Source organism: Pseudomonas sp. C2B4, assembly GCF_013359695.1.
Classification (GTDB): domain Bacteria; phylum Pseudomonadota; class Gammaproteobacteria; order Pseudomonadales; family Pseudomonadaceae; genus Aquipseudomonas.
The window spans coordinates 1-53,281 of the sequence record NZ_JABFMU010000034.1 but is presented as its reverse complement, the minus strand read 5'-3'; the positions used below and the strand labels follow the sequence as shown (position 1 = coordinate 53,281).

General features: G+C 59.2%; 66 protein-coding genes, 1 tRNA gene and 2 pseudogenes (1 of these 69 cut by a window edge). 52 read left to right on the top strand and 17 right to left on the bottom strand.

Features of this window, described 5'->3' with window-relative positions:
• The 6 genes from HNQ83_RS20315 to HNQ83_RS20290 all read left to right on the top strand — a co-directional run.
• Positions 1-426 carry the end of a sensor domain-containing diguanylate cyclase gene (locus HNQ83_RS20315; RefSeq protein ID WP_175390584.1) on the top strand. 1,068 nt of this gene lie to the left of the window's left edge, so only the last 426 of its 1,494 coding nucleotides appear in the window; its start codon lies off the left edge, out of view; the stop codon is at positions 424-426.
• Positions 413-631 carry a cysteine-rich CWC family protein gene (locus tag HNQ83_RS20310; RefSeq protein WP_175390583.1) on the top strand — a complete coding sequence of 73 codons (219 nt, stop codon included), beginning with the start codon at positions 413-415 and terminating at the stop codon, positions 629-631. Before HNQ83_RS20315 ends, HNQ83_RS20310 begins: the two co-directional genes overlap by 14 nt.
• 34 nt (positions 632-665) lie before the next feature.
• Positions 666-1,358 (top strand): pseudouridine synthase, encoded by a 693-nt coding sequence (locus HNQ83_RS20305; protein WP_175390582.1) that lies wholly within the window; start codon positions 666-668, stop codon positions 1,356-1,358.
• 313 nt (positions 1,359-1,671) lie between these two features.
• Entirely contained in the window at positions 1,672-2,556 is an 885-nt protein-coding gene (locus HNQ83_RS20300) for an alpha/beta fold hydrolase (RefSeq protein WP_175390581.1), read from the top strand.
• A gap of 161 nt (positions 2,557-2,717) precedes the next feature.
• Positions 2,718-2,791: transfer RNA gene (locus tag HNQ83_RS20295), tRNA-Gly, on the top strand.
• 852 nt (positions 2,792-3,643) lie between these two features.
• Positions 3,644-4,189 carry a hypothetical protein gene (locus HNQ83_RS20290; protein ID WP_175390580.1) on the top strand — a complete coding sequence of 182 codons (546 nt, stop codon included), beginning with the start codon at positions 3,644-3,646 and terminating at the stop codon, positions 4,187-4,189.
• A gap of 6 nt (positions 4,190-4,195) precedes the next feature.
• Here HNQ83_RS20290 and HNQ83_RS20285 read toward each other — a convergent pair whose 3' ends face one another.
• Positions 4,196-5,242, bottom strand: a complete 1,047-nt coding sequence (locus HNQ83_RS20285) for a phage portal protein (protein WP_175390579.1) — start codon at positions 5,240-5,242, stop codon at positions 4,196-4,198.
• Positions 5,242-6,996: a terminase ATPase subunit family protein gene (locus HNQ83_RS20280; protein WP_175390578.1), complete on the bottom strand. Its 1,755-nt coding sequence runs from the start codon at positions 6,994-6,996 to the stop codon at positions 5,242-5,244. The genes HNQ83_RS20285 and HNQ83_RS20280 overlap by 1 nt, the downstream gene beginning before the upstream one ends.
• Positions 6,997-7,147: 151 nt before the next feature.
• Between HNQ83_RS20280 and HNQ83_RS20275 the strand changes: the two genes are divergently transcribed.
• The 26 genes and pseudogenes from HNQ83_RS20275 to HNQ83_RS20155 all read left to right on the top strand — a co-directional run bounded on the left by HNQ83_RS20275 (position 7,148) and on the right by HNQ83_RS20155 (position 26,088).
• The gene (locus HNQ83_RS20275; protein WP_175390577.1) at positions 7,148-8,002 is read left to right on the top strand and encodes a GPO family capsid scaffolding protein; all 855 of its coding nucleotides are present in this window, start codon (positions 7,148-7,150) and stop codon (positions 8,000-8,002) included.
• 30 nt (positions 8,003-8,032) lie between these two features.
• Positions 8,033-9,040: a phage major capsid protein, P2 family gene (locus tag HNQ83_RS20270; RefSeq protein ID WP_175390576.1), complete on the top strand. Its 1,008-nt coding sequence runs from the start codon at positions 8,033-8,035 to the stop codon at positions 9,038-9,040.
• Between the two features lie 3 nt (positions 9,041-9,043).
• Positions 9,044-9,745 carry a phage terminase small subunit gene (gene gpM / locus HNQ83_RS20265; RefSeq protein WP_175390575.1) on the top strand — a complete coding sequence of 234 codons (702 nt, stop codon included), beginning with the start codon at positions 9,044-9,046 and terminating at the stop codon, positions 9,743-9,745.
• Positions 9,746-9,846: 101 nt separating this feature from the next.
• Positions 9,847-10,311, top strand: coding sequence for a head completion/stabilization protein (locus HNQ83_RS20260; RefSeq protein ID WP_175390574.1), 465 nt, complete (start codon positions 9,847-9,849; stop codon positions 10,309-10,311).
• Positions 10,311-10,520, top strand: a complete 210-nt coding sequence (locus HNQ83_RS20255; protein WP_175390573.1) for a tail protein X — start codon at positions 10,311-10,313, stop codon at positions 10,518-10,520. Before HNQ83_RS20260 ends, HNQ83_RS20255 begins: the two co-directional genes overlap by 1 nt.
• Before the next feature lie 60 nt (positions 10,521-10,580).
• The gene (locus tag HNQ83_RS20250) at positions 10,581-10,904 is read left to right on the top strand and encodes a phage holin, lambda family (RefSeq protein WP_175390572.1); all 324 of its coding nucleotides are present in this window, start codon (positions 10,581-10,583) and stop codon (positions 10,902-10,904) included.
• A complete protein-coding gene (locus tag HNQ83_RS20245; protein ID WP_175390571.1) occupies positions 10,901-11,740 on the top strand; it encodes an N-acetylmuramidase family protein in 840 nt (279 codons plus the stop codon). Before HNQ83_RS20250 ends, HNQ83_RS20245 begins: the two co-directional genes overlap by 4 nt.
• Positions 11,737-11,943 (top strand): hypothetical protein, encoded by a 207-nt coding sequence (locus tag HNQ83_RS20240; RefSeq protein WP_175390570.1) that lies wholly within the window; start codon positions 11,737-11,739, stop codon positions 11,941-11,943. Before HNQ83_RS20245 ends, HNQ83_RS20240 begins: the two co-directional genes overlap by 4 nt.
• Positions 11,940-12,383 (top strand): Rz-like lysis system protein LysB, encoded by a 444-nt coding sequence (gene lysB, locus HNQ83_RS31255; RefSeq protein ID WP_175390569.1) that lies wholly within the window; start codon positions 11,940-11,942, stop codon positions 12,381-12,383. The genes HNQ83_RS20240 and lysB overlap by 4 nt, the downstream gene beginning before the upstream one ends.
• Positions 12,298-12,492, top strand: a pseudogene (lysC, locus tag HNQ83_RS31010) (Rz1-like lysis system protein LysC); the annotation flags it as partial. The gene lysB and the pseudogene lysC, both read left to right, overlap by 86 nt.
• Positions 12,476-13,012 carry a phage tail protein gene (locus tag HNQ83_RS20230; protein ID WP_175390568.1) on the top strand — a complete coding sequence of 179 codons (537 nt, stop codon included), beginning with the start codon at positions 12,476-12,478 and terminating at the stop codon, positions 13,010-13,012. The pseudogene lysC and the gene HNQ83_RS20230, both read left to right, overlap by 17 nt.
• The gene (locus HNQ83_RS20225) at positions 13,005-13,460 is read left to right on the top strand and encodes a phage virion morphogenesis protein (protein WP_175390567.1); all 456 of its coding nucleotides are present in this window, start codon (positions 13,005-13,007) and stop codon (positions 13,458-13,460) included. Before HNQ83_RS20230 ends, HNQ83_RS20225 begins: the two co-directional genes overlap by 8 nt.
• Before the next feature lie 121 nt (positions 13,461-13,581).
• Positions 13,582-14,310, top strand: a complete 729-nt coding sequence (locus HNQ83_RS20220) for a DUF4145 domain-containing protein (protein ID WP_175390566.1) — start codon at positions 13,582-13,584, stop codon at positions 14,308-14,310.
• 82 nt (positions 14,311-14,392) lie between these two features.
• Entirely contained in the window at positions 14,393-14,965 is a 573-nt protein-coding gene (locus HNQ83_RS20215) for a phage baseplate assembly protein V (RefSeq protein WP_175390565.1), read from the top strand.
• Positions 14,962-15,306 (top strand): GPW/gp25 family protein, encoded by a 345-nt coding sequence (locus HNQ83_RS20210; RefSeq protein WP_175390564.1) that lies wholly within the window; start codon positions 14,962-14,964, stop codon positions 15,304-15,306. The genes HNQ83_RS20215 and HNQ83_RS20210 overlap by 4 nt, the downstream gene beginning before the upstream one ends.
• Entirely contained in the window at positions 15,303-16,214 is a 912-nt protein-coding gene (locus HNQ83_RS20205) for a baseplate assembly protein (protein ID WP_175390563.1), read from the top strand. Before HNQ83_RS20210 ends, HNQ83_RS20205 begins: the two co-directional genes overlap by 4 nt.
• On the top strand, positions 16,214-16,831 hold the full coding sequence (locus HNQ83_RS20200; protein WP_175390562.1) for a phage tail protein I: 618 nt from the start codon (positions 16,214-16,216) through the stop codon (positions 16,829-16,831). Before HNQ83_RS20205 ends, HNQ83_RS20200 begins: the two co-directional genes overlap by 1 nt.
• Positions 16,828-17,751 (top strand): annotated as a pseudogene (locus tag HNQ83_RS31705) (phage tail protein); the annotation flags it as partial. The gene HNQ83_RS20200 and the pseudogene HNQ83_RS31705, both read left to right, overlap by 4 nt.
• Positions 17,752-18,779: 1,028 nt before the next feature.
• Positions 18,780-19,208 (top strand): phage tail assembly chaperone, encoded by a 429-nt coding sequence (locus HNQ83_RS20190; protein WP_175390560.1) that lies wholly within the window; start codon positions 18,780-18,782, stop codon positions 19,206-19,208.
• Between the two features lie 90 nt (positions 19,209-19,298).
• Positions 19,299-20,471: a phage tail sheath protein gene (locus HNQ83_RS20185; RefSeq protein WP_175390559.1), complete on the top strand. Its 1,173-nt coding sequence runs from the start codon at positions 19,299-19,301 to the stop codon at positions 20,469-20,471.
• A gap of 57 nt (positions 20,472-20,528) precedes the next feature.
• Positions 20,529-21,044 carry a phage major tail tube protein gene (locus HNQ83_RS20180; protein ID WP_175390558.1) on the top strand — a complete coding sequence of 172 codons (516 nt, stop codon included), beginning with the start codon at positions 20,529-20,531 and terminating at the stop codon, positions 21,042-21,044.
• A 48-nt stretch (positions 21,045-21,092) separates the two neighbouring features.
• Positions 21,093-21,440: a phage tail assembly protein gene (locus HNQ83_RS20175; RefSeq protein WP_175390557.1), complete on the top strand. Its 348-nt coding sequence runs from the start codon at positions 21,093-21,095 to the stop codon at positions 21,438-21,440.
• A gap of 8 nt (positions 21,441-21,448) precedes the next feature.
• Positions 21,449-21,568, top strand: a complete 120-nt coding sequence (locus tag HNQ83_RS20170) for a GpE family phage tail protein (RefSeq protein WP_150812457.1) — start codon at positions 21,449-21,451, stop codon at positions 21,566-21,568.
• Positions 21,558-24,386, top strand: coding sequence for a phage tail tape measure protein (locus HNQ83_RS20165; protein ID WP_175390556.1), 2,829 nt, complete (start codon positions 21,558-21,560; stop codon positions 24,384-24,386). The genes HNQ83_RS20170 and HNQ83_RS20165 overlap by 11 nt, the downstream gene beginning before the upstream one ends.
• A 5-nt stretch (positions 24,387-24,391) precedes the next feature.
• Positions 24,392-24,832, top strand: a complete 441-nt coding sequence (locus tag HNQ83_RS20160; protein WP_175390555.1) for a phage tail protein — start codon at positions 24,392-24,394, stop codon at positions 24,830-24,832.
• Positions 24,829-26,088 carry a contractile injection system protein, VgrG/Pvc8 family gene (locus HNQ83_RS20155; RefSeq protein ID WP_175390554.1) on the top strand — a complete coding sequence of 420 codons (1,260 nt, stop codon included), beginning with the start codon at positions 24,829-24,831 and terminating at the stop codon, positions 26,086-26,088. The genes HNQ83_RS20160 and HNQ83_RS20155 overlap by 4 nt, the downstream gene beginning before the upstream one ends.
• A 159-nt stretch (positions 26,089-26,247) precedes the next feature.
• Here the strand turns inward: HNQ83_RS20155 and HNQ83_RS20150 are convergent, their stop codons facing one another.
• The 3 genes from HNQ83_RS20150 to HNQ83_RS20140 form a co-directional block, all read right to left on the bottom strand.
• Positions 26,248-26,412, bottom strand: a complete 165-nt coding sequence (locus tag HNQ83_RS20150; protein ID WP_175390553.1) for a hypothetical protein — start codon at positions 26,410-26,412, stop codon at positions 26,248-26,250.
• A gap of 151 nt (positions 26,413-26,563) precedes the next feature.
• The gene (locus HNQ83_RS20145; RefSeq protein WP_175390552.1) at positions 26,564-27,205 is read right to left on the bottom strand and encodes a hypothetical protein; all 642 of its coding nucleotides are present in this window, start codon (positions 27,203-27,205) and stop codon (positions 26,564-26,566) included.
• An 84-nt stretch (positions 27,206-27,289) separates the two neighbouring features.
• On the bottom strand, positions 27,290-27,619 hold the full coding sequence (locus HNQ83_RS20140; RefSeq protein ID WP_175390551.1) for a helix-turn-helix domain-containing protein: 330 nt from the start codon (positions 27,617-27,619) through the stop codon (positions 27,290-27,292).
• A gap of 84 nt (positions 27,620-27,703) precedes the next feature.
• On the opposite strand from HNQ83_RS20140, the gene HNQ83_RS20135 reads away from it, so the two are divergent.
• The 12 genes from HNQ83_RS20135 to HNQ83_RS20080 all read left to right on the top strand — a co-directional run bounded on the left by HNQ83_RS20135 (position 27,704) and on the right by HNQ83_RS20080 (position 35,114).
• Entirely contained in the window at positions 27,704-27,916 is a 213-nt protein-coding gene (locus tag HNQ83_RS20135) for a DNA-binding protein (RefSeq protein WP_175390550.1), read from the top strand.
• A gap of 29 nt (positions 27,917-27,945) precedes the next feature.
• Positions 27,946-28,407, top strand: a complete 462-nt coding sequence (locus HNQ83_RS20130; protein WP_175390549.1) for a YmfL family putative regulatory protein — start codon at positions 27,946-27,948, stop codon at positions 28,405-28,407.
• 89 nt (positions 28,408-28,496) lie between these two features.
• Positions 28,497-28,790 (top strand): ogr/Delta-like zinc finger family protein, encoded by a 294-nt coding sequence (locus HNQ83_RS20125; protein ID WP_175390548.1) that lies wholly within the window; start codon positions 28,497-28,499, stop codon positions 28,788-28,790.
• Positions 28,787-29,161, top strand: coding sequence for a hypothetical protein (locus HNQ83_RS20120; RefSeq protein ID WP_175390547.1), 375 nt, complete (start codon positions 28,787-28,789; stop codon positions 29,159-29,161). The genes HNQ83_RS20125 and HNQ83_RS20120 overlap by 4 nt, the downstream gene beginning before the upstream one ends.
• Positions 29,162-29,231: 70 nt before the next feature.
• A complete protein-coding gene (locus tag HNQ83_RS20115; protein ID WP_175390546.1) occupies positions 29,232-29,477 on the top strand; it encodes a hypothetical protein in 246 nt (81 codons plus the stop codon).
• 5 nt (positions 29,478-29,482) lie between these two features.
• Positions 29,483-32,281 (top strand): toprim domain-containing protein, encoded by a 2,799-nt coding sequence (locus HNQ83_RS20110; RefSeq protein ID WP_175390593.1) that lies wholly within the window; start codon positions 29,483-29,485, stop codon positions 32,279-32,281.
• Between the two features lie 26 nt (positions 32,282-32,307).
• A complete protein-coding gene (locus HNQ83_RS20105; RefSeq protein ID WP_175390545.1) occupies positions 32,308-32,610 on the top strand; it encodes a hypothetical protein in 303 nt (100 codons plus the stop codon).
• A gap of 38 nt (positions 32,611-32,648) precedes the next feature.
• Complete coding sequence (locus HNQ83_RS20100) at positions 32,649-32,786, top strand: hypothetical protein (protein ID WP_175390544.1); 138 nt, start codon at positions 32,649-32,651, stop codon at positions 32,784-32,786.
• A 64-nt stretch (positions 32,787-32,850) separates the two neighbouring features.
• Complete coding sequence (locus HNQ83_RS20095) at positions 32,851-33,672, top strand: hypothetical protein (protein WP_175390543.1); 822 nt, start codon at positions 32,851-32,853, stop codon at positions 33,670-33,672.
• A gap of 78 nt (positions 33,673-33,750) precedes the next feature.
• Positions 33,751-34,317 carry a hypothetical protein gene (locus tag HNQ83_RS20090; protein WP_175390542.1) on the top strand — a complete coding sequence of 189 codons (567 nt, stop codon included), beginning with the start codon at positions 33,751-33,753 and terminating at the stop codon, positions 34,315-34,317.
• Complete coding sequence (locus HNQ83_RS20085) at positions 34,307-34,579, top strand: hypothetical protein (protein ID WP_175390541.1); 273 nt, start codon at positions 34,307-34,309, stop codon at positions 34,577-34,579. Before HNQ83_RS20090 ends, HNQ83_RS20085 begins: the two co-directional genes overlap by 11 nt.
• Before the next feature lie 328 nt (positions 34,580-34,907).
• Complete coding sequence (locus tag HNQ83_RS20080; RefSeq protein ID WP_175390540.1) at positions 34,908-35,114, top strand: AlpA family transcriptional regulator; 207 nt, start codon at positions 34,908-34,910, stop codon at positions 35,112-35,114.
• 6 nt (positions 35,115-35,120) lie between these two features.
• On the opposite strand, the gene HNQ83_RS20075 is transcribed toward HNQ83_RS20080, so the two are convergent.
• Positions 35,121-36,338 carry an integrase family protein gene (locus HNQ83_RS20075; RefSeq protein WP_175390539.1) on the bottom strand — a complete coding sequence of 406 codons (1,218 nt, stop codon included), beginning with the start codon at positions 36,336-36,338 and terminating at the stop codon, positions 35,121-35,123.
• Positions 36,339-36,894: 556 nt separating this feature from the next.
• Here HNQ83_RS20075 and HNQ83_RS20070 point away from each other — a divergent pair.
• From HNQ83_RS20070 to HNQ83_RS20055, 4 genes are all read left to right on the top strand, one after another.
• Entirely contained in the window at positions 36,895-37,074 is a 180-nt protein-coding gene (locus HNQ83_RS20070; protein WP_175390538.1) for a type II toxin-antitoxin system HicA family toxin, read from the top strand.
• Positions 37,075-37,111: 37 nt separating this feature from the next.
• On the top strand, positions 37,112-37,519 hold the full coding sequence (locus HNQ83_RS20065; RefSeq protein ID WP_175390537.1) for a type II toxin-antitoxin system HicB family antitoxin: 408 nt from the start codon (positions 37,112-37,114) through the stop codon (positions 37,517-37,519).
• Between the two features lie 371 nt (positions 37,520-37,890).
• The gene (locus tag HNQ83_RS20060; RefSeq protein ID WP_175390536.1) at positions 37,891-38,328 is read left to right on the top strand and encodes a hypothetical protein; all 438 of its coding nucleotides are present in this window, start codon (positions 37,891-37,893) and stop codon (positions 38,326-38,328) included.
• Between the two features lie 250 nt (positions 38,329-38,578).
• Complete coding sequence (locus tag HNQ83_RS20055; RefSeq protein WP_175390535.1) at positions 38,579-39,307, top strand: bifunctional 2-polyprenyl-6-hydroxyphenol methylase/3-demethylubiquinol 3-O-methyltransferase UbiG; 729 nt, start codon at positions 38,579-38,581, stop codon at positions 39,305-39,307.
• Between the two features lie 272 nt (positions 39,308-39,579).
• Here HNQ83_RS20055 and tam read toward each other — a convergent pair whose 3' ends face one another.
• Positions 39,580-40,350: a trans-aconitate 2-methyltransferase gene (gene tam / locus HNQ83_RS20050; protein ID WP_175390534.1), complete on the bottom strand. Its 771-nt coding sequence runs from the start codon at positions 40,348-40,350 to the stop codon at positions 39,580-39,582.
• Positions 40,351-40,492: 142 nt separating this feature from the next.
• On the opposite strand from tam, the gene HNQ83_RS20045 reads away from it, so the two are divergent.
• Positions 40,493-40,903 (top strand): low affinity iron permease family protein, encoded by a 411-nt coding sequence (locus HNQ83_RS20045; protein ID WP_175390533.1) that lies wholly within the window; start codon positions 40,493-40,495, stop codon positions 40,901-40,903.
• Between the two features lie 45 nt (positions 40,904-40,948).
• Here the strand turns inward: HNQ83_RS20045 and HNQ83_RS20040 are convergent, their stop codons facing one another.
• The 8 genes from HNQ83_RS20040 to HNQ83_RS20005 all read right to left on the bottom strand — a co-directional run bounded on the left by HNQ83_RS20040 (position 40,949) and on the right by HNQ83_RS20005 (position 49,056).
• The gene (locus HNQ83_RS20040) at positions 40,949-41,452 is read right to left on the bottom strand and encodes a DUF4142 domain-containing protein (protein WP_175390532.1); all 504 of its coding nucleotides are present in this window, start codon (positions 41,450-41,452) and stop codon (positions 40,949-40,951) included.
• Between the two features lie 72 nt (positions 41,453-41,524).
• Complete coding sequence (locus HNQ83_RS20035) at positions 41,525-41,692, bottom strand: KGG domain-containing protein (RefSeq protein ID WP_095195453.1); 168 nt, start codon at positions 41,690-41,692, stop codon at positions 41,525-41,527.
• A 117-nt stretch (positions 41,693-41,809) separates the two neighbouring features.
• Positions 41,810-43,156, bottom strand: a complete 1,347-nt coding sequence (locus tag HNQ83_RS20030) for a bifunctional diguanylate cyclase/phosphodiesterase (RefSeq protein ID WP_175390531.1) — start codon at positions 43,154-43,156, stop codon at positions 41,810-41,812.
• 87 nt (positions 43,157-43,243) lie between these two features.
• Positions 43,244-43,882: a LysE family translocator gene (locus HNQ83_RS20025; protein WP_175390530.1), complete on the bottom strand. Its 639-nt coding sequence runs from the start codon at positions 43,880-43,882 to the stop codon at positions 43,244-43,246.
• A 403-nt stretch (positions 43,883-44,285) separates the two neighbouring features.
• On the bottom strand, positions 44,286-45,617 hold the full coding sequence (locus HNQ83_RS20020; RefSeq protein ID WP_175390529.1) for an MFS transporter: 1,332 nt from the start codon (positions 45,615-45,617) through the stop codon (positions 44,286-44,288).
• Positions 45,618-45,803: 186 nt separating this feature from the next.
• A complete protein-coding gene (locus HNQ83_RS20015) occupies positions 45,804-46,730 on the bottom strand; it encodes a hydroxymethylglutaryl-CoA lyase (protein ID WP_175390528.1) in 927 nt (308 codons plus the stop codon).
• Positions 46,727-47,920, bottom strand: coding sequence for a CaiB/BaiF CoA-transferase family protein (locus HNQ83_RS20010; RefSeq protein WP_175390527.1), 1,194 nt, complete (start codon positions 47,918-47,920; stop codon positions 46,727-46,729). Before HNQ83_RS20010 ends, HNQ83_RS20015 begins: the two co-directional genes overlap by 4 nt.
• 227 nt (positions 47,921-48,147) lie before the next feature.
• Positions 48,148-49,056 carry a LysR family transcriptional regulator gene (locus HNQ83_RS20005; protein WP_175390526.1) on the bottom strand — a complete coding sequence of 303 codons (909 nt, stop codon included), beginning with the start codon at positions 49,054-49,056 and terminating at the stop codon, positions 48,148-48,150.
• A 141-nt stretch (positions 49,057-49,197) separates the two neighbouring features.
• Between HNQ83_RS20005 and HNQ83_RS20000 the strand changes: the two genes are divergently transcribed.
• Positions 49,198-50,217, top strand: coding sequence for a DUF4917 family protein (locus HNQ83_RS20000; protein WP_175390525.1), 1,020 nt, complete (start codon positions 49,198-49,200; stop codon positions 50,215-50,217).
• A gap of 99 nt (positions 50,218-50,316) precedes the next feature.
• Here the strand turns inward: HNQ83_RS20000 and HNQ83_RS19995 are convergent, their stop codons facing one another.
• Positions 50,317-50,859 carry a helix-turn-helix domain-containing protein gene (locus HNQ83_RS19995; RefSeq protein WP_175390524.1) on the bottom strand — a complete coding sequence of 181 codons (543 nt, stop codon included), beginning with the start codon at positions 50,857-50,859 and terminating at the stop codon, positions 50,317-50,319.
• Between the two features lie 111 nt (positions 50,860-50,970).
• Between HNQ83_RS19995 and HNQ83_RS19990 the strand changes: the two genes are divergently transcribed.
• Positions 50,971-51,753, top strand: a complete 783-nt coding sequence (locus tag HNQ83_RS19990; RefSeq protein ID WP_175390523.1) for an aldolase — start codon at positions 50,971-50,973, stop codon at positions 51,751-51,753.
• Between the two features lie 29 nt (positions 51,754-51,782).
• Positions 51,783-52,670 (top strand): dihydrodipicolinate synthase family protein, encoded by an 888-nt coding sequence (locus HNQ83_RS19985; RefSeq protein ID WP_175390522.1) that lies wholly within the window; start codon positions 51,783-51,785, stop codon positions 52,668-52,670.
• Positions 52,671-52,800: 130 nt separating this feature from the next.
• Here HNQ83_RS19985 and HNQ83_RS19980 read toward each other — a convergent pair whose 3' ends face one another.
• A complete protein-coding gene (locus HNQ83_RS19980) occupies positions 52,801-53,145 on the bottom strand; it encodes a YegP family protein (RefSeq protein WP_175390521.1) in 345 nt (114 codons plus the stop codon).
• Positions 53,146-53,281: the final 136 nt, after the last annotated feature.

Here is a 53,281-nt window from a genome sequence, read left to right as displayed (position 1 = left end):
CCCAAGCCCTTGACCGCGTTGTTGCTGGACCTGGACCATTTCAAGGCCTTGAACGACACCTACGGCCACCTGGCCGGCGATCAGGTGCTGATTGGCTTCGCCCGGGATCTGGAAAGCTGTTTGCGCCATTCCGACATCGTCTGCCGCTGGGGCGGTGAAGAGTTCATCGTGTTGCTCAAGGACACCGACGGTGAAACCGGGCTGATGATTGCCGAAAAAATTCGTCAGCATGTGGAGCAACAGCTTTATGCCTACAACGGCAGCAGCTTGCATCTGACAGTCAGCATCGGCCTGACGACCCTGCAGACTGACGATACCTTGCACACATTGCTGTCGCGGGCCGATCATGCGATGTACCGGGCCAAACAAAGTGGCCGCAACCGAACCTGCGTGGAAATGCCTCACTCCAGCTATGAAACAGCCTGACCTCTGCCCGGCCTGCGGCGCATCCAACGATTGCGCCCTGGCCGATCCTAGAACCGCCGATCGGGCGTGCTGGTGCTACGGCGTCAGCATCGATCCGGCGGTGCTCGAAGCGCTGCCGGCCGAACTGCGCAACGCCTCCTGCCTCTGCCCACGTTGCGCTGAGGTCGAGGCACAGCTGCAAGCAGCGCCCCAGCCGATCAAGTAAGATGCGCGCCCCTGCCCTCACCGATCCTTGAGTCATGCGCGTCGACCGTTTCCTCAGTAACCTGCCCCGTTTCAACCGTCAGCAGGTGCGCCTGTTGCTGGTGGAAAAGCGCGTCAGGGTTGACGGAGAAATCGTCAGCGATCCACATGCCGACGTCCGCGAGTTCAGTCGCGTCGAGGTGGATGATGAGGTATTGCAAGCCGGAAAGCCGCTGCGTCATTTCATGCTGCACAAACCTGCCGGTTGCGTCAGTGCCACCCGAGACCCGCAGCACCCGACCGTGCTCGACCTGATCCATGAACCGGACAAGGACGAACTGCACATCGCCGGACGCCTGGATTTCAACACGACCGGCCTGATGCTGATCACCAATGACGGCAGCTGGTCGCGTCGCCTGACCCAGCCGCAGACCAAACTGCCGAAGGTCTATTACGTCGAAACCGAGCAGGACATCGGCCCCGAATACGCCCTCAAGTTCACCGAAGGCCTGTACTTCGCCTTCGAAGACCTCACCACCCAACCGGCCGGGCTAGAGCTGCTGGGCCCGAAATCGGCGCGCCTGAGCATCGTCGAGGGGCGTTATCACCAGGTCAAGCGCATGTTCGGCCACTTCGACAACAAGGTGCTGCGCCTGCATCGCGAGCGTATGGGTCCACTGGTGCTCGATAGCACGTTGAAACCGGGCGAATATCGCCCACTGAGCGATGAAGAGATCGCTCTGATCTAAGCAGACGACCGCTCAGCAGAAAGTTGTAGAACAATTTACCAACGGCACTTGCGCAATGATGTGACCCCTGCTTGAATCAGGACGTCGGCCGAAATGTGACCGACGAGTCACGACATACTTCTAAGAAACTTTTTGCCGGTAGGAACCCTTGGGTTCCGGCCTCACCCGGCAGACTGCCCGCCAATAACAATACCCGTCGACCGGACTGCATTGGATCGACATGGGCCAGCAAATTCCCAGGCATATGCCTACCTGTCACAAAGCTCGTGCAATCTCTTTTGCGCGCATACCCGCTTGCCAGGAGTCTTATGACATGAGGCCAGAAATCGCTGTGCTGGATATACAGGGTCAATATCGGGTTTACACGGAGTTCTATCGCGCAGGCGCCGCAGAGAAGACCATCATTCTGGTCAACGGCTCGATGTCCACGACTGCGTCGTTTGCTCAAACCGTGAAAAATCTCTATCCACAGTTCAACGTGGTTTGCTACGACCAGCCCTACGCGGGCAAGTCAAAAGCCCACAACCGGCATGAAAAGATGCTGACCAAGGAAATCGAAGGGCAGATCCTCCTGGAGCTGATCGACCACTTTGCAGCCGAACACGTGCTGTCGTTTTCCTTCGGTGGTGCCGCGACGCTGGTCGCGCTGTCGCAACGGCCACGCCGGATCGAAAAAGCCGTGATCAGCTCGTTCTCCCCGGTGGTCAACGCGCACATGCTCGACTACCTCGAGCGCGGCGTCGATTACCTCGGCAACCGGGACGGCGACCGGGTCGGGCATCTGGTGAACGACACCATCGGCAAACACTTGCCCTCGCTGTTCAAGCGCTTCAACTACCGTCATGTCAGCAGCCTGGCGGAACACGAATACGGGCAAATGCACTTCCACATCAACGACGTGCTCAACAGTGATCGGCAGTGCTATTTGAACGCGGCGCAGAAAATCAATGTGCCGGTGCTGTTCATGAATGGTGAATGGGACGAGTACACCGCCGCCGAAGACGCCCGCCTGTTCGCCGGCCATGTGCAGCACAGTACCTTCACCACCCTGCAGGCCACCGGCCACTTTCTCGACATGGAACACAAAGCCGCCTGCCGAGACAGCCGCAATGCACTGCTGGGGTTCCTGAAGCCGGCGCAGCATGAAAGCCGACCGCGTTTCCACTACGTCCAGGACCACCATGCATTGGCCATCTGAAACAGCGTCATCGCGAGCAAGCCCCGCTCTGTAGGAGCAAGGCTTGCCCGCGATTGACCGTCGCACGGTCTACACGCTGCTCTCACCTGCGCTAAAGCCATCGGCCACAAAGAAAAACTTCATTTCCAAGGCAACATCTGGTACAAAGTCAGCCGCTCCGAGCGGGTGTCGTATAATGGCATTACTCCAGCTTCCCAAGCTGATAACGAGGGTTCGATTCCCTTCACCCGCTCCAATATTTTCAAGGCTTCCAGCGGTATTAAGTCGATGTGACACAAAGCTGGTGACAGTTTTGGTGACAGTTACTGAATTTCTGGGAGTGTTTGTGCAGCAGCGTGCATGCACAACATCTGACGGACCATTGCCAGCGCCCACCCCCTAGGCGCTTTCGGCTTTTCATGTTGACCCACGGGAAACAGGTTAGGAAGGTTAGTTTTTGGCTAATCACCCTGAAAGCCTTGTATTGCGCGGCCTTGCGGTCGGTGTCCTAGGTTAGCTTTAGGGTTATGAGAGGTAATTTCCTAACCTTTATAACTGTTAAAAAATCAGTAAATAAAACCCTTATAAATCAGTATCTTACGAATTACTAACCTTACACCTAACCATAACTAACCATCCAAAGTTAGGACTCGAGCCCAGCAAACACAGGGCCTGCAAAGCACCTCTCCCCCCATTTTCAAAAACTAACCCTTTTCCCGAGCCACCTCCGAGAATTGCCCCACCCTCGCAGGGATTCGCAGGCTTTTTCGGCCACGTATTTATGCACACAGCCCCAGGCTGGGCCGGCGTGGACTGGGTGCAGGGGCGCAGAAAAAACGACACATTTAGCCCGCAGGCGTGGCGGGGGGACGACTGCGCGCGCCGGGTCAAAATCCCCCAACAAGTAGCTGCCAGCTCACCCCCAACAGGTGCCACCTTTGACTGCGCGCCCTGCCGCCCCCCATCCTGCTGGAAGCCCCGGAAATACTGGGCCAACCCCCCCCCCAGCTATGGCTTGCCAGACTGAAAAGTGATAGGGTTTGCTGGGGCCTTTCATTCAAGAAACCGGGCAGACTTTTGCGCGGTAGCTCCATTTTCTGAGAGAGGTATGGACATGGAGTGGCAATGGCTGATGGATGCCTGGCAGTGGATTCAGGAAAGCTGGAGTGCGACGGCTGAGACCTTGAACAAGGACATTGATTGGGGCGCACGCATACCAGCCTTCGCTGGTCTCGCCTTATCCATCGTGGCGCTCTGGAAAGGACGAACCAGCGTTAAGCTGTACCTGGGCAGCCATTATCGGGACGACCTGGTCGTCGTGTCGAATCTGAGCCCGCATACCATCGAGATCACATCAGTCGGAGTGGTGGCGGCGGATGGCAGCCTTTCCGACTGGTTCGATGGCCCAGATCCCTGGCCTGGTCTACCGAAGCGTCTTGAGCCCCGCTCCGAATGCACCATTACTCTGCACGAGGAAATAGCGCCGTTCAGCGCCTTTCAGAGAAAGCAATTTGGACGCGGAGGGTGCTTCGTGCGTATCGCGGGCGGCCGCGTGTTTAGCAACCCTGGTCGCATTCGCAGCCGGTGGTGGTGGGTGCGTAGCCGCCTGGAGGCGGCGTTTGGAAGATTGGGGCGTCGGGCTGTGGGGGATTGATCACTATCAGTTGCTCATTGCCGGAACCTCATAGGGACGAAATTTCACCACCTCTTCCCCCAACCAATCGTTAATCTGCAGCAGTCTGGCCTGCTCCGGCTCCAGCTCGTTGACCGCCCAGACCTGAGCCGCATCGCGGATCGATCCAAACCCCCCAGCGTTTTGCGGAACCACACCCATCAGCTGAGGCGGGATCCGCAGCATGGCGAGCTGATCATCACGACTGATGTTCTTGATCGCACCGAAGTCATCCTTGGCGGCGACCTCGCTGATAGGGATCAGCTGCAGGCCATCCTTTTTGCCACCAGGCGCGTACATGAACAGGTTTCGGAAGTTGCCCGGGCCTTTGCTGTTCTTCATCGCCGATCTCAAATCGTTGACGAAGTCCTCGTTCTGGGCAGCGTCGGTCATGTACATGATGAAACCCGCATGGCTGCCGTTCTGGTAATACTTGCGGCGGAACAACGTGGCGCTTTCATTGAGCAACGCGCTCTGCAAAGCCGGCAGCCACTCGGGCAGCCCGTAGATTTCCTGATTGATGTCCGCCACCCGCAAGTGGCACACACTCCCGGGCTTGAATTCGTGCTCGTCCTGCCAGCCCTTCACCTGGTAGTAGGTGTCCAGGTCGACGCCTCGGCGCATGTACTTCGCGAGACAGGGTTTCAGGCCCATGGCCTGCCGGAGCATGTTGTCGCGCTTCTCCAGATAGAGATTTCCCGACCATCCCCAATCCATGACGATTTGCTCGAAAGCCTGCCGGCTCAGCAGTCGGTGCGGAATGAACGTGCGAGCCAACGCGTTACGCTTGAAGATCAGGCCCGACTGCAGGTAAACGCTCGCTTTCGAGGACTTCGCCAAACCATCCAGCGGGACCGGTGGTTCGTACCAGCGGCCGTTTGACCAGCACTCCAGGTAGTCGAGTATCTCCCTGCCATCGAGCACCGGTACCGGATCGCCGAAGGTGAATGCCATCGACGGGCCGCCCCCGGTTTTGACCAGGAGTTCACCTTCGGTTGGTTGCGACGTGGTCGGCTGTTCCTGGGGGCTGCTCATCAGAAAAACTCCATTAGGCCGGTGTTGGCCACGGTCTGGCCCTCCAGCGGCTCGTTGTGCAATGCGTGAAAGAGCGCCCACGCCAGATCGGCGTGGCCGGTGTTGTCAGTGCGTCCGGCGGTGTAGGTGAACTGACGCCCGCCTGCGGTGACGGTCTTGCGGATGGCCATCAGCGACTGGGCCAGGTCCGTCCAGCCGGCATCAAACTCCAGTCGCCCCTTGCTGATCACGTCCCAAGCCTTCATCACCAGACGGGTCTTGACCTCGGGGCTGTAGGAGAACGTCCGCAACGCGGGGAAGAATTGGCGCACCAGCTGCGCCACGGCGCTGCCAAGACCGGTGGTGTCGATACCGATGTAGGTGACCCAATAGCGGCGAGTGACTTGGCGAATCGTCTCCGCCTGTGCGGCAAAGTCCATCCCCCGGAACTGGTGTCGCTCCAGCACGCGGAACTTGCCACCTGGTACCAATGGCGGCGCAACCACGATCAGGCCGGCGGTGTCGCCCGACTCTGCCGGGTCATACCCAACCCAGACCTGCCGGTCAGCGAAGGGCCTGGCAGCAAAGGGCTGGTAGTCCGTCCAGATCGACCAACTGTCGACCATGCACGGTTGCAGCATGTTCAGCGGAAAGATGCTCGCGCCGTCGTCGACAAACTGACACATCAGCAGATTCTGGAACGCCGCCGCGTCGTACTCGAGCCGCAGCTCGTCGATATCGAACAGGTCGCAGCCCCTTTCCTCCGCGTCCAGGATGGTGACGATCTGACGCCAAATCCGGTCGTCGCAGAGTTTGCCCTGCTGCAGAGCATCGTGGCTGACATCCAGTTTCAATTGCTGGGCGGTCGGCTTGCCCTTGTTGAAACGTTCGCCGGTCCAGAAGGTGTATGCCTCATGCGCCATCGAGCTTGGCGTCGAGAAGTACGTCCGGCGGTATTGCTTCTGCATCGCCATACCGGAGGCAACCTTGTTCAACTCATTGAACTTGAAGGTCCAGAAGAATTCGTCGAAGTAGAAGTTGCCGTGATAGCCCTGGGCGGTCCGGGCGTTGGTACCAAGGAAGTGCAGCTCGGCGCCGTTGGGCAGAATGATCGGATCGCCGGTGAGATCGACCTCCACTACCTCTCGGGCAAAGGCTTGGATGTAGGCCTTGAAAATGTGGGCCTGCGCCTTGCTGGCTGACAGGAATATCTGGTTGCGACCGGTGGTCAGCGCGTCGATCAACGCCTCCCGGGCGAAGTAGTAGGTCGCGCCGATCTGACGGCTTTTCAGAATGGTTCGGGTGCGCTGATTGCCTGCGCGGTACCAGTCTTTCTGGTAGTCGAAGCAACCATCAAGAAACGCCTCGATCAACTTCTCGACCGCTTCCTCTGGGATGTCGTTGCGCTTCGGCTTACGCTTCTCCCCGGCGTTGCGTTTGGCCAATTCAGGGTTGAGATCGGTCTCGGTACCGCCGTCCTGGTATCGCTGGATTCGGGATTGCCGCTCCAATTGCCGGTGGAGCAGGTCGATTTCCTTGTAGTCCGCGCCGGACTTGGGGTCCTTGAGAATCAGCTGCACCAGGCGTGCCTCAGTGGCTGCCTGGATACGCTCGAGCGGTGTAGCCCGGTCCCATTCGTCGCGAGCTTTCCAACTGTGAAGGGTCTTTTCCTTCTCGCCGATCAGCTCGGCAATCTCGCACACACGGTATCCCTGCCAATACAGGTGCTTGGCATGCCGGCGGTGATCAGTGGGTAGTTCGACGATAGCGTTCATGGCGCAGATGCTGCCGTTCGCGCGCGTGCGGCCCTAACACCGCGCCATGTAAGCCGCCCCGCTACAACTCCCTCACGTTGCCGCGCCATCGCGCGATGCCGACCATGCCCTCATCGCCAGGCACAACGCCACCGCAATGAGGACTCCCAGCATGGCCGGCAAGACCGATACCCCAGCCAAGAAATACCGTTCCAAATGGACCCGTATCGCCGTTGAAGGCGCCACCACTGACGGCCGCAATATTGAGCGCAGCTGGATCGAGGACATGGCCAGCACCTACAGCCCCAACACCTACGGTGCGCGGATCAACTGCGAGCACATCAAGGGTTACTGGCCAGGTGGTGAGTTCGGTGCCTACGGTGACGTTCTGGCGCTCAAGGCCGAAGAGGTCGAGATTGCCGGCGTCAAGAAGCTGGCCCTGTTCGGCCAACTCGAACCCAACGACGCGTTGCTCGCCCTGAACAAAGCAGGCCAGAAGGTTTACACCTCGATCGAGGTTCAGCCGAAGTTCGCCGACAGCGGCAAAGCCTACCTGGTCGGCCTCGCCATCACCGACTCACCAGCGAGCCTTGGCACCGAGGCGCTGTCTTTCAGCACACAGCACGGCACCCTGGCCAACCGCAAAAAGGACAAGGACAACCTGTTCACTGCGGCGGAAGAAACAGCCCTGGAATTCGAAGAGTTCGCCGACACCCCCGGCATGTTCGCCTCTCTGAAAGAGAAAGTTGGCGAGCTTCTCGGCAAGAGCAAGGAAAAGGAAGGCAAGGACGCCAACAGCTTCGCCGCGTTAGGCGAGTTGATCGACAGCCTGGCCACCCATGGCAGCGAACAGGCCGACGCCTTTGCTGCTGAACAGAAAGCCCGCCAGGAATTGCAGACCAAGTTCGAGAAACTCGAAAAGGATTTCGCCGACTTGATCAAGCGCCTGGGTGAGACCGAAGACCACAGCCACAAGCAACGTCCTTCCGTGACTGGTGGCGATGGCGCCGTGCTGTCCGACTTCTAAACCACCCGACCGATCACTGGAGAATCATCCATGCGTAACGAAACTCGCCTCGTATACAACGTAATGCTGACTCACGTCGCCAAACTCAACGGCGTGCCAAACGCTGCCGAGAGCTTCAGCGTCACCCCTTCCGTCCAGCAAAAGCTTGAGACTGCAGTTCAGGAGTCCAGCGACTTCCTCAAGCGCATCAACGTCATCGGCGTCAACGACCAGGAAGGCGATGCCATTGCCTTGGGCGTGAACGGTCCGACCGCCAGCCGCACCAACACCGCTGGCGGTAACCGCCGCAACCCAGCGAACGTGGCTGACTTGAAAAAAGACAGCTACAGCTGCAAGAAGACGGACTTCGACACTTCCTTCCCCTATCAACTGCTGGATGCCTGGGCCAAGTTCCCCGACTTCCAGGTGCGCCTGGCCAACTCTATCGCTCAGCGTCAGGGCCTCGATCGCATCATGATCGGCTTCAACGGTACCAGCGCCGCAGCTGCAACCGACCGCGCCACCAATCCGCTGCTGCAGGACGTCAACATCGGATGGCTGCAGAAGATCCGCGTCGCGGCACCGGAGCGCGTGCTCGATGAGGGCGCCACCCCGGGCAAGGTCACTGTGGGCGCCACCGGCGACTACAAGACTCTCGACGGTCTGGTCTTCGATGCCATCCAGATGCTGGACCCATGGCACCGCAAGCGCACTGACCTGGTCGCCATCGTCGACCGCGCCCTGCTGCATGACAAGCAGTTGGCAGCTGTCGAAAAAGGCGCAGCCTCCAACCAGGAAGAGAACGCCGCCGACGAGGTCATCACCAAGGGTCGCGTGGGTGGCCTGAAGATCGAAGATGCACCGTTCTTCATCGAAGGCGGCGTGCTGGTCACCACCCTGGCCAACCTGTCCATCTACTGGCAGGAAAGCGCCCGCCGTCGCCACCTGAAGGACGAGCCGGAGTACGACCGCATCGCCGACTATCAGTCCTCCAATGACGCCTATGTCGTTGAAGACCTCGGCCTCGTCGCCTTGGTCGAAAACATCGAGCGGGTGTAACCCATGGCCCTGACCCTTGCCCAACGCAACCAGTTGCAAAAGCGTGCAGCCCGGGAGGCGGCAGCCGCCGCCCCTGCCGCCATGATGGATGGCGCCACCGGTTACGAGGTGATGCTGGCCAAACTGCAGCAGGATCAATTCCGCCTGAAACAGGTGCAATCCCAGGAGGGCAAGGCAAAGCTCAAGACCGAGATGCTGCCCGATTACGTGCCCTACGTTGATGGCGTGCTCTCGGCTGGTCAGGGCGCCCAGGACGACGTGATCACCACTATCATGGTCTGGCGTTTCGATGCCGGTGACTTTGCTGGCGGATTGCAGGTCGCGGAGTATGTACTGAAACACGGTCTGATGATGCCGGATCGCTTCAACCGCACCACCGGGTGCCTGGTCGCCGAAGAAGTGGCCACGGCCGCACTTAAAGCTCAAAAAGCCGGCGGCACCTTCCCGCTGGAGATCCTCACCAACACCGCTGTGCTGACCGATGAGCAGGACATGCCGGACGAAGCCCGCGCCAAACTGGTCCTCGCCCTCGGCCGTGCCACCTTGGAAGAAATCGACGACGTGAGACTTGGGCAACCAGGCCAACTGGAAGCTGGTATCAACCTACTCAAACGAGCCATCGAGCTGCACAGCAGCTGCGGCGGCAAGAAAGACCTGGAGCGCGCTGAACGCCTCCTCAAGAAACACACTGGTCCAGCCAGTTAACCGAGCGTCCCACGCACCCGGCGGCTCGGGGCGGATCAGCGGGTTTTCTCCTTTCCTTGCTGTGAAGTCCCGACCACCGCCGACCTATTCGAGCGACAAGCATGAGCGGATTCATCGCCGGCGGCATTCCAACGACCGCCTTCCCGATCGGCAACGGCACCTTCTGGCCAGAGATTGACGGCCAGCATTTGCGCGCCGCCATGCGTATCACTGATGTCGTCACTGACGATCGCCTCGAGGTCGCGACTGTCAACGCCATGATCGAGGCAAACCGGGAGCTTGCAGGCTACCGGACTGCCCAGCAGGGCCAGGGCTTTGCCACTTTGTCCGACGTGCCTTCCGAGAAAATCAAGGACGAAAGCCAACTGCTGCACCTCTACCGCCGCGTCATTTATTGCAGCGCGCTGGCCGAGCTGGTGGAGCGCTACAGCAGTTTTGATGCCACCAATAGCGGCGAGAAGAAGGTCACCGAGGAAGAAAGCAGCGCCGACCAACTGCGTCGAGATTCGCGCAAGGCGCTGCGCAGCATTCTTGGGATCAGCCACACCACCGTGGAGCTGCTGTGATGCCCGCCGTGATCGCCACCCAAGGCGACACCGTCGATGCCATTTGCTGGCGCCACTACGGCCGTACCGCAGGCGTCACCGAGGCCGTGCTTGACGCCAATCCCGGGCTGGCCGACCTCGGCACGATCCTGCCGCACGGCACCCCGGTGCAGTTGCCGGAGGTGGCCCCCCAAGCAGAACAACGACAGATGGTGAACCTATGGGACTGATTCAACGCTTCACCTCCCTGGGCATTCATCAGCTTCCTACCCTCAACCCTGGACAGCGGAATGAAGCACATGCCTGACAAACCGGACACTTGGGCCTGGCTCGCCACCTGGCTCGAACAAAACTGGCCCGCCCTCTACGCCGGTGGCTTGGCTTTCGTTATTGCCGCGCTGCGCATCATGTATGGCGGCGGCACCTGGCGCCGTGTGGCGCTGGAGGCCCCGTTGTGTGGCGCGCTCGCGCTGGCGGGCAGCCATGGTTTGTCCCTGTTGGGCATTCCGGCCACGACCAGCCCGTTCTTCGGCGGCGTCATTGGGCTACTCGGCGTCGAGGGCACCCGGGCGCTGGCCAATCAATTCTTCAAGCGCAAGGTGGACCAAGTATGACGATCCTTCGCCATGGCGATCGCAGCCAGGATGTTCGCGTGTTGCAGCAACGCCTCAATCTGGCCGGTGCCGGCCTGCTCGCAGATGGCTTGTTTGGTGATGCAACTGAGGAGGCGGTGCGCGCCTATCAATCGAAGATGGGGCTGGTCGCCGACGGTATCGCCGGCCCCAAAACCCTCGCTGCGCTGACCGGTACCGACTGCTCCGCGCTACTGCGCCATGCCACCCTGATGGCTGCGGCGGCGCGCCTGGGGGTCGAACTGGCGGCCATCCTCGCCGTGAACGAAGTGGAGAGCCTGGGCGCGGGTTTCCTGGACAACGGCAAGCCCAAGATCCTCTACGAGCGGCACATCATGTACCGGCAGATCGCCCGTCCGCGCGTCCCTGAAGACGACGCGGCCGCATTGCAGGTTCACGCCGATGAACTGGCTGCCACCCAGCCGAGCCTGGTCAACCCGCGTGCCGGTGGATATGCCGGCGGTACCGCCGAACACCAGCGCTTGGCCCACGCCAAGCTCATCGATGACACCTGCGCGCTGGAGTCCGCCAGTTGGGGCGCCTTCCAGATCATGGGCTTTCACGCCGTACGCCTGGGCTACTCCAGCGTGCAGGACTTTGCCGCCCGCATGGCCAAAGACGAAAACGAACAATTCGAAGCATTCGTACGCTTCCTCGAGGTCGATCCTGCACTGTTGAAGGCGCTCAAGGCAAAGAAATGGGCTGTGTTTGCCAAGGGCTACAACGGCCCCGATTACCAACGCAATCTGTACGACATCAAGCTGGAGCGCGCCTATCAACGGCATGCTGCCAGCTGCCCTGTGCCGGAGGCCGCATGATCGATTTCGAGGCTGTGCAACGACTGAACGTACAGGACGGCGATCTGCTGGTGGTGCCACCGGATAGCGATCAGCACGACATGGAACTGCTGATCAATGCGCTTTACGTCCAAATGCCAGGCCGCAAAGTCATCATCATTCGCGGCCCGGTGCAGCAGCTGGATGTCGGCGACATGAACAAGCTCGGCTGGTACCGCGCATGAGCACGCTGCGCCAGGCGCTGTATGGCTTCGCCTTGCTTGGCGCGCTTGCGTTATTGATTTGGGGTCAGGAGCAGCGCATAGCGATCGCCGACAAGAACACCGAGCTGGCTGAGAAAGACACCAAGACCGCCCGAGACGATGCTGACCGCAATCTGGCTACCGCTAATAGCCTGCGTGACACGCTGCAACAGGAGCGCGATACACAGGCCAGTCTGCGCACCCAGCAGGATCAACTGCGCCAAGGCCTAGCCAACCGTGAACGAACGATCGAGGCATTGAAACGTGAAAACACCGAACTACGTGACTGGGCTGCCCAGCCTCTGCCTGATGCTGCTCGCCGGTTGCGCGAGCGCCCCGCCCTCGTCGGCGCCGACGCTTATCGTCAGTGGCTGTCCGGCCGTAGTGCCGTGCCGCCTGCCGGCGACGGCACCAGACAGTAACGGCGCATTGCTCACCGACCAGGACCGCGCTGAGGCCGCTTGGGCGGACTGTGCCGCTCAGGTCGATATGGTTTACCAACACCAGGTGCAGCATGAACAAGCCCGATAGTCTCCGAGTCCATCTGCTGGCTGCCATACCAGAGCTCAAGCACAACCCCGACCGCCTATTGATCTTCATCGATAACGGCAAGATCCGTTGCACCGCGGCTGCCGGCCTGTCCTTCGAATATGCCTACGACCTGCAAATCATCCTGACCGATTTCGCCGGCCATCCCGACAGCGTGATGCTGCCGCTGCTGGGCTGGCTGCGCGTGAACCAATCGGAACTGCTGGTCAACCTGGACAAGTCCGCCGAGGGCATCAAGTTCGAAGCCGATGTCATCGACCACAGCAAGGTCGACATGAGCCTCAGCCTGCCGTTGACCGAACGCGTCATCGTAAAGAAACAGGACGATGGCACCTTCACCGTCAAACATGCTGCCGAGCCGCAGTACACGCCCTACGAACAGATCGAAGGCCCAATCCAGGTGTTTGCCGACGGCGTTCTGCTCGCCGAATGGCAGGCGCCACAATTGACCGATGCCGTGGCGTTGGCCAGCCCGCATCCGCAGCGCCCCGCCAATGAGTGACCTGCATGCGTTGGAGGACTGGGCCGGCCTGCTGCTGCACCGTATCGAGCCGCCTGCTCGAACCAAATTGGCCAGGACCATCGCCCAGCAACTGCGCCGCAGTCAGCAACAGCGCGTCACAGCCCAACGCAATTCAGACGGCAGCCAATACACGCCGCGCAAGCCACGCGACCTGCGTGGCAAACAAGGCCGCATCCAACGCAAAGTGAAGATGTTCCGCAAGCTGCGCACCGCCAGCTATCTCAAGGCCAAGGGCGATAGCAACCTAGTCAGTGTCGGCTTCACCGGGCGGATTTCCCGCATCGCCCGCGTCCACCAGTACGGTCTGAAGGACCGCGCCGAACGGGGAGCCCCTGATGTTCGCTACGACCAGCGGGAAGTGCTGGGCTTCACCGATGCCGATCTTGAATTGATCAGAGACACCCTTCTCTTGCACTTAACTCGTTGAAGTAGCTGATTGGCACCAAGAGACCCAATTCCAATTTAATGCAAGAGCAGGTAAAACTCCCCGCAATGCAGTCCATTTGATGCGATTAGGATTAATCAACTAGATAGGGAGCCACAGCGTAATGCGCAAAACTTTTCAGGCGCACTGCCCTCGATGCGACGGAGAGAGAGCATGCGAAATTCATGGTGCTTTGGCTGTTTCCTGGGACTGGTCAGATGGTCGAAACTCAGTAAATGGGCAGAATGATCACAAACTAGCCCGATGCTGTGGCTGCAAAGAGGTTTTCTATCATAAAAGTAGTTGGGACTCCGAGGACTGGGAGGGTGCCTACCATCCAGTTACTGGAGAAGAAATCATCACTTTTCCAGCTAAAACGCTGACTTATCCTGCCCCAGAAAAGAAAAGCCAAAAACCGGATTGGGTATGGGGCATTTCTAAAATTGACCCCCAACTTCACTCAATTCTTGACGAGACATATCAAGCCTATGAGGTGGGATCTTTTATTCTCGCATCTGTGGGCCTGCGAACCGCTTTCGATCGAGCCACCGAACTCCTAAAAATAGATCCAGGACTTAATTTGGAGGAAAAAGTACAAGAACTTCGCGATAACGGCTTCATCGGTGAAACGGAAGCAATGACCCTTGGGGTTGTCGCAAATGCCGGAAGCGCTGCCGCCCATCGGGCCTGGTCACCAAACCAACAGGAATTCCAAACGCTCCTCACGACACTTGAACAGTTCTTGCACAGAACGATCGTGAGCGGTAAATCTGCGTTGAACATCGCGACGAAAATTCCGGCCCGCCCTCCACGTCCGAAGAAACCAAAAACACCAAAAACACCACCGCCATAGAGTCACGTAGCTCACTTGTAACGCCACGCAATACAAAGCGGTAGAGCTGCGCTCGCGTGCGCGTGGCGCCACCATCGGCGGCATGACCAATATCGCCGCCCTCTCCCGCCTGCTGGAAAACCTCATCCGCTTCGGCACCGTTGCCGAAGTTCAGATGCAGCCGCCGCGCGTGCGCGTAAAAACCGGCGATTTGCTCACTGCCTGGCTGCCATGGATTGCCCTGCGCGCCGGCCTGGACAAGGACTGGGACCCGCCCACCGAAAACGAGCAGGTCATTCTGTTCAGCCCGTCCGGCCAACTTGCCAACGGCGTGGCCCTCACCGGCATTTTCAGCGACGAGCATGCGGCCAATGGTGACCGCGAAGGCCTGCACCGCCGCACCTACCGCGACGGCGCCGTCATCGAATACGACAGCATTGCCCATCACCTACGGGCGGTGCTGCCCGAGGACGGCACGAGCGAACTGATCAGCAAAGGCGGTATTCACATCGTCGGCCCGATCACCCATGAGGGCGACTACACCCAGACCGGCAATCAGAACATCACCGGAATGGTCACCGTCTCGGAAGATGTCATCGCAGCCGATATCAGCCTGGTCAACCACCCGCATGGCGGCGTGAGAGCTGGCCCTGATCAGTCAGGAAAACCCCTATGAACCGAGAAACCGGCAGCGCCATCGGCAACCTGGAGCACATCCGCCAGTCGATCACCGACATCCTGAATACACGCATCGGAACCCGGGTCATGCGCCGCGATTACGGCAGTTTGCTGCCCGAGCTGGTGGATCATCCCTTCAACGACGCCACCCGGCTGCGCGTGTATGCCGCCACCGCCATGGCCTTGTTGCGCTGGGAGCCCCGTATCAACCTCAGTCGCGTGCGGTTCAGCGGTGTCAGCCTGCAGGGTGAGGTTGTTATGGAACTGGAAGGCGCCGAAGTCGACAGTAATCAACAGCACAACCTGAGTATCCCGCTGCAACTGGGGGCCAGCGTATGAACACCTTTGTCCCGATCGATCTCAGCCAACTCCCGCCTCCACAGATCGTTGAGCAAATCGACTTTGAGTTGATCTTGGCCGAGCGCAAGGCCTATGCCATCAGCCTGTGGCCGGCGGACGAGCAAGCGGAAATCGCTGCACGCCTCGAGCTGGAGTCGGAGCCGCTGACCAAGCTGCTCGAGGAGAATGCCTACCGCGAGACCATCTGGCGCCAACGGGTCAACGAAGGCGCCGTAGCCAACATGCTTGCCCTGGCCCAGGGCGCCGATCTGGAAAACTTGGCGGCGAATTACAACGTCGAGCGCCTGGTGGTGCAGATCGGCAACCCCAGCGCCGTGCCACCGACCCCCGAAGTCCTGGAGAGCTACGACAGTTTGCGCGAGCGTGCCCAAATGGCCTGGGAAGGCCTCAGCACCGCAGGCCCGCGCAACAGCTACATCTTCCACGCCCGCGCCGCCGATGGCCGTGTGGCAGACGCCACAGCGGAAAGCCCAAGCCCCGCCGTGGTGGTTGTCACGGTGCAATCTTTGCTGGGAGACGGCAGCGTTGACGCGGGTCTGCTCAGCATCGTCAACGCCTACCTCAGTGACGACGACCGCCGGCCGGTAGCGGATCGCCTGACCGTGCAGAGCGCGGCTGTCATCCCTTATCAGGTCAGTGCCAGGCTCTACCTGAAGACCAGCGGCCCAGAGTCCGAGCCGATCCTTGCCGCTGCCAACCAACGCCTGCTGGCCTACGTGCATCAACGTCGCCGGCTGGGGATGGAGGTGTCCGAGTCCGCCATCCACGCCGCGCTGCACGTCGAAGGTGTGCGCAAGGTCGAGCTGGATACCTGGACCGACATCGCCGCCACGCCGTACCAGGCTCCGTACTGCACCACCATCACGCTGACACAGGGTGTGGAGTAATGGGCGCCGTGTCGCTGTTACCGCGTAATGCCAGCCAGTTGGAGCGCCTGGCCGCCCAAGCACTGGCGCAAATTCAGCGCACGCCTATTCCGCTGCGCCAGCTCTGGAACCCGATGGCGTGCCCAGTTGATCTGTTGCCTTACTTGGCCTGGGCCTTTTCGGTCGATCGCTGGGACAGCAAATGGACTGAAGCCACCAAACGCGCCGCCATCCGTTCGGCGTACTACATCCACTCTCGCAAGGGCACCATCGGCGCCCTGCGCCGTGTGGTCGAGCCGTTGGGCTACCTAATTGAAGTGGTGGAGTGGTTCGAGACCACCCCCGAAGGCGTACCCGGCACGTTCGCGCTGAAGGTCGGCGTATTGGAAACCGGCATCACCGACGAGATGTACCAGGAGCTCACGTTCCTCATCGATGACGCCAAGCCGCGAAGCCGACACCTGGTCGGCCTGGCCATCAGTCTCGAAACCACTGGGCACCACTACCTGCGCGCTGCGGTTTACGAGGGTGACGAAATCACTGTGTACCCGCCCATTCAACGCGACATCGAAGTCACCGCCGTCATCGGCCGGGGCGGTCGCGACCACATCATTGACACTCTGGATGTATTCCCATGATCGACCAGACCTCTCAGTTTTTCGCCATCCTGACCAACATCGGCCTGGCCAAACAAGCCAATGCGGATGCCTTGGGCATCGCCTGGAAGATCACCCAGATGGGCGTCGGCGATGCCAATGGCACCGAGCCGATGCCTTCGGCTACCCAGACAGCGTTGATCAACGAGCGCCGCCGAGCCCCGCTCAACCAGCTCAAAGTCGACCCAACCAATAGCGCAATCATCATTGCCGAGCAGGTCATTCCAGAGGATGTTGGCGGCTGGTGGATTCGTGAAATTGGCCTGTACGACGCTGACGGCGACCTGGTGGCCATTGCCAACTGCGCCCCATCGTTCAAACCGCTACTGACGCAAGGCTCAGGCCGCACACAGGTTGTGCGGATGAATATGATCGTCAGCAACGCCAGCAACGTCGAACTCAAGATCGATCCCAGCGTGGTTCTGGCCACCCGTGCTTATGTCGATGCGAAAGTCCTGGAGGAAATGAACAAGCTCGACAGCAAGCAATCGGTGCGGGTGGCCACCACGGCCAACATCGCGTTGGCGGGGCTACAGACCATCGACGCGGTGGCCCTGGTCGCCGGTGATCGGGTGCTGGTGAAAAACCAGACCGTGGCCAAGGACAATGGCATTTACGTCGCTGCGGCGGCGGTCTGGACCCGGGCGCCGGATGCCGACACCAATGCCGAGGTGACGTCGGCGCTGCTGACGTCGGTCGAGCAGGGTGCGACCCTGGCCGATACCCGTTGGCAGTTGGTCACCGATGGGCTGATTGTCCTGGGCACCACGGCCCTGACGTTTCAGGACGTCACTCAGGGCTATGCGCCGATCAACTCCCCGGCCTTTCTGGGCGCGCCAACGGCACTCACCCCGCCCCAGTTCGACAGCTCGCTCAGGCTGGTGAATACCGCCTTTGCTAAGCGGATGGGCGTCGAGTACTCAGGCTTCGCCCCGCTGATCGCTAGCACCGCGCTGGGCGCATCAAGCATTGGCGGGATGGTGTCCGCTGCATCCGCTACACCGATCAACATCACGGTGCCGCCGACTGCCGGGGTGCCTGATGGGGCGACGGTCGAGGTGGGGAACGCTGGAATTGGCGCGGTCACTGTTCTGTCGGCCGGTCTGGATGTGCTGACGACTCCGGTGGCTGGGACGATCACGGTCGTCTTGGGCTCGGGTGATAACGCCGAGTTCGTGAAGGTGGCCGGCGGCTGGCGTTTGCGTGGTGGGTCCGTGGCCCTCAAATATGCGGCCGTGATGTCCGGCCCGAACTGGGTCACGCCGGCACAGTTCGCCAGTGACAAGTCATTGGCTACGACGGAGTTTGTGAAAAATAAAGGGATCGAATTTAGCCGCTTCCTTGGGGTTAACAGCAGTCAAACGCTGGTCGCTAGCTCGGCGGCTGGCGCCTATTATTTTTGCTCTCCCGCAGCCCCCATTAGCCTGACACTGCCGCTGGCCGCGACCTGCGGCAATGCGCAAACAACATTCTTTAACGCGGGATCGGCCAACGTCACGTTAGTCCGGCAAGGGGCGGATGGTTTTAACAATTCGTTTGATGGTGTGGTGCGGCCGGGGACAAGTATTTCCTTGGCCGCCACGGCGGGTAGCTGGAACGCGGTGGGTGGCGATGCGCTGTTGTCCACCTCGCCGCTGTTTGCTTCGGCCTTGGCCGGCCCGAACTGCTGGCAAAAGCTGCCGGGCGGGGACATTGAGCAGTGGGGGCTCTACACTTCGGCGGCGTCAGGGGTGGATGTGGTGATTACGCTGCCGGTGGCGATGTTGGCACCGCCGACCAATATCGAATTGACCTTTGCCGACCATGCCAGTGGCCTTACCGTCGGAAATTCGCCGGTATTGCAGTCAAGAAACGCCACGGCAGGGACCATTACGGTGCGCAACCTTTACGCCGGCGCCGCGTCATTCTTCTGGAAAGTAAGGGGTAGGGTATGACGGTTTTTTTCTGTCCAACGACGGCGTTTTTCTACGACGACGAGATATGCAGTTTCATTCCCGAGGGCGTTATCGAGTACAGCGCCGAAGAGCGGGATGCCTTGTTGGCGCTCGTATCTCACGGGCGCCGCGTCGTTGCCGGTGCTGACGGCTATCCGGTGCTGATTGATCCGCCGCCGCTGGCGCCGGAGGAGGCGGCCGCGATCGAGCGCGTTTGGCGTGACGCCAAGCTGGCGGCAACGGACGGCGTTGTTACGCGGCATCGCGACGAGCTGGAAGGTGGCGCCACCACCACTCTCACGCCTGAGCAATACAGCGCGTTGCAGCAATACCGCCAGGCGCTGCGCAACTGGCCGGAATCGGGAGAGTTTCCGCTGATCGATCATCGTCCGCTGGCGCCGCCTTGGCTGGCCGAGAACCTGTAACACCAGTCGCTACAACTCCCCGCGCTCGCTCACCCGGCGCGCGCGCGGCAGCCTGTGCAGTGTCTTTCCACCACTGCGCAGGCAATCCTCATGGCCGACGAATACCATCACGGCGTGCGAGTCCTCGAAATCAACGAGGGCACTCGCCCCATCCGCACCGTTTCCACCGCTGTCATCGGCCTGGTTTGTACTGCCGAAGACGCCGATGCCACGATGTTCCCCCTGGACACTCCCGTCCTGATCACCAACGTACAAGCAGCCATTGGCAAAGCCGGTACCGAAGGCACGCTGGCTGCCAGCCTGCAGGCGATTGCCGACCAGACCAAACCGGTCACCGTCGTGGTACGAGTCGCCACCGGCGTCGATGACGCCGCGACCACCAGCAACCTCATCGGCACCACCACCGCCGCCGGCAAGTACACCGGCATGAAAGCCCTGCTCGCGGCCAAATCGCGCTTGAAGGTCACCCCACGCATTCTCGGTGTGCCAGGTCTCGACACCCTGCCCGTGGCCACCGCGCTGGTGGCTATCGCCCAGCAGCTGCGCGCCTTCGCTTATGTCAGTGCATCGGATTGCCAGACCAAGGAAGAAGCGACGACCTATCGCGAGAACTTCGGTGCCCGCGAAGTCATGGTCATCTGGCCGGACTTCCAGAACTGGAACACCGTCACCAATGGCACCGTCACCGCACCAGCCGTGGCTCGAGCGTTGGGCCTGCGCGCCAAGATCGACCAGGAAGTGGGCTGGCACAAAACCCTGTCCAACGTCGCCGTCAACGGCGTCACCGGTATCAGTGCCGACGTGTTCTGGGATCTGCAGAACTCGGCCACGGATGCCAACTACCTCAACGGCAACGAAGTCACCACCCTGATTAACGAGGGCGGCTATCGCTTCTGGGGCAGCCGCACCTGCAGCGACGATCCGTTGTTTGCCTTCGAGAACTACACCCGCACCGCCCAGGTACTGGCCGATACCATGGCCAACGCGCAAATGTGGGCCATGGACAAACCCATGCACCCCTCCCTGGTGCGCGACATACTCGAAAGCATCAACGACAAGTTCCGCGAAATGATTGCCGGCGGCTACCTGATCGGCGGCAGCGCCTGGTACCCCGACGACATCAACGACGAAACCACGCTCAAGGCCGGCAAGTTGTACATCGACTACGACTACACCCCCGTGCCGCCGCTGGAAGACCTCACCCTGCGTCAGCGCATCACCGACCGTTATCTGGTCGACTTTGCCAGCCGCCTCAACAGCTAACCCGGGCCTCCCCTCACGGGGAGGAAACCCTGCGCCAGCCGACCGGAGAACACCGCCATGGCCCTGCCCCGCAAACTCAAGAACATGAACCTTTTCAACGACGGCAGTAGCTACCTGGCCGTCGCCAAGTCAGTCACCTTGCCCGCCCTCGGTCGCAAGATGGAGGCCTATCGCGGTGGCGGTATGAACGGCCCGGTCAAGGCAGATCTGGGCTTCTCCGACGACGGTATTCAGCTGGAATGGAAAACCGGCGGGCTTGATCTAGTCTCGTTGCGCCAGTTCGGCATGGTCAAAGCGTCCGGCGTGCTGCTGCGCTTTACCGGTGCTTTCCAGCAGGACGACACCGAAGAAATGAGCAGCGTGGAAGTCGTGGTCCGTGGTCGTCACGAGACCATCGAAATGGGCGATGCCCAGCCGGGTGAAGACACCGAGCACGCCATGACCACCACCTGCAGCTACTACAAACTGATCGTCGACGGTGAAGTCATCATCGAGATCGACTTGCTCAACTTCGTCGAGATGGTCGACGGCGTCGACATGCTCGAAGGCCAGCGAAAAGCCCTGGGCATCTAATTCGAATGGCCCTCGATCGAGGGCGCCCCCCACCTCCTGGAGAAAACCATGTCCACACCTGAAACCGCTGATTCCGTTGTTACCGCGCCTGAAGAGAACAAGCACGACGAAAACACCGTTCAGCTCGATACCCCAATCCAACGCGGCAAGCAGCTGATCGACACTGTCACCCTGCGCAAACCCTGCGCGGGCGAGCTGCGTGGCATTCACCTGGCCGAGCTGCTGAACCTCGACGTGGCCAGCCTGATCAAGGTCATCCCGCGCATCAGCTCGCCTGGCATCACCGCCCCCGAAGCTGCCGGCATGGACCCTGCCGACCTGCTGGCCATCGGCGGCAAGGTCGTCGGTTTTTTGCTGCAGAAGCAGGCGAAGACGGATGCATCCCTCGTTGCGTAGAGGACGCCATGGCCGATCTGGCCGTGGTCTTTCACTGGGCGCCAGCCGACATGGATCGGCTGGGCCTGCAGGAACTGATGGACTGGCGCGAGAGGGCGCGGGTTAGGAGTAGCGCCGATGGCCAATGATCTACGACTTCAGGTATTGCTCAATGCCATCGACAAGGCCTCCGCGCCGCTGCGGCAAATCAGCCAGGGCAGCCTCGAAACTGCCCGCGCGCTGAAGGCCGCTCGCGATCGGCTGAAAGAGCTCAACACCCAACAGAGTGACATCAGTGCTTGGCGCACTCAGCGGGCAGCGGCTGAAGAAACCGGCCAAGCACTGGCGGCCGCGCAAGCCAAGGTCAAAGGGCTCAGTCAGCAATTCGCGAGCACTGGCGTCCCGACCAAAGCGATGGCCAAGGAATTCCGCACGGCGGTACGTGAAGCCCAGGCCCTGAAACAAGCCCATCAGCAACAAAGCGAAAAGCTCCAGGGCTTGCGGACCCGGCTCCAAGACGCTGGTATCAGCACAAAATCCCTCAGCGGCCAGGAACGCCAGCTGCGCGAGCAGATCAGCGCAACCACGGCCAGCATCAACACGCAAAACCAGCGCCTGGCCGCCTTGAATGCGCGACAAGCCCGAGCAGCGAAGCTGCGCAGCAACTTCGCCAAGAATCGAGAGATGGTGGGAGTCACCGCAACGGCGGGCGCCAGTTCTGTCGCCACTGGTGCTGCCGCTGGGCTGCCGATTCTTGCGATGGTGAAAAACTATTCAAGCTTCGAAGACGCCATGGCCGGCGTCGCCAAGCAGGTCGACGGTGCCAGGGACGACAACGGCAAACTCACCCAGACCTATTACGACATGGGCGCTGCCATCAAGAAGATGGGAGAAAGCATTCCCATGGCCACCACCGACATCGCTTCGCTCGTTGAGGGCGGTGCGCGGATGGGCATTCAGGGCAAGGACAACTTGCTCGAGTTCGCCCGCGTCGCGGCCACGGCTGCCACGGCTTTCGAATTGCCCGCCGATCAGGTCGGTGAGAGCCTGGCGCGTATAGCCCAGCTCTACAAACTGCCGATCAAGAACGTCAGCCAGCTCGGTGACGCCATCAACTTCCTTGACGACAACGCCATGTCCAAAGGGTCCGACATCATTGAAGTAATGCAACGCACCGCCGGTATCACGGCCTCGGTGGGCATGTCGTTCAAGGATGCGGCGGCGTTGGGCTCCACCTTCCTAACCCTGGGTGCTTCGGCGGAAGTCGCGGGCACGGCCACCAACGCCATGATCCGTGAACTGGCGATTGCGACGCAGCAGCCGAAGCGGTTTCAACAAGGACTGGCGGCAGTTGGGCTTGAGGCGAAAGCCGTGCAAGAAGGCATGGCCAAGGATGCGACCGGCACCATCCAGAAAGTGCTGGATGCAGTGAGCAAGTTACCCAAGGCCGACCAACTTGGCGTTATGACTCAGCTGTTCGGCAAGGAATACGGCGACGACGCCGCAAAGCTCGCCGCCAACATCGGCGAATACCGTCGCCAGCTCGAGCTGGTGAACAGCACCAAGGGCAGCGGATCGATGCAACGAGAGGGCGACATCCGCAGTGAAGCCCTGTCAGCCCGTTGGCAGATGGCACAAAACCGAATGTTCAACCTCAGCAGCGCCCTGGGCGAAACGCTGCGACCGACCCTCATCGAGCTGGTCGACGGTTTTAACCGCATCATTGAGCGGGTGAATACCTGGGCCACTCAAAACCCCACTCTGGTCGCCAGCCTGTTGAAAGTCGCGGCCGGGATTGCAGCCCTTTCTGCTGGTTTCGGTGTCGTCGCACTCGGTATTGCCGGCGTGCTTGGCCCTTTCCTCGCCGTGCGCTTCGCACTGTCCATGATAGGGCTGAAAATCCCCACACTGCTGGGCCTGCTGAGAGTGCTGGCCGTAGCCTTCAGCGGTGGACTGGTAACAGCGATCCGCGCTGTCAGCCTCGCCCTGTGGGGATTGGCAGCCAACCCGGTAGCGCTGGCCATCGCCGCCGTCGTGGCGGTACTTGCCGGTGCCGGCTATCTCATCTATCAGAACTGGGACCAGGTGAAGCTGTACTTCGCCAACGCCTGGACCGAGATCAAGGCAGGCTTCAGCGGCGGCATCGGTGGCATTCTCACCACCTTGGCCAACTTCAGTCCGATTGGGCTGATCTACCAGGCCTTTGCTGGAGTGCTGAGCTACCTGGGTGTGGATCTGCCGACGCGCTTCACCGAGTTCGGCAACATGATCGTCAACGGCCTGGTCAACGGGTTGATGGCCGGCGCCGGACAGATCAAGGAGGCCATCACCTCGATCGGCGGCTCGACCATCGACTGGTTCAAGGAAAAACTCGGCATCCACAGCCCATCGCGGGTCTTCGCCGAACTGGGCGGCTTCACCATGGCGGGACTGACCCAAGGCTTACAATCCGGTGAACAAGGACCGCTGGATGCCGTCGCGCAGATCAGCAAGCAGCTCACCAGCGCGGGTTCGTTCGTGATGAATGCGATCGCGGGTCCATCCTCGATGGGAGAGCAACGGACCCCGGCCGAGGCTGCCGGTGTGGCTCAACCTGTCAGGGCTGCTCAAGCCGTTGCGCAACCGCCCGCAAGCGAAACCAGTGGCGCCGACTCTGGCGTTCTGGCGTCGTTAGCCACCCTCGGCAAACAGTTCACGGCCGCCGGTGCCCTGGCATTGGGCAGCATCGCGGCACCCGTCATGGCCATGGGCACGGCTGCAACCCCAGGTATTGAGATCGACAACCGCGCCCCCGTCGCACCACAGGCCGCCGTGACCTACGACAGTCACGACCACTACGAAATCAACATTCACCCCACCCCAGGCATGGATGACCAGGCCATTGCCCGTGCCGTGCGTGCAGAGCTGACCCGTATCGATCGGGAAAAGTCCGCCCGCAAGCGCAGCCAACTGTCCGACCAGGAGTAACCCGCATGATGCTCGCCCTCGGCATGTTCGTTTTTAGCCTGCACACGGCTGCCTATCAGGAGATGCAGCGCCAGACGGAATGGCGCCACCCTGGCAGCAACCGCATCGGCGCCAATCCAGCCCGTCAGTTTCTGGGCCGGGGGGAGGATGCCGTCACCCTCCCCGGCATCATCTTTCCGGAGTTGGCCGGTACCGTCTTGAGCCTGGATGCGTTGCGCCAGATGGCTGACACCGGCAAGGCCTGGCCCATGGTCGAAGGCACCGGCCGGTTATGCGGACTCTGGGTGATCGACAACCTGACGGAAACCAGGACCATCTTCTTTCCTAACGGTGCCGCGCGGCGGATTGAATTCAACCTGAGCCTGAAGCGCGTCGACGATGGTCGTGTAGATCTGCTCGGTGCGAGCACCGGCGCCGGGGTGAACATTCTGAGGGGGCTGCTGTGATCGATACTGCGATTGCCCGTGTGACGGGCTACGTCAACAGCACACTGGAACAGAGTCGCCGCGATGTCACCTATCCGGTACCGGCGTTTCGCCTGACCGTCGACGGCAACGACCTCGCGCAGTTGATCAGTCCGCGACTGATGAGCCTGGAGCTGACAGACAATCGCGGCATTGAGGCTGATCAGCTCAGCATTACGCTCAGCGACCACGATGGGCTGCTGTCCATTCCACCCAAGGGCGCCATCTTGCGGCTGTGGCTGGGCTGGAGTGATACCGGCCTGGTCGACAAAGGCACCTACACCGTCGACGAAACCGAACACAGCGGCGCACCCGACGTACTCAGCATTCGCGCGCGATCGGCGGATCTGCGCAAAGGCCTGAAGACCAAACGCGAACGCAGCTGGAGCAACACGACACTGGCCAAGGTGCTTGGCGCGATTGCGAGCGGCAACGGCCTCAAGGCGACGATCGCCGAAGCCCTGGGCGATCTGCCGATTCTGCAGCTTGATCAGGCCAATGAATCGGATGCCAACCTGATCAGTCGTCTGGGCGAAGAGTTCGATGCCGTGGCGACCGTTAAAGCGGGATGCCTACTGTGCATGCCGGCTGGCGGTGGCAAGACGGCCAGCGGCAAGGCACTGCCCCATATCACCCTGACCCGCGTCGATGGCGACCAGCACCGGTACCTGCAAGCCGATCGCGACAGCTATGACGGTGTGCGTGCCTATTACTACGACGTGAACAGCGCCAAGAAGCAGGAAGCCATTGCCGGCGGCGGGGAGAACCTCAAGGACCTACGCCATACCTACAGCGATCAGCAGTCCGCCCTGCGTGCTGCTCGAGCTGAGTTCAATCGCCTGCAACGCGGCAGCGCCACCCTGAGCTACACCCTTGCTCGAGGTCGACCGGACCTGATCCCGGAGCTGACCTACACGCTCCAGGGCGTGAAGGCCGAGATTGATGAAATCATCTGGTACGGGGGCAACGTGCAGCACAGCCTCAGCGCCGACAGCGGCTACACCATGAGCCTCGATCTGGAAAGCAAACTGCCGGAGGACACGGTGGAGGTCCTGGCCGAGGAAAGTGCAGGTGCGTACACCGGAATCATTGCCCACTATCGAGACGAGAAAGCTGGAGCGGAAAAGACCGTGACCGCTGGCGATCAGACAAAACCAAAACGGCTGCGGTGGTTGTACGCCAGTGAGAAAACAGCAAAGCGGGCGGTGGATAGAGAAATGAAAAAACTTTCTGCCTGAACGAAGTACTACCGATCTGCAAACAGGGCGAGCAGGTCCTGTTGCACAGTCATAAAAAATCCGATGCCAGAAGTCTGACATCGGATTGTCGAGTAAGCCCAGGTTGGCCTCAAATGCTTAAGCGGACAACATTACGGCACCTGTCTGGTTTTTTGCTACTTAGTCGGGTAGCTGCCCAAACGCCTCCAACACCCGCAGGATGTCCTTCTGTTTCTGGTTATTGATCCGCCTGAACATTGCTAGCAACCTAAGCTCCTGATCGTTCAGACAGCGAGGATCAACAACTGGCGCTTCGGTTTCCAACACACTGCTGTTCTCCAACATGCGATAACTCCATTCACACGCAACGGGAGCCCGGTGCCAACATGGCACCGTCCAGGTCCCCCGGGGAACAGCCGATTCTCTGCACGTTAGAGCGTGCCACCAGCCCTTTCGACTAAAGATTGAGGCTTGATCTTTCCCAACCGTCAAAACCTCAACCGTTATTTACAAGATCCCCTCCGGCGGTTTCGATTGCCTTAAGCAACTGCAATTGCCCTGCATCCTTGAAGTAGAGATTCTGAAACGCAGGAGTCCATTCATCCATCTGCGAATCACCTGCGGCTTCCGGAACGACCAGATCGGAGGCCGAATTCGCCTTCACAAACACTCCGGCAGCCGTCATCGCCTGAGCCCTAGTGACACTGACCTTAAGATTAGGGGCCTTCAAAAACTTGGTAGTGACGGGATTGAAGGTTACCTCCCGAGGTACGACGGTCACCACGACAGCATCAGCGTTGGTGTGTGTAAACGTTCGATACACCCCGTAAAGCGCTGCACGGCGCAGCTCACGCTGCACGTTTTCAGGAAGGTCTCCCGGAACTACTGTGGGCGCGAGTTGGATTTTTAGCGGTTTTGCACTTACCAACTTGAAGGTGCCGTTTTCTTCGGCGTAGTCACCGCGATCCTCAATCATCTCGGCGACAGATTTGAACTGCAATGGGTGTGCAGGGCCATCTTGGGCCAGGGTCTGTGTGCTGTTAAGCATCAACGCGGCGAGGAGCAAGCCACCTATCGAATGCTTTGAGCAACCCAGTGAACTCCATACCTGGTTTGTCTTGCCTTTCAAAAGATCCATTTTGATTTCCTTATTGATTTGAGGATCGAGTATTACTGAGCACGAGCCACCAGCCTCGCGCCACAATCCTTGTTTCGGTAGTTGTTATGTCGGATCCGCTGCCTTCGCAAGCGCAAAGGCCATCCGCAACATCGTTTGTCGATCTGATTCAGGCATTGACCTGTAGTACCCAAGCAACCCGGTCTCATCAGCAGTAATGCAGTCCGCTGACGTTGGTATTCGCTCGCCAGTGACCACGTAAAGGACATCAACTCCATGCTCAGCCACCGCTGCCAAATAAACAGCATCGGGGCTTCGCTCGCCTTTCTCATAGTTGTACTGACTGTTTTTAGAGGCGCCGGCGTTCGCCGCAAACTCGGTCTGATTGAACCCCAAGCGCTCTCGTTCTTCTTTTAGGCGGTCACCAATTCCCACAAATGTCTCCAAAGTGAATTGACATGCACACATACATGGGAAATACTTCGCCTGTCATCACACGAAATCACACGATTAGAGACTATGCCGAACGCATACCCAACCGAGCAAGCCTGCCAAGAAGCCCGAGAACGCCTTGCGCGCCAAGGAATAACGGCAAAAGACTGGGCCGCACAGCATGACCTAAGCGCATCAACCGTCTATGCGGTTCTGAATGGACAGAAGAAATGCCTGCGGGGAGAAGCGCATCGAGCAGCCGTACTCCTCGGTATTAAAGACGGCGTGATTGAACAGTAATGGCACTCGACTTAGCAGGAAACCAGAGCATGAAACGCCCAGTCCTAGAAACCCGACGCCAAGTAGTAAGTGCTGTGATCTGTGACTACCCAGGTGGTCGTGAGTGCGCTGCCGCTCGCCTGGGCTTGGCCCTAAAAAAGTTTGATAACCATGCTTATGAGAGTGCCGGTAGCCGCCCTCTCACTGATGAGCAGATCCGAGTTCTCGAGCAGGAGACCGGCACTTCGCACCTTCCGGACTTCCTATGCAACTTGTATGGCGGCGTATTCGTGCCACTGGCAGACCCAGAAAAAATGGACAACCTCGACCTCTACTCTCGCTCAGTCAACACGGCAATCAAGCGCGGAGCAGTCGACACCATCCTTGCAGAGGCCCTCAAGGACGGCGCAATAAATGAGAAAGAGATAGAGCAAATACTCGCCGCCCACCGCGCCCATGTGGCAGCAAGGCACGAGGAAATCACCGCAGTCATCATCCTGCACCGGGAATAACTCGGGCAGGTAGGAAGTAATCGGCGCACGACGTGCAATCAATTATTCGGCCCTGGCCGAAAGCCGCATTTGGCGGCGGGGAAAACCAAATGAGCACTTACAAACTTGTCTGCCCCCATTGCATGGGCCGCATGCGTATTCGCACCAGCGAAGGCACTCACATCTTTCTACGCGTGGCGTACCTGCAATGCGTCAACGAGGCGTGTGGTTGGTCCGTGCGTGCCGAGTTCGAAATGACCCACGAAATGAGCCCCAGCGGTATGCCCAACCCAACGGTAAAGCTACCGGTAGCGCCTGTAACGTTGCGCCGACAGGCGATGAAGTCCGCTGACGATCAACCCGACTTGCTGGATCAACTGGATATGGAGATTGCACTCGCATGAACGCTATTACTCTGACCGAAAACCCTGCCAGCGATTATCGGGCTGCCATGCAACAGGCTGCCGTGGCATACCTGTACCGCCAAAATGGACAGCACCTGTCCGGCGACCACCAGCTAATTGAAAACTGTACACGCTACCTCGCCCAGGTGCTCGAAGTACCTGAGCACCTGGTGCAGCGCATCGCCGAACTGGCAGTTACCGAATTCGAAAGCATGACCACAAAGCGCGTGGCTCGGCTGGGTATTTATCCGGCAAGCAGCGCATTTCGTTACATGGTCTGGCTGCTCGATACTCAAACCCAAAAGCGCTACCCCGTGCCGGCCCGCTTCTTACCAGCGCGCTTGCTGACCTCCCGTAACACTTCGCACTAAATCTGAACTGCCCCTGCCATATGCCCGCCTTGCGTGGGTAAGGGGATACTGCACTTTACTGGTGGCCGAAATGAGCAATATCACCATCCAACTGGAATTGAACCAACAGCAGGCAGAGCAATACCTGCAGTGGCTCAACAGCCAGTACGACACCACCATGGCCGACGTTTGGTACTCCGACCGTTATCGGAATGTGCCCCGTGGCCAGCGAGCACCGAAGGTACTCCAGGACATCCCGCACCTGGCTGGCATTTGCCGGACTCGCATTGAGCTGAAAAAGCAGCTCGACTCCAATGCTGTGGAGCGTGCGCAGTGAAGACCATGGACCATCAACTGCGCGCTGATGTACTGCAGCGGCTCGAGGCCGACTTTGGTCTGCAGCACATGGCCGGCACCCAATACATGCGCAAGGGAACCTGCCCGCAGTGCAACCAGCGGCGGCTGTTTTCCCGCTACGACGAGCCATGGTTCATCCGCTGCGGTCGCGAGCAGAAATGTCGATACATGGAACCGGTCAAGGAGCTGTACAGCGACCTGTTCGACGACTGGAGCAAGCGCGCCCCGGCCACCGACGATCAACCTGCAGCGAGTGCCAAGGCTTACCTGACGTTCGCCCGCGGGTTCGACCTTGGGATGATTGAAGGCTGGTACACCCAGGAAAACTACTTTGATCGGGACCTGAACATTGGCTCGGCCACCGTTCGCTTTCCACTCGACAAGGGCGGTTATTGGGAGCGGCTCATCGACAAGCCGAACCGCTTCGGCAAGAAGAAAGCGCGTTTCAAGCCTGGCGAAAGCTACAAAGGCTACTGGTGGGTGCCACCCTGCGTGGATCTTCTACAGGTCGAAGAACTGTGGATCGTAGAAGGCATCTTCGATGCCATAGCTTTGGTACAGAACGGCATTCCCGCCGTCGCCGCGCTGTCCTCGAACGCCTACCCAGAGGAATCGCTGAAAGCCCTGATCACCGCTCGCAGCGGTAAGACTCCAAAGCTGATCTGGGCATTGGACAACGAACCAGGTGCACACAAATACACCCGCATGTGGGTCCGTCAGGCTCGTGACCTTGGCTTTACCTGTGACGCGGCACAGATCCCACAGCCTGATTCGCGCAAGGTCGATTGGAACGATCTGCACCAGCGTTGGGCGTTCATGGATGACGTCGAAGCCCGCACCCAGCGGATCGACAAAGAGCTGGACGACGCCAAGCACCACGGTGCCCTACTGATCGCAGAAAGCGCCGTGGAGAAAGCCTTGCTGATGTACCAGTGGCGCGAGCGCGAAGAGTTTCACTTCGGCTTCGACTCCCGCCTGTACTGGTGGAAATTGGACATCTCGAAGTTCAACAGCGCCATGCAGGCACTGGATGCCAGCGATAACCACGAAGACCAACAGTTGAACGACAAGGCTCGGCGCGCCAAGGCGCTGCACATGTCCGGCTGCGTCGTCGAGATCGCCAACTGCTATCCCAAGGCCCTGTATTTCCAGCGCAACGAGATTACCGACGAGTCCTGGTACTTCTTCCGCGTCGACTTCCCCCACGACGGTGGCTCGGTGAAAAACACATTCACCGGCGGCCAGGTCGCAGCGGCCAGCGAATTCAAGAAAAGACTGCTCGGCATGGGCGCCGGGGCCGTGTTCACCGGTAGTGGACAACAGTTGGACAAGATCATGAAAGACCAGCTCTTCGGCATCAAAACCGTTAAAACCATCGACTACGTCGGCTACAGCAGGGAGTACGGCTGCTACGTGTTCAACGACATCGCTGTTCGGGAAGGCCAGCTCATCACCATCAACGAAGAGGAGTTCTTCGAGATGGGCAAGCTGAAACTCAAGAGCCTGCAAAAAGGCGTGAAGATCGCCCTGCAGAAGGACGCCAAAGACTACGACCAGCAATGGTTGAATTTGCTCTGGCAATGCTTCGGCGCCCAGGGCACCGTTGCGCTGACCTTCTGGTTCGGCTCGCTCTTCGCCGAGCAGATCCGCGCTCGGTACCAGTCGTTTCCCTTCCTGGAGGCCACAGGCGAAGCCGGTGCCGGCAAAACCACCCTGCTCACCTTGCTTTGGAAATTGCTGGGCCGCGAAGGATACGAAGGCTTCGACCCATCCAAATCCACCAAAGCCGGCCGTAGCCGCTTGATGGGCCAAATCTCCGGCATGCCCGTCGTGCTGCTGGAATCGGATCGCAGCGGCGACGATAAGGCGCACGCCAAAACGTTCGAATGGGACGAACTGAAGGACTACTACGGCGGTGGCACACTCGCGACCAAGGGTGTCAAAACCGCTGGCAACGAAACCTACGAGCCACCCTTCCGCGCCACCATTGCCATCAGTCAGAACGCACCAGTTGTTGCGTCCGAGGCGATCATGACCCGGATTGTGAAATTGCATTTTGTGCGGCCAACCGTGACAGCTGAAAGCCGCGCGGCGGCAGACCTGCTCAACTCGCTGGAAGGTTCGAAGCTCAGCAACTTCCTGCTGCAAGCGGTACGTAAAGAATCGGAAGTGCTGGAGCTGTTTGCCAATCGCGTGCCCGGTTATGAAGCAAAACTGCGCACCCTTCACAGCCATTGCTTCGCGTGCGAAACGCCATTCAAAAATGAGCACGACCAATGTGCCCACTGCGGTAACAAGCTGCGCGGCTACATCCGTGTGGAGCGGATCAACAAAAACCACGCCCAACTGCTCGCCCTGCTCGATTGCCTGCGCCTGGTCGTGCCCCTCAGCGAGCCGCAAATCAGCCACACCCGGACTCAAATCATCCGCATGGCCATCGAGCGTCAGGCCTCGATCAGCTCGGATCACCCGGTGGTGGCTGAATTCTGGGAAGTGTACGAGTACCTCGAAGGCCTGGACGCTGACGGCCCGGTGGTCAATCACAGCAAGAAAGACAACACCATCGCCATCAACCTCAACGACTTCGTCAAGTGCGCGGCCGAGCACCGCCAGAAGGTTGCCGATATCGGCGAATTGAGGGAGCGCTTGAAAGATTCCCGCTCTCGAAAATTGATCGACACGAACAAGGCAACTGACAGCGCGGTGCGTGCCCACCAGGCCAAACACTCCAACGCTGTCATCACCAAGCAACCCATCGTGAAGTGCTGGATTTTTCAGGCCTGACCGTCAATCGCCGACAGGACATATGAATGCAAATTCAAATACTCGCCGGTAGTGACACATCGGCTCCCCTGCAGGACCGCGTCACCGAGGTGATGCGCCAAATGGGCAACGATCACCGGAAAACCGTACAGGCCGATGCCTACGGCGCAGAGGGACTCGTTGACATCTTGGAGGTTCGGGCAACAGACGGTCAGCGCGAGATTTTGGTACTGAACTGCTCGCGACAGCAGATCCAGGCGGTACTGGATTGGCAATCGAGCATTGAGGACAACAACGAATTCGAAGGCTTGGAGCTGCACCTGGTGCGAAAGCCAGACAGCGACATGTAACGCCGGCTGCAACCGGCAACCACTGAAAGGAGAGAACCATGCAGCGCACCAACGAAACAGCCCAACGGGGTAGCAGGGAGTTGTTGAGCGACCTGATCAGCACGATCGCAACAGTCGCACTGATCGCTGTCACGGCTATTCAGGTACCTGACGTATTGATCTGGCTCGCCAAGTAAACAACGAGAAGGCACTTAGGGGCTGCAACCCCTCGGCGCCTACCACCACTGAAAGGAGAGAACCATGCAAAACGAATTGAGAAAGGCCATCCGCTTTGATGACTTTTGGGCTGTGTATGGCCCCGAAGGTGTAGTTGCGTTGGCGTGGTGGATCGGTGCACAACACGCAAACGAGTTACGTGCCAATCAGAACAGCTATCCCTTCCTGGAAATAACTGCCCCTGCTGGCAGCGGTAGCAGCGTTCTACTCAGCTACTTGTCGAAACTCATTGGAAAAGAAAACTACCGTTGCTGCTCGCCTGAGCATGCCACCAAGACCGCACGTTTGCGCAACCTTGAGCAAACCGGCACCGATTCGATCGTTTATCAGGACCAGCCTGAATCAGCCGCGCCGTTCGACTGGGATGAAATCAAAACGCTCTACAACGGCGGCTCCGCCAGCTACGGAACGCGTGAGGAGACGCGAGAGGTGACATTTAAAGGCACCTTGATTATCAGCGCAAACCAGCCTGTGAAATGTAGCGACGCGGTCCGAAGCCGAATGATTGATGTCCGGCTTAAGGGCAGGAACTTTCTCGACAAACCGCCGCACATTGAAGCAATGCATCAACTCACCGTTGAAGAGGCAAGTGTGTTTGGTCAAACCATTCAGGAAAAGAAAGAGCACCTGCTATTCACCGTGAATAAGTTGGTGCCGGTTTACGTCGATGCACTAACTCAAGGGCTCAACTTCATCCGTGACCTTGATCCGCGAGGCCTACATAACTGCGCGCAGGTAATGGCCTTGGTCAATGTGCTTAGCGACTTGTTGGGACTCGCCAACGAGCACCGTGCAGCACCTTTGGAAGTACTTCAAACCATTGCGTCTGAATACGCCCCGTATTGACCAGGTAATGAATTAACTGGAAGTGGTGCCGAGGGGCTGCAACCCCTCGGCACCGACCACCACTGAAAGGAGAGAACCATGCAAGCTCAAACCCACAACGGCGGCGTCGCCGAGGCTACCACGCCAGCCGCCGACCTGCGTCTAGTGTCCGTCGAGCATTTGAAGAAGATCCACCGTGACCTGGACGCCTGCCAGAAAGTCATCTGGCTGGCAGGCTGCCGCCCCCGCGTTCCCAACGGCTTCGATCCGTCTTACGTCACCGACGCCCAGGAGCGGCTCAAGGAAATTGAAGCCCTGCTGGCCGAGCAGCCGCAAGCCGATCAGACACCACCACCGATCACCTGCGAACAAATTCAGAAGTTCATGACCGGCGGTGATTGCCCGAAGTCCGGCGCCCTGGGCGAGTGTGCGGCCATCTGGCGCAACGACAGCCGCTGGACAGCAGCGCTGTACATCTGGGACGCCTCATTCTACGACTCAACTGCCGTTGCGAAGTGGTTCCACAAACTTGGCGCCATCGACGTTTTCATCGGCCACACCCTGTACTGCACCAACAATGGCGACCGCAACGGTGAGGTCGCAGAGGGCGGCGCACGTCAATGGCTAGTCGAGTTCTCGACCCGGGAGGTGCCCCATGCGAACTGAAATCGTCGCCCTCGATCAGGCAACCGAGATCTTGCACGCCCTGGAGAGCCAAGATCAGGCCTTCACCCAACTGACCGACCCGCTCAGCTACACCGGCTTGCTTGATCGCCTGCGGGAAGTCGCCAGCGCCAACGCAACGTCGGTCGTTTTCCTTTTCGGCGCCGGTGCCACCCAACACCAGCAGCTCAAGCGCATCCGGCGCAACCAGGGCGCGGCGCTGGGCGACATGACCATTTACACCGTGGAGGTGGAAAATGCGTGAACGCCCAACCATGGCTAGCCACCGGCTTGATCTGCCAAGCATCTGTGATATCTGCGGGAAAGCGCGTTCTACGCGGAGACACCAAACCTGCAGTCGTATTCGACAACAATACAAGGCTGAGGAATGGGCTGCCTTTATGGCAGATAGGGTTGCTGCTCGAGCAGCCCGGGAGAAACGTTATGCACGCTGAGGTGAAGCCGTGAGCATTAAAGCAATAGCACTTGGTTTCTTTGCCGGTATTGGTTTTTTGGCCTCACAAGAGTTGTGGTGGGCAATCACTGGATTGGTGGGGCTTTGTCATGGTTGACCTGATTAATGAGGCGACCTCATGACAAAAAAACTCGATCGCTTCCTACGAGAAAGAGACGTTCTGGAAGCAACATCTTTCTCCCATGCGACGTTATGGCGGGAGATCAAGCGAGGCCGCTTCCCAAAACCAGTAAACATCTCTGCTGGTCGAGTTGGCTGGCGGGAGTCCGCCATCACCGATTGGCAAACCAACCCCAACCAATGGAAATCCACCGAGGCCGCGTAAGCGGCCTCACTTATTCTTGGTCGGTGCATCGAGCACGTTCTTTTGGAGCCACGTCGACCATCGCAGCAAGCCGGCTTTCTTCTCCTTGAAGTAGTCGTAACGGTCGTAGTGTTTCGACGATACGTCGTTAAAGGCATGCCCCTGAATCCTGTCCCGTAACTCTTTGCTCATTCCGGCAACGCCCATCAGGGTTTTGCAGGTACGTCGAATGTCCCGCAACGTAAATGGTCCGTTGAATTCTTTCTTGTGCCGGCTATAGAGTTTTGTGACCGCTCGCGACAGTGATTGAGTGTGCAAACCCTTACCCTCGGCCTTGCCTTCGAACGGGAATGCACTGTTTTCGTTAACCTCGTTCATCGTTTTCAGGCACTGGCGCATCAACTTGTTGTATGGCACTACATGGAGCGACCTCTCACCATCAATGCCCCTACCCTTCTTGTTGCGGATGATTAGGTGATCATCGAAGTATTGCCCACGCTCTGTCGCCAGCACTTGTTCTGGACGCTGGCCACCGGATGCGATTAAGAACTTCAGGAGTTCGGACGTCACCAGACTCAAATGCTCAGGCAACATCTGCCAGAGCGTTGCCAATTCATCAGGGGAAAGTGCTCGATCTCCCGGCTGCTCCCAGTCGCCCTGGACAGGAACACTGGCAACCGGATTGCTGATCAGGCCAAACTTCACCTTCACATCCAGATAACTGCGCGGGTTAAATTCCTGCTCCAACCCCATCTGAAATGCTGCGTGCAACTGTGACCGAACACGGTTGCAGTAGGTCGTGATGCCGTCGTTGATCATCTTGGCGATGATGTTACGGACTTCGGCTGGACCAACTAACGAGGCAGGACGCCTCACCAAGTCCGGGAAAGACTTGCTGACGTAGTGATTCAGTGACCACTTCACATCGCTGGCTGACGCGGCCTGCTCGGTTTCGAGCTTGTTGACGTAGGAGTCAATCAGATCCTGGAGTGTCCCAGGGGAAAGCTTGATCTCTTTTTCGCCCCGGGATTTTTCTCGCGCCGTCGTGAGCTTCATGTCGGGCCAGCTGCCGAGCTTGGACATCACTTTTCTACCGCCAACATGCCGCTGGAAGTAAAACTCCTTTGTCCCGTTTGGCCGGACCTTGAGCACCAGGACACCTTCGCCCCGAGCGGTGCGCCCGTCCGACATCACATAGTCCTTTTCCTTGGGCTTGAGGGCCTGAATCTGCTTTTCCGTGAGCATTGGTGACAGTTCCTGGTGACAGTTGGCCTGAACTAAGGTGAGACCGCGTGAGACAAGCGGATCTGCACCACCTTTCCGAGAGCCGCGATTCTACTGAGCTACAGACCCTAATTGATATCCCATGTGATGACCTGATATAGCAGGCGTAATAGATTCCCAAGCTGATAACGAGGGTTCGATTCCCTTCACCCGCTCCAATCGAATTTCGGTCTCACGTTGGTTTTCGACGGGGGATGCAGGTAAAGAAAAAACCGGCCTTGATGGCCGGTTTTTTTGTGTCTGGGGTTTGTCTCCTGATAGCTACCTGAAGCGCCTGCCAATGCGCGAAAGGGTTGGTCATCTTCGGCCGGGATTTGAGCGGGCGACCCTTTCGGTAAAACCTCGCAATACACAAAGCACCTCAGTTCAGCCCTGCGTGAAGCCATCGCTGTAGCGCCCTCTAGACTCGATCCCTACCACCCTATGTCATCTAAGCCAGGACGGCTTTGGTGGTTATAGTGTTGATTCATAAAATTCAGTAGGTATAGTAACCACAAGCACACCACAAGGAGGTGATGTGAATAGCCGATTCTTGATAAGCCAACTCATTGCGGACGGCTGGTATCTGGTGCGAATCAGAGGCAGCCATCATCACTTCAAGCATCCAACGAAGCCGGGGCTGGTGACAGTTCCCCATCCAAAGAAGGATCTGATCAAGAAAACGGCCATCAGTATTTTGCAACAGGCGCTGCTCTAACGAGCCTGATGCGCCCAGTCCTGGGAGGACAATGAACATGCTTTACCCAATTGCGATTTCAATGGGCGATGACGAACACGCCTGGGGCGTGGAGATCCCCGACATTCCGGGATGCTTTTCCGCTGGCGAAGATCTGGATGACGCGATGGCCATGGCCCGGGAAGCCATTGAAGGCCATTTCGAGATTCTGGCCGAAGACGGGTCGCCCATTCCGCCCGCGAATAAGGTGACTTTGCACGCAGCCAACCCAAAATACGCGGGGTGTGCGTGGGCCTTGGTGGACATTGACGTGACCAAATATCTGGGCAAGGCCCAGAAGCTGAACATCACACTGCCTGGCTACCTGCTTAACCGTATCGACGAGTACGTGCTGCACCACCCGGAGGAGAAAAGCCGTTCAGGCTTTCTCGCCTCGGCAGCATTGAAGGTGTTGCAGCAGGGCTGATGACATTTAAGGTGACGAATCAACCGGCCCGAGTGGCCGGTTTTTTGTGGTTGGGATTCAACCCAAAAACACCCGTGACACATTCAACCAATGCTTAATCACTCGCTCTCCACTTTCGACCTTATTTAGCAAATCCAAACTTTATCGCGCCAGCCGGCCAAACTAGTGCACCACTGCTTTTAGACTACTTACTCAATAAAGCTTGCACAAACCTGTAGGACTCTTTCACCTTTTCTTTCAGATGCCTCCTTATCATTTGCAGGACCGTTCCTATCCTTTCTTCACCTTTAAAGTTAGTACCATCTCACGGCAACAAAAATGGCCAAAACAAACAAACCTGATGTTTCCGTTGAGAAAGAGTGAGATTAAACATGGATAAGATTTTCAAATTTGCAACCCTTGGACTCGTCATTGCAATCTCCAGCGGCTGCGTGAGCTACAACGCCAGCCAGCCTTCGTCTCCGATCGAAAGCGCAGTAAAAACCGATTTGAAAGCTGATGTAACTGTCGGTGAGGAAATCACCGGTAAATCGGCAGTTAACATCCTGTTTGGCGTTCTGAAAATTGGTGGCGACAACCAGTTCGTTGATGGCGTTTCCTACGGTGGCGACAGCGGCGGTGGCCTGAGTGGCTTGCTGGACCCGGTTGCCGCAGTGAAGTCCGCAGCCGCCTATAAAGCCGTCAAATCGTCGGGCGCTGACCTGATTATCGCCCCTCGCTATGAAGTTACTCAAAAAGACTACTTCATCTTCAAGCAAGTTGACGTCACTGTAAAAGGCAACAAAGGTAACATCCGAAGCATTCGTTAATGCTTGAGTCGATAGGGTCAAGGCCCTATCGACCAACTTTGTACCTGGATGCCAGATACAAGCGAACCCCATCCTTTACACATGGCATCGCAGACGAAGTACAGTTTTCAGCATTCTTCGTTTCAATGAGCAGTATTGCCATGGATTGGCACCTGAACTGCGAGTCCCGACGTCTCGAACCTCAATCCCTGTTGCCGACTCAGTCCGGTACTATGTTCGGAACTTCTTTTTCCGGGACATGGACTTCGTCATGACTCAAAACATCTACGACGACCCCGACTTTTTCTTGGGCTACAGCCAGATGGCCCGCTCTATCAACGGCCTCGATGCCGCGCCGGAATGGCCCGCGCTGAAAACAATGTTGCCGCCGATGCAAGGCTTGGCGGTGGTGGATCTTGGTTGCGGCTACGGTTGGTTTTGCCGTTGGGCCAGTGAACAAGGCGCCCACAGCGTGCTCGGCCTCGATGTATCGGAAAAAATGCTTGAACAGGCGCGCACCACAACGTCCGCCCCCCACATCCGCTACGAACGCGCCGACCTGGAACACCTCGATCTACCAGCCGCCCGTTTCGATCTGGCCTACAGTTCCCTCGCCCTGCACTACATCAAGGACTTGCCGGGACTGTTCGCCAATATTCATGCAGCGCTTAAACCCGGCGCGTATTTCGTTTTTTCCATCGAACACCCGATTTTCATGGCACCGCGCAACCCCGGATGGATCACCGATGCCGAGGGCCGAAAAAGCTGGCCCGTGGATAGCTATCAACTGGAAGGCGAGCGCGTAACCAACTGGCTGGCGGACGGCGTGATCAAGCAGCACCGTACCCTTGGCACGTTGCTCAACACCCTGATTGCAGCGGGTTTCAGTATCCAGCATGTCAATGAATGGGGGCCCACCGATGCCCAGGTCGCGGCCCAACCGGCACTGGCCGAAGAACGGGAGCGACCGATGATGATGCTGGTCAGCGTTCAACGCTGAGTGTTTCTGGCAGCCACTCGTATCGTTTGCGTATAGATCCACGCGCCCCCGTAAAGAAGCCGTAGCGCTGCGATAAGCCAAAAGAAAGATCCCTTATTCTCCCTGCTCACCGTTCGCCAAGAGGTCAGCATGGACAGTTCAGAGTTGGGGATCATTATCATTTCAATGATTGGGTTGTTCGGCTTTGCTTCATTTATTTTTGAGTACTTGAGTGCCAGGCGCGCAAAGAAAAGGGGCGGATGACACGATCGTCATCCGCCCCTTTTTTCGCATCAGCGAGTCGCCACCAGAAACAATCGCGGAAACGGCAATAACACCGAACCATCGGCCAGCGCCGGATAGGCCTGTTCGATGGCCGCCAGATACCGCTTCAGATACGCCGCCCGTTCCGTTTCATCCAGTGGATCGAGAAACGGCCGCAGACCGCTGCCCTTGAACCACTCGACCACACCCGATGCACCACCCGCCAGCGGATGATGGTAGGTGGTGCGCCACACATCGACACGGGAGCAGCAGGCTTTCAGGATTGAGTAATAGCCGCCGGCATCGGCCATTTCGGTGCGTTGCCCGGCGGCGCCGGCCAGTTTGCCCGCCCAGGGACCGTTAGCTGCAACTTCACGCATCAACCGGTGCGAAGGCTCATTCAGGTTGTCCGGCATCTGAATCGCCAGACTGCCACCGGGAGCAAGCTTGCCAACCAGCGAAGGCAACAACGTGGCGTGATCGGGCACCCACTGCAACACGGCGTTGGCAAAAATCACATCGAAAGGCCCCTTGTCATTCCAGGTGTCGATGTCCGCGATATCGAACTGCACCTGCGGCAAGCGCTTGCGCGCGGCTTCGATCATGTCGGCCGAACTGTCCAGCCCGCGCACCGCGGCGCCGGCAAAGCGCTCCACCAGCAACTCGGTTGAATTGCCGGGACCGCATCCGATGTCGACGGCCGAACGCACCTCCCCTGCGGGAATCGCCGCCAGCAGGTCACGGGCGGGACGTGTGCGTTCATCTTCAAAAGCGACGTATTGTTTGGCGGACCAACTCATTGCGTTCTCCTGTCGTGGATGCCAACGCATCTTAACCCATGGCCACCCCGGGCTTTTCCCGGAGAATGAGTAAATGTAAGTAGAATTTTCAACGTGCCGTCACTGTCTGAAATTCAGGCGCCCTCTCAAAAGGAAAACGGCCATGAAATTCGCAAACATCGCACAAAAACTTGCCCTATGGGCCGGCAGCCCCAAGACGTTCCTGGGAGCAATCCTGCTGATTTTCCTGTGGGGGTTGAGCGGGCCGATCTTTCAGTTCAATGACACCTGGCAACTGATCATCAATACCTCGACCACCATCATCACCTTCCTGATGGTGTTCCTGATCCAGAACACGCAGAACCGCGATACCGACATTTTGCATTTGAAAGTCGATGAGTTGCTGCGGGTGACCAAGGACGCGCAGAACGCCATGCTCGGACTCGAGGCGCTGGACCTCAAGGAACTGGAGGCGCTGAGAAAGCACTATCGCAGCCTGGGCGAGGGACAGACCATTTCCATTGACGGCACGGTCGTTGAGGAGAAAGGCAAGCAGGATTTGAATGAGTGCTGATGAGCAATGCGCGGGTGGCCGAAGGTCACCCGCACAGGCGAATGGCTAGCGGCTGGCCTGCAGGGCTCTGGCCATTTGCAGGTGAGTCTGCAGCTTGGGCAAGGTTTCTTCGGCGAATGCCTTGATTTCCGGTACGTCGGTGGTTTGCGCCGTTTGTTCGAGCTGCTCGATGGCTTCCTGAGTGGTTTTCACCTGACTGGCCGCGTAGGCTTCATCAAAGTTCGTCCCTTCCATGACTTCGGGCATCAAGGCCTTGGCCTTATTCACCACCTCTTCGCGCGGTGCCACCGGCAAGTCCAGCTGTTTGGCAATTTTCGCCAGGTGCTGGTTGGCGGTGGTGCGGTCGTTGATCACTACGATGGTGTAGTCCTTGATCTCTTTGGACTCGGTTTTCTGATGCGCCAGGCGGCTGGCTTCGATGTCGGCGATACCTTTGGCCGAGGCATCGTTGATGAATTCTGTAGGCGTCTGGGCGAAGGCACTGCTCGCAAACAGGCCCAGTAAAGTGACAAAAACGCTGTTGCGAAAACGGGTGGCCATCCGGTTCATGGTCGCGCCCTCCTTTAAAAATTCAAACGGGAGCTTTCGCCCCCGCTTCTCAATCAAAACCACCTTCATCCACTAGCGGGATTTTTGCCCGCCTTGTCCGCCTTTACGGCCCATGTCGGGTTTCGCAGGCTCTTTATCGACCGTTGTAGTGGTGGTTTTCCCACCTTTGCGACCGGCTTCAGACGCCTTGGTTCGATCGTTGGCGAAGTTTCCCGAGTTCGAGTTTCTTGAGTTAGGCATGATTCTCTACCTCTTGGTGATGTTCGCGGCGAGCTTGCGCCCGCATAGAATCTGAATTTGCGCGTGCCAAAAGGTTTAGAAAAATCCGCTCATACCGCGACGAACGGCAGCCGCTTGTCAAACGAGATGCAGGTGCTGCGCGCGCTTGGCGGTGTACATGGCTTCGTCGGCATGCCTGAACAACTGCTTCTCTTCCGTGCCGTGTTCAGGATATTGCGCCACACCAATACTGGGCTGGATGTGCAGGCTGTGCCCGTCCAGGCGTAGCGGCTGGGCCAGGACCTGACGGATCTTCCCGGCCACGCAATCGGCGTCGCCCGAAGCGTGGATGCTGTGCAACAGCACCACGAATTCGTCACCGCCGATGCGCGCCACTGTGTCGGTTTCGCGCACGCAGCCCTTGAGCCGATTGGCGACGGTTTGCAGCAACATGTCCCCCACCGCATGACCGTGGGTGTCGTTGACCTGCTTGAAGCGGTCGAGGTCGACATACAGCAGCGCCATGCGCCCGCCGTCCTGGCGCGCCGCTTCCAGTGCAGCCTTGAGCCGGTCGCGCAGCAGTTCGCGGTTAGGCAGCTGCGTCAACTGGTCGTACTCGGCCATGCGCTGCAACCGTGCGTGCAACTGCTTGCGCTCGATCGCCGTCGCCACCTGGGCACACACATACTGCAACAGCTCTTTGTCCTGCTCGGTGTAGCGTTCGCCGCCGGGAATGCTTTTGACGATCAAGGCGCCAATGGTGCCGTTCTGCGAGTTCAGCGGCACACCCAGCCAGCAGGGAGAATGTTGATCGGTCACCAGGGCTTCGAAGCCCTGGGGAGGCGCCTCCTGGTCCGGGGTCAGCAAGATGGGCTGGCCGCTTCGGATGACCTCGGCACACAGGCGTCCAGTCATGGTGCCGGGCTGCTCGGGTTGCAGTTCGTGATCGTCGACGTGATAGGGAAAATTCAGCTGGGCGCAGTGTTCGTCATACAACGCCACGGAAAAATTCAGCGCCGGCAGCCACTCGCCGATGATCAGATGGACGCGCTTGAACAATGCCAGCAAGTCCTCCGCCGCGTGCGCCGCTTCGGAGATCGCGTACAGCGCCGCCTGTCGGGACTCAGCCTGCTTGCGCTCGGTAATGTCGCGGGCCACGGCGATGCGCAATTGGTCGACCTCCGACCAACGTGCCGACCACAGGATGTGCACTACCCGGCCATCCTTGCACAGGTAACGGTTTTCAAAGTTGAGTTTGGGCTCGCCACCCATGATCTCCCGCGCGGCATCGAGGGTGCGCTGCCGATCGGCCGGGTGCACCAGATCGATCATTTGCCGGCCGATCATCTCGTCGGGGCGGTACCCGAAAATGCGCTCGAAGGCCGCACTGACAAATACGAAGCGACCTTGTTTATCCACCGCACAAACGGCGTCCAGCAAGAGGTCGATGTAGCTCGCCAACGGAGCGGAATTTCTGGTGGTCATGGTGCCGAGAGCGTGTCCTGACGATGCAGCAATAAGAAACCATCCCTGACCGAAATGTACGCCACTGATGCAATCCCGCGATCAGCGTCAAGCCTTGTTCGTTACCAGCCCCGGCAAGGCATGTGCCAGGGCGTTGATGGCGAAACCGATGAACATCACCCCGCACAGCCGGGTAATCGCCAGCTCATGGCGTTGATACAAGGTGCGTACCCGGCGCGCGCCGACAATGCCGATGAGGATAGCGTAGGCGATAAGGCCACCGACGAAGCTCAGGAAGATCAGCCACGGTAGCATCGACCAGGTCAGCAACTCGGCCCTGCTCGACAACAATGCCGTAAACGTGGCCACTGCCACCGGGTAAGCCTTCGGATTGGTCAAGCCAAACAGGATGCCATGCCAGAACGGCTGGCGCGCCGGCCCCTGAGGGGCTTCGGCGCTGTTACGACGCGCCCGCACCGCACGCCAGCCGAGCCAGAACAGATACAGACCGCTCAGCACCCCCAGCACATCGAACGCGGTACTGCCGATTTCCCGCGCACCGACAATCGCCACCAACGCCGTGCTGCACCAGATCACATCACCCAGCAAATGCCCGCAGAGAAACCCCGCCCCCGCCCGCCGCCCATGGGCCGCGCCAATGCCGAACACCGCCAGCACGCCAGGCCCCGGGGTAATGCCATAAATGAAACCCGAGGCGAGCACGGCCATCAGCAGCGAGGGGGTCATGGGAAGTCCTTTTGAACTGATTGGTGAATGGCCGCCAGTCTATATCAGGATTTCAGCTGTCGACTGACTGATCGTCGAAGAACTTCATCAGCGACTTGGGCTGCGAATATCGAGGAACAGGGGAAAGCTACTGCCAGGGACCCGGCAGTGGAAGGGAGGCACCCGCGTCAGTGATAGCGGATTGAGAGATTGGCCAATACTGCGATAGCGACTGTCAGTCAGTCTTCGCGAGCAGGCTCGCTCCCACAGGGGATCTTCAGTGGGTCATAGATCCAATGTGGGAGCAAGCCTGCTCGCGTAAGCAATCTATCTGACGTCGCAGATTTCAGTATTTGATCGCAGCCTTCGCCAGTCCCAGCCCGGATGCGTGGTCCGAACAGAAACCGGCGTAGCCTGCGAATCGTTAAAACTTATCCAGCGTACGCAACTTCTGCGGCAGCCCCCACAGCAGCAGCGCAACGGCAATCAACGCACAGACACCGATGACATACAGCGCCGGCGTGGTGCTGCCGGTGAGGTCCTTGATCCGTCCGACCATGACCGGGCTGACAATGCCGCCGAACTGACCCAGGGTGTTGATCACCGCGATCCCGCCCGCCGCCCCGGCGCCAGCACCGGCCAGCAATTTCGGCGGCAAGGTCCAGAAGCTCGGAATCGAAGCGATGATGCCGGCGCCGAGCAGGCCCAGCGCGATGATCAGGAAGGTTGTGTGATTGGCGAAGATCCCCGCGCTGAAGAAACCGATCGCGCCGACGGCAACCAACCCTGCAACAAACTTGCGTCGTTCGCCGGAGGCATCCGACAGGCGCCCTATCACCACCATGCTGATGGCACCACAGATGTACGGGATGGCCGTCAGCAGACCGATCATCACCGGGCTTTCCGTACCGGCGCTGCGGATCAGTTGCGGTGCCCAGAAGTTCAGGCCGTAGGACGCCACCTGAATCAGGAAGTAGATCAGGCCCAGGGTCAGGAACCCCGGAATCTTCAGCGCCGCGAGCAGCGAGCCGCCACTTTTGTGCGGTTCATGGTGAGCGATGCGACTGGCCAGCAGCGTCTTTTCGGAGGCCGTCAGCCAATGGGCGTCTTCGATGCGGTCCTTGAGCAGGGTCAGCACCAGCAAACCGAGGCCGATGCACGGCACGCCGCCAAGCAGGAACAACCAGTGCCAGCCACGCATATCGAGGAAGCCGTCGAGATGTTGCAGCACCAATCCGGAGAACGGTGCGCCTACCAGGCCGGCAAAGGCCGACGACAGGAACAGCATCGAGGTGATGCGTCCACGATAGTGCTGCGGGAACCATAGCGTCAGGTAATACAGCACGCCCGGCGCAAAACCCGCCTCCATCGCACCGATCAGGAAGCGCAGCACATAGAACTGCCATTCGCTGTTGACGAAGACCATGAGCGCGGTGGCCAGTCCCCAGGACATCATGATCCGGGCGATCCAGCGACGGGCGCCGACCTTGTACAGCATCATGTTGCTGGGCACTTCGAAAATCACGTAACCGACCACGAACAACCCGGCACCGAGGCCGTAGGCGGTGTCGCTCAGGCTCAGGTCGGCCTGTAACTGGAACTTGGCGAAGCTGATGTTGATGCGGTCGAAGAAGGCGAACAGGTAGCAGACCATGATCAACGGCATCAACCGCCAGGCGACCTTGCTGACCAGGGCTTTTTCTTCGTCGTGGCTAACGGCCGGGCTCGCGCCGGCCTCCAATGCATTAAGGCTCATTGCGTTTCTCCAGGCGGACTTTCCGTAGGTGTCCGATTGTTTTTGTTGTCTGGTTAAGGTGGTCGCTGTGGAAGCTTTTACTGTGGGAGCGAGCCTGCTCGCGAAGACGGTCTGACATTCAATGATGATGTCGACTGATACTCCGCTTTCGCGAGCAGGCTCGCTCCCAAAGGGTCTTGGGTTGTGTCAGGAAGGCACGGGGTGCAGGTCGCAATTGCGGCCGGCCTTGGCCAGTTGACCGGGCACTTCGTGGCCGAGCAGCGCCGGAAGACCTCGGGACAATTTCAGCAAAAGCGGCAAATCGATGCCGGTGTGAATACCGATTTCATCGCACAGGTTGACCAGATCTTCGGTGCAGATGTTGCCCGAGGCTCCCGGCGCAAACGGGCAGCCACCGAGCCCGCCCAGTGCCGCGTCGAAGCGTCGGGCGCCGGCCTCGTAGGCCGCCAGCACGTTGCACAGGCCCAGGCCGCGGGTGTTGTGGAAATGCAGGGTCAGGTCCGCCGGCGATACCCGTTGCAAGACCCGCCGCACCAGTCGATCCACCTGACGCGGGTTGGCCATGCCGGTGGTGTCGGCCAGGGTGATGCCCTGGATGCCAAGCTCCTGATAGGCCTCGACGATCTGCAGCACCCGGTCTTCATCGATCTTGCCCTCGAACGGGCAACCGAAGGTGGTGGCGATGCTGGCGTTGAGTCGCACCGGCGAGCCGCCCACAAACTGGACGATCTCGCCGAACGCGGCCAGCGAGTCTTCACAGCGCATGCGCATGTTCGCCAGGTTGTGGGTCTGGCTGGCGGACATCACCAGGTTCAGCTCATCGGCGTTGCAGGCCAGCGCCCGTTGCGCGCCCTTGAGGTTGGGGATCAGCGCGACATAGATCACCCCCGGTTGGCGGGTGATGCCCTTGAACACCAACTCGCCATCGCGCAGGGCGGGAATGGCCTTGGGCGACACGAACGAACCGCCTTCGATACGACTGAATCCCGCCAGCGACAACTGATCGATCAGGGCGATCTTGTCGACGGTTTCGACCCAGGTCGGCTCGATCTGCAAGCCATCACGCGGGGAGACTTCCTGAACGATCAGGCGGTCGGAATAATCAGTGATCATTGCACCACTCCTTCGATTTTCAGGCGCTCGATGTCGGCCGGCGTCAGGCCAAGCTGCGCGAGGATGCCGTCGGTGTGCTGGCCCAGTCCGGGACCCGACCAGTTCACGCCACCGGGGGTTTCCGAGAGTTTCGGTACGATGCCCGGCATTTTCACCGTGGCGCCGCCCGGCAGCTCGGCGTTGAGCAGCATGTCCCGCGCCTGATAGTGCGGGTCGGCCACGATGTCGACCACCGAATAGATGCGCCCGGCCGGGACTTCCGCGGCTTCCAGCGCCGCCAGTACGTCGTCGATCGGCAGGCTGCTGGTCCAGTGAGTGATGGCCGCATCGAGCAGATTGCTCTTGGCTGCACGCCCGTCGTTATGGGCGAACTCGGGATCTTCGGCCAAGTCTACGCGGCCGATGGTGTGCATCAGGCGACGGTAAATCGGGTCGCTGTTGCCGGCGATGACCACGTAAGCGCCATCAGCCGTGAGGTACGTATTGGAGGGCGCGATGCCCGGCAACGCGCCGCCGCTGCGCTCACGCACATGGCCGAGCATGTCGTATTCCGGCACCAGGCTTTCCATGACGTTGAACACGCTTTCGGCCAGGGACACATCGACGATTTGCCCGCCGCCCTGCCCGGTCTTGACCCGCAGCAGCGACATCAACGCACCGATTACCGCGTGCAGCGACGCCAGCGAGTCGCCGAGGCTGACGCCCACCCGTGCCGGCGGCGAACCCGGTGTGCCAGTGGTGTAGCGGATGCCGCCCATGGCCTCGCCAATGGCACCGAACCCCGGACGATCACGGTATGGGCCGGTCTGGCCGTAGCCAGAAATGCGCACCAGGGTCAGGTTGGGATTGAGCGCGTGCAGCACGTCCCAGCCCAGGCCGAGTTTTTCCAGCGCGCCGGGGCGCAGGTTTTCGATCAATACGTCGGCGCTGGTTGCCAGTTGCTTGACCAGTTCGATGCCTTCGGCGGATTTGAGGTTCAGTGCCAGGGACTTCTTGTTGCGCGATTGCAGGTACCACCACAACGAGGTGCCTTCATGGAGCTTGCGCCACTTGCGCAGGGGATCGCCCTGGCCCATGGCTTCGATCTTGATCACCTCGGCGCCGAACTCGGCCAGCATGCGCGCGGCGAACGGCGCGGCGATCAGCGTGCCGATCTCGATCACTTTGATTGCACTCAGGGGGGCAGTCATCGCGGGGTACCTCTTGTTCTTGGAATATGTGGCCAAGGCTAGAGGACCGGGGGCTTGGGAATCCAACCTTCAGTTGGCAACGGGCGTTCGCGAAATGCGAACGCTCTGTCGGGATATCGCCGCGACCTCAGGTATGCCTTCGCGAGCAGGCTCGCTCCCACATTTGAAATGCATTCCCCCGTGGGAGCGAGCCTGCTCGCGAAGAGGCCCGCCCTGAGTGCAAAACCTCAACCTTGCCCCCGCAAATGCTCAAACAACATCCGGCTCACCGGCGACAGCAACGCTTCATCGCGCACCACCAGAATCAACGCCCGATCCGACCAGTCATCGGTCAGCGGCACCGCATGCAAACCCAAGGCCCGGCCAAACAATTCGTAGGCCCGTTGCGGCAGGACGCCAATGCCCATGTTGGCCTGGATCATGCGGCACATGGCATCGAAACCCGGCACATGGATACGAACCCGCAATACCCTGCCCGCTTCACGCGCGGCGGCATGGGTGCGCATATTGATCGAACTGGCCGCATGCAGCCCGACGTAATCGCTGTCCAGCGTATCGGCGAACGCCAGGCTTGAACGACTGGCCAACGGATGATCCGGCAACATCAGGACCATCAGCTTGTCCTGGCGGTAGAGCACGCTGTGCAGGTCCTTGATGTCGCTGTCGATGGAGCAGATCCCAAGGTCAGCCACGCCATCGAGCACCCCTTGAATCACGCCGGCGCTGGGTCGTTCTTCAAGGTCGGTCTTGACTTGGGGATGCTGTTCGGAAAAGTCCCGCAGGTCTTCCGGCAGAAACTGAATGATCGCCGACAGGTTGGCCAGCATCCGCACATAACCGCGTACACCGTGGCTGTGCTCGCCCAGTTCAAGGCCCATTTTCTCCACGTTGAACAACATCTGCCGCGCATGATGCAGCAGCGTTTCGCCGGCCGGCGTCAGCGTCATGCCCTTGGCCTGGCGCACGAACAGACTGATGCCCAGCGCCTCTTCCAGCTCCATCAAGCGCTTGCTCGCCGCCGATACCGCAATCGCCTCACGCGAGGCGGCACGGGTCAGGGTGCCTTCTTCATGGACGGCGACGAACAGTTGCAGGGTGATCAGGTCGAGGCGGCGGATCAGGCTTTTCTGCAGCATCAGGAACTCGGTGATGTCGGCTCAGGCGAAGTCGAAGCATAACGTTCTTCGCCCAAGCCGTGGCGCGCGACGAAAAATCCAGACGCACACCGTGATAAAGTCGCCGCCCATCAGACCTTTTGCTTTGAGACCTTGATCGCAATGACCGATTTCCAGGATGTCGACGCCCACCTTGAAGACTGGACCGCCTTGAGCACCAGCGCTGCGTTCGGCGGCCTGTTGGTGGGCAACGGTGCCAGTCGTGCGGTGTGGGAAGACTTCGGCTACGACTCGCTGTTCGAAAACGCCCGCACGGTGGAAGAAAAGCCCCTGAGCCCATCCGAGTTGAGTGTGTTCGATGCGATGCAGACGCGCAGTTTCGAGCAGGTATTGAGCGCGCTCAAGACCACCAGCCGGGTCAACAAGGCCCTGGCCGTCAGCTCCGCCGCGCCGCGCAATCGTTACTACGCGATCAAGGAAGCCCTGATCAACACCGTGCACGCGGTGCACATCCCGTGGCGGTTGGTTCAAGCGTCAACCCTGGCGACGATCAATCAGGAACTGAGCCGTTACCGCACGGTGTTCACCACCAACTACGACCTGCTCAACCACTGGGCAATCCAGCAACAACCCGAGGCCATCACCGACCTGTTTCAAGGGGCCGAACCCTCTTTCGACCTGAGCGCCACCGCCACCGACAAGACCCGCCTGCTGTACCTGCACGGTGGCCTGCATCTGGTGCGCAATCAGGACGGTACGGCGCGAAAACTGATGTCGACCGAGGGTACGTTGCTGGGCAGTTTCGCGATCAACAACACCATCAAGACCCTCGATGACGTGCCGCTGTTCATCAACGAAGGGCCGAGCGCGGACAAACTCAAGACCATTCGCAGCTCGGATTACCTGTCGTTCTGCTACGACCAGTTGCTCGACCATGGCGACGGCCTGTGCATTTTCGGCCATGCACTGGGCGAGCAGGACAGCCACATCGTTCACGCCTTGCGCCAGGCGAAACCGAAGGTCGTGGCGATCTCGATTTACCCGCGCAGCAAGGCGTTCATCCAGCATCAGAAGCGGCATTACGCGAAGGTGTTCGAGGGGACGGGGGCTGAGTTGCGGTTTTTTGATTCGAAGACGCATGCGCTGGGGAGCCCGAAGCTGTCGGTTCCCGTCGAAGTTTAGTGGTGTTCGAGCTGATGTTTTCGCGAGCAGGCTCGCTCCCACAATGGAATGCATTCCTCCTGTGGGAGCGAGCCTGCTCGCGAAGTTTTTAAGGTCAACTCATTCCTCGGTGCTATGCACCACCACCAGCAACTGCGCCTGCACCTCGCCCACCGAACGGATCCGGTGCGGTTTCTGTGAGTTGAAGTGCAATGCATCGCCACGGTTGAGCAGCACGCGCTCGCTGACGAAATCCACTTCCACCTGCCCCTCGTGGACGAACAGAAACTCCTCGCCCAAGTGCTCCTTGAAAGCTTTGTCGGTGAACTCGGTCGGTGGGTAGATGATGAACGGCAACAGGCTGCGTTCGCTGACCTGGTGGGCCAGCACCGCGTAACCCGGGTTGTTGCCACTGGCGCCCAATGGTTGGCGCTCGTGACTGCGAACCAGGCTATAGCTGTCGAGACTGACCTTGTCCTCGGAAAACAGCTCCTCGACCTTCACATTCAGGGCCTTGGCCAGTTTCAGCGCAGCCGCAATCGACGGCGTGTTCAAGCCGCGCTCGACCTTCGACAGGTAACTCTTGGTCATGCCGGACTTTTCCGCCAAGGCTTCCAATGTCACGCCAAGTTTTTTTCTCAATAATTTCAAACGGATAGACATGTAGAGCGATTAATCCATCAAGGAGGTGACGAATTGTCCTTGCTCATGACACAACGTGTCATATAGCATCTTTCGTGTCATCTGCATGACCCACCCAAAGAGGACACCGATATGGCCAAGACATTAGCACTGCCCAAAGATCAACTGGTCAAGCAAGCGCTGAGCCAGATGCAAAACACCCTCGCGGATAATACGTGGACCGACCGGCAAAAGCTGGCCCTGACCTGCCGCATTCTGTTCGAGAATGGCCATGATTCAGGTCTGGCCGGGCAAATCACCGCCCGAGGCCCGCAGCCTGGCACCTATTACACTCAACAACTGGGCCTGGGTTTCGACGAAATCACCACGAGCAACCTGTTGCTGGTCAACGAAGACCTGGAAGTGCTCGAAGGCCACGGCATGCCGAATCCGGCCAACCGTTTCCATAGCTGGGTGTACCGCGCCCGGCCGGATGTGAACTGCATCATTCACACCCACCCGACCCACGTCGCGGCCTTGTCGATGCTCGAAGTGCCACTGCAGATTTCCCACATGGACCTCTGCCCGCTCTATGAAGACTGCGCCTTTCTTGAAGGCTGGCCAGGTGTGCCTGTGGGTAACGAAGAAGGTGATCTGATTGCCGGGGCCTTGGGCGACAAACGCGCCGTGCTGCTTTCCCACCACGGCCAGTTGTCCACCGGCAGCACCATTGAGGAAGCCTGCGTGATCGCCCAACTGATCGAACGCGCCGCCAAGCTGCAACTGCTGGCGATGAGCGCCGGAACCATCAAACCGATCATTCCCGAGCTGGGCCGCGAAGCCCACGACTGGATCGCCCGGCCCAAGCGTCACGCCGCCGCGTTCAACTACTACGCCCGGCAGAACCTGCGTCAACACGCCGATTGCCTGAACTGAACCCAGCCCTTTTTCAACGGAGAGACACCATGTCCAGCCCCAACATTCACGGCATCATCGGCTACACCATCACCCCATTCTCCGCCAACGGCGAGGGTGTGGACCTCGACGCCCTCGGGCGCTCCATTGACCGCTTGATCGACGGCGGCGTGCATTCCATCGCGCCGCTGGGCAGCACCGGCGAAGGCGCTTACCTGAGCGATGCGGAGTGGGACCAGGTTGCCGAATTCAGCATCAAGCACGTGGCAAAACGGGTGCCGACCATCGTCAGCGTGTCCGACCTGACCACCGCCAAAGCGGTACGCCGCGCCCGTTTCGCCGAAGCTCATGGTGCCGATGTGGTCATGGTGCTGCCGACGTCCTACTGGAAACTCAGCGAAGCGGAAATCCTTGCCCATTACCGCGCCATCGGCGACAGCATCGGCGTGCCGATCATGCTCTACAACAACCCGGCCACCAGCGGCACTGACATGTCGGTGGACCTGATCCTGCGCATCGTCAAGGGCGTGGAAAACGTGACCATGGTCAAGGAGAGCACCGGCGACATCCAGCGCATGCATCAATTGCAGCGTCTGGGCGAAGGTCAGGTGCCGTTCTACAACGGCTGCAACCCACTGGCGCTGGAAGCCTTCGCGGCCGGGGCAAAGGGCTGGTGCACGGCGGCACCGAACCTGATCCCGCAGCTCAATCTGGATCTGTACGAAGCGGTGTTGGCCAACGATCTGGGCAAGGCACGCGAACTGTTCTATCGCCAGTTGCCGCTGCTGGACTTCATCCTCAAGGGCGGCTTGCCGGCGACGATCAAGGCAGGGCTGCGCGAAACCGGGCTGGAGGTGGGTGATCCGCGGTTGCCGGTGTTCCCTTTGGGTGAAGCGGGGGTTGGTCAGTTGCAAGGTTTGTTGAAAGCCCTGCGTTGATCTCAGGCCAGACATAAAACCAATGTGGGAGCGAGCCTGCTCGCGAATACGGTATGACATTCAACAATGATGTCGACTGACACGCCGCCTTCGCGAGCAGGCTCGCTCCCACAGGGGATATGTGTTGAATTCAGAGAACTGGCAAGGTCTTGTCCTTGATCACCTTGGTCGGCCCGTTGGCCTTCACGCTGGCGATGCCTTTTTCCATGGCCGTCGGTGAGGAGTAGGCCTCACTGCTGCCGATGATCTCGTGATTGCCAGCCTTGAGGTTGAAATACGGATGACCGTCCTTGGTGGTTTTTTTCTCGTAGCGCTCATCCAGCGGGCTGTTGGCCTGGACCGACGCAATGCCTTTGTCGGCCGCGGCGCGGGTGGTGTACAGCTCACTGGTCAGAATGGTTTCGGCGTTCGCCGCCTTCAGCACAAACCTGAACTGACCGCTGCTGCTTTTGCTCACTTCATACCATCCAGACATGCTCTTTCTCCTTGGCGAATGAGGGGGGCGCGCTTCAGAGTAAAGACCAGCCTTGGATTTCTGTCGCCTGAACCGGCCCCTTCGCGAGCAGGCTCGCTCCCACAATGGATTGGTGTACGCAAATCCACTGTGGGAG

What these genes read in the sequence shown, in the direction of transcription:
- HNQ83_RS20310 (WP_175390583.1), top strand. Translation starts at nt 413, where the DNA reads ATGAAACAGCCTGACCTCTGCCCGGCCTGCGGCGCATCCAACGATTGC.
- HNQ83_RS20305 (WP_175390582.1), top strand. Translation starts at nt 666, where the DNA reads ATGCGCGTCGACCGTTTCCTCAGTAACCTGCCCCGTTTCAACCGTCAG.
- HNQ83_RS20300 (WP_175390581.1), top strand. Translation starts at nt 1,672, where the DNA reads ATGAGGCCAGAAATCGCTGTGCTGGATATACAGGGTCAATATCGGGTT.
- HNQ83_RS20290 (WP_175390580.1), top strand. Translation starts at nt 3,644, where the DNA reads ATGGACATGGAGTGGCAATGGCTGATGGATGCCTGGCAGTGGATTCAG.
- HNQ83_RS20285 (WP_175390579.1), bottom strand. Translation starts at nt 5,242, where the DNA reads ATGAGCAGCCCCCAGGAACAGCCGACCACGTCGCAACCAACCGAAGGT.
- HNQ83_RS20280 (WP_175390578.1), bottom strand. Translation starts at nt 6,996, where the DNA reads ATGAACGCTATCGTCGAACTACCCACTGATCACCGCCGGCATGCCAAG.
- HNQ83_RS20275 (WP_175390577.1), top strand. Translation starts at nt 7,148, where the DNA reads ATGGCCGGCAAGACCGATACCCCAGCCAAGAAATACCGTTCCAAATGG.
- HNQ83_RS20270 (WP_175390576.1), top strand. Translation starts at nt 8,033, where the DNA reads ATGCGTAACGAAACTCGCCTCGTATACAACGTAATGCTGACTCACGTC.
- gpM (WP_175390575.1), top strand. Translation starts at nt 9,044, where the DNA reads ATGGCCCTGACCCTTGCCCAACGCAACCAGTTGCAAAAGCGTGCAGCC.
- HNQ83_RS20260 (WP_175390574.1), top strand. Translation starts at nt 9,847, where the DNA reads ATGAGCGGATTCATCGCCGGCGGCATTCCAACGACCGCCTTCCCGATC.
- HNQ83_RS20255 (WP_175390573.1), top strand. Translation starts at nt 10,311, where the DNA reads ATGCCCGCCGTGATCGCCACCCAAGGCGACACCGTCGATGCCATTTGC.
- HNQ83_RS20250 (WP_175390572.1), top strand. Translation starts at nt 10,581, where the DNA reads ATGAAGCACATGCCTGACAAACCGGACACTTGGGCCTGGCTCGCCACC.
- HNQ83_RS20245 (WP_175390571.1), top strand. Translation starts at nt 10,901, where the DNA reads ATGACGATCCTTCGCCATGGCGATCGCAGCCAGGATGTTCGCGTGTTG.
- HNQ83_RS20240 (WP_175390570.1), top strand. Translation starts at nt 11,737, where the DNA reads ATGATCGATTTCGAGGCTGTGCAACGACTGAACGTACAGGACGGCGAT.
- lysB (WP_175390569.1), top strand. Translation starts at nt 11,940, where the DNA reads ATGAGCACGCTGCGCCAGGCGCTGTATGGCTTCGCCTTGCTTGGCGCG.
- HNQ83_RS20230 (WP_175390568.1), top strand. Translation starts at nt 12,476, where the DNA reads ATGAACAAGCCCGATAGTCTCCGAGTCCATCTGCTGGCTGCCATACCA.
- HNQ83_RS20225 (WP_175390567.1), top strand. Translation starts at nt 13,005, where the DNA reads ATGAGTGACCTGCATGCGTTGGAGGACTGGGCCGGCCTGCTGCTGCAC.
- HNQ83_RS20220 (WP_175390566.1), top strand. Translation starts at nt 13,582, where the DNA reads ATGCGCAAAACTTTTCAGGCGCACTGCCCTCGATGCGACGGAGAGAGA.
- HNQ83_RS20215 (WP_175390565.1), top strand. Translation starts at nt 14,393, where the DNA reads ATGACCAATATCGCCGCCCTCTCCCGCCTGCTGGAAAACCTCATCCGC.
- HNQ83_RS20210 (WP_175390564.1), top strand. Translation starts at nt 14,962, where the DNA reads ATGAACCGAGAAACCGGCAGCGCCATCGGCAACCTGGAGCACATCCGC.
- HNQ83_RS20205 (WP_175390563.1), top strand. Translation starts at nt 15,303, where the DNA reads ATGAACACCTTTGTCCCGATCGATCTCAGCCAACTCCCGCCTCCACAG.
- HNQ83_RS20200 (WP_175390562.1), top strand. Translation starts at nt 16,214, where the DNA reads ATGGGCGCCGTGTCGCTGTTACCGCGTAATGCCAGCCAGTTGGAGCGC.
- HNQ83_RS20190 (WP_175390560.1), top strand. Translation starts at nt 18,780, where the DNA reads ATGACGGTTTTTTTCTGTCCAACGACGGCGTTTTTCTACGACGACGAG.
- HNQ83_RS20185 (WP_175390559.1), top strand. Translation starts at nt 19,299, where the DNA reads ATGGCCGACGAATACCATCACGGCGTGCGAGTCCTCGAAATCAACGAG.
- HNQ83_RS20180 (WP_175390558.1), top strand. Translation starts at nt 20,529, where the DNA reads ATGGCCCTGCCCCGCAAACTCAAGAACATGAACCTTTTCAACGACGGC.
- HNQ83_RS20175 (WP_175390557.1), top strand. Translation starts at nt 21,093, where the DNA reads ATGTCCACACCTGAAACCGCTGATTCCGTTGTTACCGCGCCTGAAGAG.
- HNQ83_RS20170 (WP_150812457.1), top strand. Translation starts at nt 21,449, where the DNA reads ATGGCCGATCTGGCCGTGGTCTTTCACTGGGCGCCAGCCGACATGGAT.
- HNQ83_RS20165 (WP_175390556.1), top strand. Translation starts at nt 21,558, where the DNA reads ATGGCCAATGATCTACGACTTCAGGTATTGCTCAATGCCATCGACAAG.
- HNQ83_RS20160 (WP_175390555.1), top strand. Translation starts at nt 24,392, where the DNA reads ATGATGCTCGCCCTCGGCATGTTCGTTTTTAGCCTGCACACGGCTGCC.
- HNQ83_RS20150 (WP_175390553.1), bottom strand. Translation starts at nt 26,412, where the DNA reads ATGTTGGAGAACAGCAGTGTGTTGGAAACCGAAGCGCCAGTTGTTGAT.
- HNQ83_RS20145 (WP_175390552.1), bottom strand. Translation starts at nt 27,205, where the DNA reads ATGGATCTTTTGAAAGGCAAGACAAACCAGGTATGGAGTTCACTGGGT.
- HNQ83_RS20135 (WP_175390550.1), top strand. Translation starts at nt 27,704, where the DNA reads ATGCCGAACGCATACCCAACCGAGCAAGCCTGCCAAGAAGCCCGAGAA.
- HNQ83_RS20130 (WP_175390549.1), top strand. Translation starts at nt 27,946, where the DNA reads ATGAAACGCCCAGTCCTAGAAACCCGACGCCAAGTAGTAAGTGCTGTG.
- HNQ83_RS20125 (WP_175390548.1), top strand. Translation starts at nt 28,497, where the DNA reads ATGAGCACTTACAAACTTGTCTGCCCCCATTGCATGGGCCGCATGCGT.
- HNQ83_RS20120 (WP_175390547.1), top strand. Translation starts at nt 28,787, where the DNA reads ATGAACGCTATTACTCTGACCGAAAACCCTGCCAGCGATTATCGGGCT.
- HNQ83_RS20115 (WP_175390546.1), top strand. Translation starts at nt 29,232, where the DNA reads ATGAGCAATATCACCATCCAACTGGAATTGAACCAACAGCAGGCAGAG.
- HNQ83_RS20110 (WP_175390593.1), top strand. Translation starts at nt 29,483, where the DNA reads ATGGACCATCAACTGCGCGCTGATGTACTGCAGCGGCTCGAGGCCGAC.
- HNQ83_RS20105 (WP_175390545.1), top strand. Translation starts at nt 32,308, where the DNA reads ATGCAAATTCAAATACTCGCCGGTAGTGACACATCGGCTCCCCTGCAG.
- HNQ83_RS20100 (WP_175390544.1), top strand. Translation starts at nt 32,649, where the DNA reads ATGCAGCGCACCAACGAAACAGCCCAACGGGGTAGCAGGGAGTTGTTG.
- HNQ83_RS20095 (WP_175390543.1), top strand. Translation starts at nt 32,851, where the DNA reads ATGCAAAACGAATTGAGAAAGGCCATCCGCTTTGATGACTTTTGGGCT.
- HNQ83_RS20090 (WP_175390542.1), top strand. Translation starts at nt 33,751, where the DNA reads ATGCAAGCTCAAACCCACAACGGCGGCGTCGCCGAGGCTACCACGCCA.
- HNQ83_RS20085 (WP_175390541.1), top strand. Translation starts at nt 34,307, where the DNA reads ATGCGAACTGAAATCGTCGCCCTCGATCAGGCAACCGAGATCTTGCAC.
- HNQ83_RS20080 (WP_175390540.1), top strand. Translation starts at nt 34,908, where the DNA reads ATGACAAAAAAACTCGATCGCTTCCTACGAGAAAGAGACGTTCTGGAA.
- HNQ83_RS20075 (WP_175390539.1), bottom strand. Translation starts at nt 36,338, where the DNA reads ATGCTCACGGAAAAGCAGATTCAGGCCCTCAAGCCCAAGGAAAAGGAC.
- HNQ83_RS20065 (WP_175390537.1), top strand. Translation starts at nt 37,112, where the DNA reads ATGCTTTACCCAATTGCGATTTCAATGGGCGATGACGAACACGCCTGG.
- HNQ83_RS20060 (WP_175390536.1), top strand. Translation starts at nt 37,891, where the DNA reads ATGGATAAGATTTTCAAATTTGCAACCCTTGGACTCGTCATTGCAATC.
- HNQ83_RS20055 (WP_175390535.1), top strand. Translation starts at nt 38,579, where the DNA reads ATGACTCAAAACATCTACGACGACCCCGACTTTTTCTTGGGCTACAGC.
- tam (WP_175390534.1), bottom strand. Translation starts at nt 40,350, where the DNA reads ATGAGTTGGTCCGCCAAACAATACGTCGCTTTTGAAGATGAACGCACA.
- HNQ83_RS20045 (WP_175390533.1), top strand. Translation starts at nt 40,493, where the DNA reads ATGAAATTCGCAAACATCGCACAAAAACTTGCCCTATGGGCCGGCAGC.
- HNQ83_RS20040 (WP_175390532.1), bottom strand. Translation starts at nt 41,452, where the DNA reads ATGAACCGGATGGCCACCCGTTTTCGCAACAGCGTTTTTGTCACTTTA.
- HNQ83_RS20035 (WP_095195453.1), bottom strand. Translation starts at nt 41,692, where the DNA reads ATGCCTAACTCAAGAAACTCGAACTCGGGAAACTTCGCCAACGATCGA.
- HNQ83_RS20030 (WP_175390531.1), bottom strand. Translation starts at nt 43,156, where the DNA reads ATGACCACCAGAAATTCCGCTCCGTTGGCGAGCTACATCGACCTCTTG.
- HNQ83_RS20025 (WP_175390530.1), bottom strand. Translation starts at nt 43,882, where the DNA reads ATGACCCCCTCGCTGCTGATGGCCGTGCTCGCCTCGGGTTTCATTTAT.
- HNQ83_RS20020 (WP_175390529.1), bottom strand. Translation starts at nt 45,617, where the DNA reads ATGAGCCTTAATGCATTGGAGGCCGGCGCGAGCCCGGCCGTTAGCCAC.
- HNQ83_RS20015 (WP_175390528.1), bottom strand. Translation starts at nt 46,730, where the DNA reads ATGATCACTGATTATTCCGACCGCCTGATCGTTCAGGAAGTCTCCCCG.
- HNQ83_RS20010 (WP_175390527.1), bottom strand. Translation starts at nt 47,920, where the DNA reads ATGACTGCCCCCCTGAGTGCAATCAAAGTGATCGAGATCGGCACGCTG.
- HNQ83_RS20005 (WP_175390526.1), bottom strand. Translation starts at nt 49,056, where the DNA reads ATGCTGCAGAAAAGCCTGATCCGCCGCCTCGACCTGATCACCCTGCAA.
- HNQ83_RS20000 (WP_175390525.1), top strand. Translation starts at nt 49,198, where the DNA reads ATGACCGATTTCCAGGATGTCGACGCCCACCTTGAAGACTGGACCGCC.
- HNQ83_RS19995 (WP_175390524.1), bottom strand. Translation starts at nt 50,859, where the DNA reads ATGTCTATCCGTTTGAAATTATTGAGAAAAAAACTTGGCGTGACATTG.
- HNQ83_RS19990 (WP_175390523.1), top strand. Translation starts at nt 50,971, where the DNA reads ATGGCCAAGACATTAGCACTGCCCAAAGATCAACTGGTCAAGCAAGCG.
- HNQ83_RS19985 (WP_175390522.1), top strand. Translation starts at nt 51,783, where the DNA reads ATGTCCAGCCCCAACATTCACGGCATCATCGGCTACACCATCACCCCA.
- HNQ83_RS19980 (WP_175390521.1), bottom strand. Translation starts at nt 53,145, where the DNA reads ATGTCTGGATGGTATGAAGTGAGCAAAAGCAGCAGCGGTCAGTTCAGG.